The 55,766-nt window shown below is 55.4% G+C and carries 61 protein-coding genes (1 of these 61 only partly in view); 34 read left to right on the forward strand and 27 right to left on the reverse strand.

What is annotated here, in order from left to right; genetic code table 11:
• Positions 1–579 precede the first annotated feature (579 nt).
• The 3 genes from EBC_RS01895 to EBC_RS01905 all read left to right on the forward strand — a co-directional run bounded on the left by EBC_RS01895 (position 580) and on the right by EBC_RS01905 (position 2,715).
• Complete coding sequence (locus EBC_RS01895) at positions 580–891, forward strand: hypothetical protein (protein WP_041691847.1); 312 nt, start codon at positions 580–582, stop codon at positions 889–891.
• Positions 892–1,069: 178 nt separating this feature from the next.
• Positions 1,070–2,068, forward strand: a complete 999-nt coding sequence (locus EBC_RS01900) for an ImmA/IrrE family metallo-endopeptidase (RefSeq protein WP_013200140.1) — start codon at positions 1,070–1,072, stop codon at positions 2,066–2,068.
• Between the two features lie 2 nt (positions 2,069–2,070).
• Positions 2,071–2,715, forward strand: a complete 645-nt coding sequence (locus tag EBC_RS01905; protein WP_041691848.1) for a hypothetical protein — start codon at positions 2,071–2,073, stop codon at positions 2,713–2,715.
• A gap of 392 nt (positions 2,716–3,107) precedes the next feature.
• On the opposite strand, the gene EBC_RS01910 is transcribed toward EBC_RS01905, so the two are convergent.
• Together EBC_RS01910 and EBC_RS01915 are read right to left on the reverse strand one after the other, a co-directional pair.
• Positions 3,108–4,178, reverse strand: coding sequence for a phage portal protein (locus tag EBC_RS01910; protein WP_013200141.1), 1,071 nt, complete (start codon positions 4,176–4,178; stop codon positions 3,108–3,110).
• A gap of 3 nt (positions 4,179–4,181) precedes the next feature.
• The gene (locus tag EBC_RS01915) at positions 4,182–5,894 is read right to left on the reverse strand and encodes a terminase large subunit domain-containing protein (protein ID WP_041691849.1); all 1,713 of its coding nucleotides are present in this window, start codon (positions 5,892–5,894) and stop codon (positions 4,182–4,184) included.
• A gap of 149 nt (positions 5,895–6,043) precedes the next feature.
• On the opposite strand from EBC_RS01915, the gene EBC_RS01920 reads away from it, so the two are divergent.
• From EBC_RS01920 to EBC_RS01995, 17 genes are all read left to right on the forward strand, one after another.
• Positions 6,044–6,880: a GPO family capsid scaffolding protein gene (locus tag EBC_RS01920; RefSeq protein WP_013200143.1), complete on the forward strand. Its 837-nt coding sequence runs from the start codon at positions 6,044–6,046 to the stop codon at positions 6,878–6,880.
• Positions 6,881–6,909: 29 nt separating this feature from the next.
• Entirely contained in the window at positions 6,910–7,959 is a 1,050-nt protein-coding gene (locus EBC_RS01925; protein WP_013200144.1) for a phage major capsid protein, P2 family, read from the forward strand.
• A gap of 47 nt (positions 7,960–8,006) precedes the next feature.
• Complete coding sequence (gene gpM, locus EBC_RS01930) at positions 8,007–8,957, forward strand: phage terminase small subunit (protein ID WP_013200145.1); 951 nt, start codon at positions 8,007–8,009, stop codon at positions 8,955–8,957.
• Between the two features lie 97 nt (positions 8,958–9,054).
• Positions 9,055–9,549 carry a head completion/stabilization protein gene (locus tag EBC_RS01935; protein ID WP_013200146.1) on the forward strand — a complete coding sequence of 165 codons (495 nt, stop codon included), beginning with the start codon at positions 9,055–9,057 and terminating at the stop codon, positions 9,547–9,549.
• The gene (locus EBC_RS01940) at positions 9,549–9,752 is read left to right on the forward strand and encodes a tail protein X (RefSeq protein WP_013200147.1); all 204 of its coding nucleotides are present in this window, start codon (positions 9,549–9,551) and stop codon (positions 9,750–9,752) included. The genes EBC_RS01935 and EBC_RS01940 overlap by 1 nt, the downstream gene beginning before the upstream one ends.
• Positions 9,743–10,036 carry an HP1 family phage holin gene (locus EBC_RS01945; protein WP_013200148.1) on the forward strand — a complete coding sequence of 98 codons (294 nt, stop codon included), beginning with the start codon at positions 9,743–9,745 and terminating at the stop codon, positions 10,034–10,036. The genes EBC_RS01940 and EBC_RS01945 overlap by 10 nt, the downstream gene beginning before the upstream one ends.
• On the forward strand, positions 10,033–10,578 hold the full coding sequence (locus tag EBC_RS01950) for a lysozyme (RefSeq protein WP_013200149.1): 546 nt from the start codon (positions 10,033–10,035) through the stop codon (positions 10,576–10,578). The genes EBC_RS01945 and EBC_RS01950 overlap by 4 nt, the downstream gene beginning before the upstream one ends.
• Positions 10,578–10,997 (forward strand): hypothetical protein, encoded by a 420-nt coding sequence (locus EBC_RS01955; RefSeq protein WP_013200150.1) that lies wholly within the window; start codon positions 10,578–10,580, stop codon positions 10,995–10,997. The genes EBC_RS01950 and EBC_RS01955 overlap by 1 nt, the downstream gene beginning before the upstream one ends.
• Complete coding sequence (locus tag EBC_RS26225) at positions 10,942–11,130, forward strand: hypothetical protein (protein WP_422389087.1); 189 nt, start codon at positions 10,942–10,944, stop codon at positions 11,128–11,130. Before EBC_RS01955 ends, EBC_RS26225 begins: the two co-directional genes overlap by 56 nt.
• On the forward strand, positions 11,117–11,605 hold the full coding sequence (locus EBC_RS01960) for a phage tail protein (protein ID WP_041691850.1): 489 nt from the start codon (positions 11,117–11,119) through the stop codon (positions 11,603–11,605). Before EBC_RS26225 ends, EBC_RS01960 begins: the two co-directional genes overlap by 14 nt.
• Positions 11,605–12,249, forward strand: coding sequence for a phage virion morphogenesis protein (locus EBC_RS01965; RefSeq protein WP_013200153.1), 645 nt, complete (start codon positions 11,605–11,607; stop codon positions 12,247–12,249). The genes EBC_RS01960 and EBC_RS01965 overlap by 1 nt, the downstream gene beginning before the upstream one ends.
• Entirely contained in the window at positions 12,246–12,800 is a 555-nt protein-coding gene (locus EBC_RS01970) for a phage baseplate assembly protein V (protein ID WP_013200154.1), read from the forward strand. The genes EBC_RS01965 and EBC_RS01970 overlap by 4 nt, the downstream gene beginning before the upstream one ends.
• Positions 12,797–13,141, forward strand: coding sequence for a GPW/gp25 family protein (locus EBC_RS01975; RefSeq protein ID WP_231853675.1), 345 nt, complete (start codon positions 12,797–12,799; stop codon positions 13,139–13,141). The genes EBC_RS01970 and EBC_RS01975 overlap by 4 nt, the downstream gene beginning before the upstream one ends.
• Positions 13,138–14,049, forward strand: coding sequence for a baseplate assembly protein (locus EBC_RS01980; protein ID WP_013200156.1), 912 nt, complete (start codon positions 13,138–13,140; stop codon positions 14,047–14,049). The genes EBC_RS01975 and EBC_RS01980 overlap by 4 nt, the downstream gene beginning before the upstream one ends.
• Positions 14,042–14,647: a phage tail protein I gene (locus tag EBC_RS01985; protein ID WP_013200157.1), complete on the forward strand. Its 606-nt coding sequence runs from the start codon at positions 14,042–14,044 to the stop codon at positions 14,645–14,647. Before EBC_RS01980 ends, EBC_RS01985 begins: the two co-directional genes overlap by 8 nt.
• Positions 14,644–15,759, forward strand: a complete 1,116-nt coding sequence (locus EBC_RS01990; protein ID WP_013200158.1) for a phage tail protein — start codon at positions 14,644–14,646, stop codon at positions 15,757–15,759. Before EBC_RS01985 ends, EBC_RS01990 begins: the two co-directional genes overlap by 4 nt.
• Positions 15,759–16,349 (forward strand): tail fiber assembly protein, encoded by a 591-nt coding sequence (locus EBC_RS01995; RefSeq protein ID WP_013200159.1) that lies wholly within the window; start codon positions 15,759–15,761, stop codon positions 16,347–16,349. The genes EBC_RS01990 and EBC_RS01995 overlap by 1 nt, the downstream gene beginning before the upstream one ends.
• Before the next feature lie 33 nt (positions 16,350–16,382).
• Here the strand turns inward: EBC_RS01995 and EBC_RS02000 are convergent, their stop codons facing one another.
• The 6 genes from EBC_RS02000 to EBC_RS02020 form a co-directional block, all read right to left on the reverse strand.
• Positions 16,383–16,814: a phage tail protein gene (locus tag EBC_RS02000; RefSeq protein ID WP_013200160.1), complete on the reverse strand. Its 432-nt coding sequence runs from the start codon at positions 16,812–16,814 to the stop codon at positions 16,383–16,385.
• Positions 16,815–16,820: 6 nt separating this feature from the next.
• A complete protein-coding gene (locus tag EBC_RS02005) occupies positions 16,821–20,012 on the reverse strand; it encodes a phage tail tape measure protein (RefSeq protein WP_013200161.1) in 3,192 nt (1,063 codons plus the stop codon).
• Positions 20,009–20,194 carry a GpE family phage tail protein gene (locus tag EBC_RS26290; RefSeq protein WP_331426862.1) on the reverse strand — a complete coding sequence of 62 codons (186 nt, stop codon included), beginning with the start codon at positions 20,192–20,194 and terminating at the stop codon, positions 20,009–20,011. Before EBC_RS26290 ends, EBC_RS02005 begins: the two co-directional genes overlap by 4 nt.
• The gene (locus EBC_RS02010; RefSeq protein ID WP_013200162.1) at positions 20,158–20,457 is read right to left on the reverse strand and encodes a phage tail protein; all 300 of its coding nucleotides are present in this window, start codon (positions 20,455–20,457) and stop codon (positions 20,158–20,160) included. Before EBC_RS02010 ends, EBC_RS26290 begins: the two co-directional genes overlap by 37 nt.
• Before the next feature lie 61 nt (positions 20,458–20,518).
• Positions 20,519–21,031, reverse strand: coding sequence for a phage major tail tube protein (locus tag EBC_RS02015; protein ID WP_013200163.1), 513 nt, complete (start codon positions 21,029–21,031; stop codon positions 20,519–20,521).
• Between the two features lie 10 nt (positions 21,032–21,041).
• Positions 21,042–22,229: a phage tail sheath subtilisin-like domain-containing protein gene (locus EBC_RS02020; protein ID WP_013200164.1), complete on the reverse strand. Its 1,188-nt coding sequence runs from the start codon at positions 22,227–22,229 to the stop codon at positions 21,042–21,044.
• 146 nt (positions 22,230–22,375) lie between these two features.
• Here EBC_RS02020 and EBC_RS02025 point away from each other — a divergent pair, with 146 nt between their 5' ends.
• The 7 genes from EBC_RS02025 (at position 22,376) to EBC_RS02050 (ending at position 28,598) form a co-directional block, all read left to right on the forward strand.
• Positions 22,376–23,488, forward strand: a complete 1,113-nt coding sequence (locus tag EBC_RS02025; protein ID WP_231853698.1) for a phage late control D family protein — start codon at positions 22,376–22,378, stop codon at positions 23,486–23,488.
• Between the two features lie 60 nt (positions 23,489–23,548).
• Entirely contained in the window at positions 23,549–23,788 is a 240-nt protein-coding gene (locus EBC_RS24945) for an ogr/Delta-like zinc finger family protein (RefSeq protein WP_013200166.1), read from the forward strand.
• A gap of 108 nt (positions 23,789–23,896) precedes the next feature.
• A complete protein-coding gene (locus EBC_RS02030; protein WP_013200167.1) occupies positions 23,897–24,196 on the forward strand; it encodes a TM2 domain-containing protein in 300 nt (99 codons plus the stop codon).
• A gap of 213 nt (positions 24,197–24,409) precedes the next feature.
• On the forward strand, positions 24,410–25,312 hold the full coding sequence (fieF, locus tag EBC_RS02035; RefSeq protein ID WP_013200168.1) for a CDF family cation-efflux transporter FieF: 903 nt from the start codon (positions 24,410–24,412) through the stop codon (positions 25,310–25,312).
• 207 nt (positions 25,313–25,519) lie between these two features.
• Positions 25,520–26,482 carry a 6-phosphofructokinase gene (gene pfkA / locus EBC_RS02040; RefSeq protein ID WP_013200169.1) on the forward strand — a complete coding sequence of 321 codons (963 nt, stop codon included), beginning with the start codon at positions 25,520–25,522 and terminating at the stop codon, positions 26,480–26,482.
• Positions 26,483–26,626: 144 nt separating this feature from the next.
• Positions 26,627–27,619, forward strand: a complete 993-nt coding sequence (locus EBC_RS02045) for a sulfate ABC transporter substrate-binding protein (protein WP_013200170.1) — start codon at positions 26,627–26,629, stop codon at positions 27,617–27,619.
• Between the two features lie 220 nt (positions 27,620–27,839).
• Complete coding sequence (locus EBC_RS02050; protein WP_013200171.1) at positions 27,840–28,598, forward strand: CDP-diacylglycerol diphosphatase; 759 nt, start codon at positions 27,840–27,842, stop codon at positions 28,596–28,598.
• 31 nt (positions 28,599–28,629) lie between these two features.
• Here the strand turns inward: EBC_RS02050 and yhjD are convergent, their stop codons facing one another.
• Positions 28,630–29,631 (reverse strand): inner membrane protein YhjD, encoded by a 1,002-nt coding sequence (gene yhjD / locus EBC_RS02055; RefSeq protein ID WP_013200172.1) that lies wholly within the window; start codon positions 29,629–29,631, stop codon positions 28,630–28,632.
• 57 nt (positions 29,632–29,688) lie between these two features.
• Entirely contained in the window at positions 29,689–30,588 is a 900-nt protein-coding gene (locus EBC_RS02060; protein ID WP_013200173.1) for a LysR family transcriptional regulator, read from the reverse strand.
• A 114-nt stretch (positions 30,589–30,702) separates the two neighbouring features.
• On the opposite strand from EBC_RS02060, the gene EBC_RS02065 reads away from it, so the two are divergent.
• Entirely contained in the window at positions 30,703–31,461 is a 759-nt protein-coding gene (locus EBC_RS02065; RefSeq protein ID WP_013200174.1) for an SDR family NAD(P)-dependent oxidoreductase, read from the forward strand.
• Positions 31,462–31,520: 59 nt separating this feature from the next.
• Here the strand turns inward: EBC_RS02065 and EBC_RS02070 are convergent, their stop codons facing one another.
• Positions 31,521–32,372, reverse strand: coding sequence for a PhzF family phenazine biosynthesis protein (locus tag EBC_RS02070; protein ID WP_013200175.1), 852 nt, complete (start codon positions 32,370–32,372; stop codon positions 31,521–31,523).
• Positions 32,373–32,533: 161 nt separating this feature from the next.
• Between EBC_RS02070 and EBC_RS02075 the strand changes: the two genes are divergently transcribed.
• Positions 32,534–33,157 carry a glutathione S-transferase family protein gene (locus tag EBC_RS02075; protein ID WP_013200176.1) on the forward strand — a complete coding sequence of 208 codons (624 nt, stop codon included), beginning with the start codon at positions 32,534–32,536 and terminating at the stop codon, positions 33,155–33,157.
• Between the two features lie 2 nt (positions 33,158–33,159).
• On the opposite strand, the gene EBC_RS02080 is transcribed toward EBC_RS02075, so the two are convergent.
• On the reverse strand, positions 33,160–34,617 hold the full coding sequence (locus tag EBC_RS02080) for an aminotransferase-like domain-containing protein (protein ID WP_013200177.1): 1,458 nt from the start codon (positions 34,615–34,617) through the stop codon (positions 33,160–33,162).
• A gap of 136 nt (positions 34,618–34,753) precedes the next feature.
• Between EBC_RS02080 and EBC_RS02085 the strand changes: the two genes are divergently transcribed.
• The gene (locus EBC_RS02085) at positions 34,754–35,338 is read left to right on the forward strand and encodes a LysE family translocator (protein WP_013200178.1); all 585 of its coding nucleotides are present in this window, start codon (positions 34,754–34,756) and stop codon (positions 35,336–35,338) included.
• Between the two features lie 53 nt (positions 35,339–35,391).
• Here EBC_RS02085 and mqo read toward each other — a convergent pair whose 3' ends face one another.
• Both mqo and EBC_RS02095 read right to left on the reverse strand, forming a co-directional pair.
• A complete protein-coding gene (mqo, locus tag EBC_RS02090) occupies positions 35,392–37,011 on the reverse strand; it encodes a malate dehydrogenase (quinone) (protein WP_013200179.1) in 1,620 nt (539 codons plus the stop codon).
• A 408-nt stretch (positions 37,012–37,419) separates the two neighbouring features.
• Positions 37,420–37,872 (reverse strand): carboxymuconolactone decarboxylase family protein, encoded by a 453-nt coding sequence (locus EBC_RS02095; RefSeq protein ID WP_013200180.1) that lies wholly within the window; start codon positions 37,870–37,872, stop codon positions 37,420–37,422.
• An 89-nt stretch (positions 37,873–37,961) separates the two neighbouring features.
• Between EBC_RS02095 and pdxR the strand changes: the two genes are divergently transcribed.
• Positions 37,962–39,392, forward strand: a complete 1,431-nt coding sequence (pdxR, locus tag EBC_RS02100) for a MocR-like pyridoxine biosynthesis transcription factor PdxR (protein ID WP_013200181.1) — start codon at positions 37,962–37,964, stop codon at positions 39,390–39,392.
• A gap of 44 nt (positions 39,393–39,436) precedes the next feature.
• On the opposite strand, the gene tpiA is transcribed toward pdxR, so the two are convergent.
• Positions 39,437–40,204 carry a triose-phosphate isomerase gene (gene tpiA / locus EBC_RS02105; protein ID WP_013200182.1) on the reverse strand — a complete coding sequence of 256 codons (768 nt, stop codon included), beginning with the start codon at positions 40,202–40,204 and terminating at the stop codon, positions 39,437–39,439.
• Positions 40,205–40,323: 119 nt separating this feature from the next.
• Positions 40,324–40,917, reverse strand: a complete 594-nt coding sequence (locus EBC_RS02110) for a DUF1454 family protein (protein ID WP_013200183.1) — start codon at positions 40,915–40,917, stop codon at positions 40,324–40,326.
• Positions 40,918–41,007: 90 nt separating this feature from the next.
• Between EBC_RS02110 and EBC_RS02115 the strand changes: the two genes are divergently transcribed.
• Positions 41,008–41,451, forward strand: coding sequence for a DUF805 domain-containing protein (locus EBC_RS02115; RefSeq protein ID WP_013200184.1), 444 nt, complete (start codon positions 41,008–41,010; stop codon positions 41,449–41,451).
• On the opposite strand, the gene fpr is transcribed toward EBC_RS02115, so the two are convergent.
• Positions 41,442–42,188 (reverse strand): ferredoxin--NADP(+) reductase, encoded by a 747-nt coding sequence (gene fpr / locus EBC_RS02120; protein ID WP_013200185.1) that lies wholly within the window; start codon positions 42,186–42,188, stop codon positions 41,442–41,444. The genes EBC_RS02115 and fpr overlap by 10 nt on opposite strands.
• Positions 42,189–42,493: 305 nt before the next feature.
• Between fpr and emrD the strand changes: the two genes are divergently transcribed.
• Positions 42,494–43,672 (forward strand): multidrug efflux MFS transporter EmrD, encoded by a 1,179-nt coding sequence (emrD, locus tag EBC_RS02125; RefSeq protein WP_013200186.1) that lies wholly within the window; start codon positions 42,494–42,496, stop codon positions 43,670–43,672.
• A gap of 87 nt (positions 43,673–43,759) precedes the next feature.
• On the opposite strand, the gene glpX is transcribed toward emrD, so the two are convergent.
• From glpX to EBC_RS02140, 3 genes are all read right to left on the reverse strand, one after another.
• Positions 43,760–44,770, reverse strand: a complete 1,011-nt coding sequence (gene glpX, locus EBC_RS02130) for a class II fructose-bisphosphatase (RefSeq protein ID WP_013200187.1) — start codon at positions 44,768–44,770, stop codon at positions 43,760–43,762.
• 100 nt (positions 44,771–44,870) lie between these two features.
• The gene (gene glpK, locus EBC_RS02135; protein WP_013200188.1) at positions 44,871–46,385 is read right to left on the reverse strand and encodes a glycerol kinase GlpK; all 1,515 of its coding nucleotides are present in this window, start codon (positions 46,383–46,385) and stop codon (positions 44,871–44,873) included.
• 32 nt (positions 46,386–46,417) lie between these two features.
• Positions 46,418–47,266 carry an MIP/aquaporin family protein gene (locus tag EBC_RS02140; protein WP_013200189.1) on the reverse strand — a complete coding sequence of 283 codons (849 nt, stop codon included), beginning with the start codon at positions 47,264–47,266 and terminating at the stop codon, positions 46,418–46,420.
• A 448-nt stretch (positions 47,267–47,714) separates the two neighbouring features.
• Here EBC_RS02140 and zapB point away from each other — a divergent pair, with 448 nt between their 5' ends.
• Positions 47,715–47,954 (forward strand): cell division protein ZapB, encoded by a 240-nt coding sequence (gene zapB, locus EBC_RS02145; protein WP_013200190.1) that lies wholly within the window; start codon positions 47,715–47,717, stop codon positions 47,952–47,954.
• Positions 47,955–47,999: 45 nt separating this feature from the next.
• On the opposite strand, the gene rraA is transcribed toward zapB, so the two are convergent.
• The 7 genes from rraA to priA all read right to left on the reverse strand — a co-directional run.
• The gene (gene rraA / locus EBC_RS02150) at positions 48,000–48,485 is read right to left on the reverse strand and encodes a ribonuclease E activity regulator RraA (protein ID WP_013200191.1); all 486 of its coding nucleotides are present in this window, start codon (positions 48,483–48,485) and stop codon (positions 48,000–48,002) included.
• A gap of 106 nt (positions 48,486–48,591) precedes the next feature.
• Entirely contained in the window at positions 48,592–49,521 is a 930-nt protein-coding gene (locus EBC_RS02155) for a 1,4-dihydroxy-2-naphthoate polyprenyltransferase (RefSeq protein ID WP_013200192.1), read from the reverse strand.
• A gap of 157 nt (positions 49,522–49,678) precedes the next feature.
• Positions 49,679–51,010, reverse strand: coding sequence for an HslU--HslV peptidase ATPase subunit (hslU, locus tag EBC_RS02160; protein ID WP_013200193.1), 1,332 nt, complete (start codon positions 51,008–51,010; stop codon positions 49,679–49,681).
• An 11-nt stretch (positions 51,011–51,021) separates the two neighbouring features.
• A complete protein-coding gene (hslV, locus tag EBC_RS02165) occupies positions 51,022–51,552 on the reverse strand; it encodes an ATP-dependent protease subunit HslV (RefSeq protein WP_013200194.1) in 531 nt (176 codons plus the stop codon).
• A 90-nt stretch (positions 51,553–51,642) separates the two neighbouring features.
• Positions 51,643–52,569 carry a cell division protein FtsN gene (ftsN, locus tag EBC_RS02170; RefSeq protein ID WP_041691851.1) on the reverse strand — a complete coding sequence of 309 codons (927 nt, stop codon included), beginning with the start codon at positions 52,567–52,569 and terminating at the stop codon, positions 51,643–51,645.
• A 168-nt stretch (positions 52,570–52,737) separates the two neighbouring features.
• A complete protein-coding gene (gene cytR, locus EBC_RS02175) occupies positions 52,738–53,775 on the reverse strand; it encodes a DNA-binding transcriptional regulator CytR (RefSeq protein ID WP_013200196.1) in 1,038 nt (345 codons plus the stop codon).
• A gap of 192 nt (positions 53,776–53,967) precedes the next feature.
• A protein-coding gene (gene priA / locus EBC_RS02180; protein ID WP_013200197.1) for a primosomal protein N' crosses the window boundary here: on the reverse strand, positions 53,968–55,766 show its 3' portion. It continues 400 nt past the right edge of the window; only the last 1,799 of its 2,199 coding nucleotides appear in the window; its start codon lies off the right edge, out of view; the stop codon is at positions 53,968–53,970.

Consider the following 55,766-nt stretch of genomic DNA (forward strand, 5'->3'; position numbering starts at 1 on the left):
TATTTCGTAAAGTATAGTAATGGCCACTTTTCAATTGACTAATCATTTTCATTATCACTCATTATTGGTAGCTCTAAGTTTTCGGCACCCTCTAAGAGTAAATATAAATATTAACATGAATAATTTAATTAGATGAATCTTTCATTAACTCAACTTGCTGTTTAGAATCTCCTGAGAAAAATCTATTTGGAATAAAGAAATTAAATCCCCTAATATGTGATAAAACCTAAAGCTTATATTCAGTATTTGCCCAAGTTAAGGGGGTTTTAGTTTGACCCTTTGACTTTTAGGGCGAATGCGGACAAATCATTAAATCCATATTAGGTTAACGTCCGCATCTCGCTCGACGTTGCCCAAGAAATCAGTCACGATTTGTTGATGATGATCAAGTAGTTTGCACCAAGTAGTAAAGTAAATTGCAAAGGTACAGTCAAGTTAATGCTAATACCTCTGAAGCATAATTAACCAGATAACTCTGAAAAAACGCGGCTGATTACCCTCTCGTTTGCACTTTTCTTGACCTGTCCGCTGTTCGCAGATATATAGAAAACGAGTTCAACCCGCCCGGAGCGGTTACCTATGAAAGTCTACGACACTAATTATCCCCCTGATACCTTTGGCCGCATCCGCATGGGGCTAATTAAAGAGTTGTATCTGACTTACACGGGTTTCTCGAAACCTGCTGGCGGCGACCATCTTCGTATAAGCTGCACATATCAAGGCGTGGTCCGTGACGTGATCACCCTAAAGATTACCTCTGCGGTTGTAAGCACTGATACTGCTGACACTGTGCTGATAAAAGTAGAAGGGATGCTCGCTGATATGGCTAAGATCGCCGGTGATAAAAACGGTTGGTCTTACCGCGATCACCTCCCGAGCCTCCAATCCTAGGAACTTTTGACGTTTCTAAGCATCAGATTAGGTAAGCAAACTACCCAAGAGCACACCTAACAAAGCAAAAAAGGTGTGTTTTCTGCTCTTTTAGGCCTATAGTACGCCCGTTTTTTATGCCATAACTATTACATTAAAAAGGCACGCCACAGCAATCAACATAAATGCGGAGGCTCACATGACGGAACACAAGCCGATGGAGCGTATCTACCAAAAAATTAAGCTCGCTGGTTTTAATCCAGCGTTTATGAAAGCCATGCTGCCTGATTGGTGGGATGATGAACTTGCTTGTACCCCATCAGGTCAGCAGTATGCTGCTCTGCATCTCGCACGCATTTTTAGTTTGGCCCCAGAAAGCCTTCGGGATGATGCCGAGCACGTGCTTTTTTCTTTTGGTAGCACGCACAAATTTAAACATCGAGTGAATGTTGATGAAGCATCACTGGATGTTGCTACGGCAATCGCTTATTCCGCCGCAAAAATCGCTGTAAGCAACTTCAAAACAGTTTACGATCCATCCATTAGTCTTGAATGGAGTGACGTCAGGAATTATATTCTGGCAGATAATCCGTATGTTAATCTTGAATCTTTGCTTAGTTTCTGCAACAAGGTTGGAATACCTGTAATTTTTATAAGTAAATTCCCTTCCAAAGCTAATAAAATGGCAGGGCTTGCCCTTAAAGTTTATGACCGACCTGCAATTGTTCTTACTCAAGGTCGTTCTCACGGTTATATGCTTTTTGATTTGGCGCACGAGTTGGGCCACATAGCAAAAGGACATCTTAACGAGGCTAACGGAGAATGCCTTGTTGACCGTAAAATTGAGCAGAACTCAACTGATCATAAAGAGCTTGAGGCCAATCAATTTGCTTTTGGTGTTATCACCGGTCAGGAGGGTATTCAGTTTGTGCATGAAGAGCATGGATTAAATGCACCTCAATTAGCTGCTGGTGCTTTAGAAACAGCTCGCTTACGCCGTATTGATCCGACACATGTTGCACTAAATTATTGCTTCGGATTACGGCGCTGGTCTTTGGCAAGCAGCACATTAAAAATTCTGTGTAATGGCTTGCCGTCTGATCAGGAAGTTGTAAAAAGAATGATGATCGAGGGAATTGATCTTAGTGAGATTGATGAAGATGATTTGAGTATGATTAAAAAATTGTCTGGAGAATAAATGTGATTGTTCTTTCGGATAATGATGTAATCATAAAATTAGCACAGTGTAATCTGATACCTAGCTTAAATACTATATTTGGGTATGAGATGGGTGAGATATACGTTAATCCGGCCGCAAAGTTTCAAATATTGAAGAAGAAAGATAAAGCTCTCCGGATGTGTGGAAGTGAGTTGGTTGTTCAGCGCGTAGGTGAATTCCTTGAGGCTGTTCAACCGATTCCAGAAGTAAAAGATAATTCATTAATTGAGACACTACAGTCTATCCCGAAAATTGACGAGGGTGAGCAGTTACTGCTGGCCACTTGTATGGAAAATCCAGATTCGATTTTCATGACAGGTGACAAAAATTGCCTTTCAGCGGTCATGCAAAACCAAGACAAACTTTCTGGATTTCATGCGAGATTGATTAACTCAGTAGTTACCTTCGAAAGCGCAATTTTGTTGTCGGTAGAATCACTTGGTTTTGAAACAGTGCTGGCACAACTTCGCTCTCATCCTAAAGCTACCGAAGATGGTTTGATGCGTGCAGCCCTTAGCTCTGATCACTACGATGGTGTCTGTGGTTGTTTCTTTTCATTCACTCGTGCTCATTACGATTATCTGGCCTTTAAGACGCGATTACCCGAGCAAGGATGGCTATTGTAATAAGAAAACGGGAGGCCAGTTGCCTCCCGTTTTTATTAGTAAAACTTGCAGAGGTTGAGTCTTTAGTTTTCAGTGCAAGAAAACGTACCACTTTGCACAAATTTTTAAATGTGTCGTTTGCCAGTCCGCCCCAGCGGCGGCGCGGGATTGGCTGGGTTGCAAAAGTGCAAAAAAAGGCACCCTTTTCATGCGCGGGCGAGGCGGGGGAGCAGTCGCGCGCTGAGGGGGTAAGGTGGGGGGATTTATTTAAATGGCAAAATTGGCCGAAAATCGGCGCATGGCTCGCTTATTAGTGGTTGAGGCGTGTCGTTGCATGCGTAAAGAAAAAGCCCCGCAGCGTGGCGCTGAGGGGCTTAGGTTGGAGGTGTGATAATCGGGTAAAAGTGGCTGTGTCAGCTGCGGGCCGCGGTCTCCGCCAGCGCGTATGGTGTGAAGTCGAATACCTCAATGCCTAACCAGTCGTTAAGATCCTTTAGCACTGACTGAATCGGATACAGTTCGTTGATTGCGAAGACCTTCGCAGCCTTCTCAATATCACCTAGGCCGCCAGTGTTGTTAGGCAGCACACCCATCAGCTGAGGCGGTACTCGGTGAATCGCCAGCATGTCATCACGGGTCGCGTCCTTAATACCGGTGAATTCATCCTTTGCCGCGATCTGGCTGAATGGCAGGATTTGCAGGCCGTCCTTCTTCCCGCCCGCCGCGTAAACGAACAGGTTTTTAAACGCGCCGCCGCCTCTGGCATCCTTCAGTGACCTCTTCAGCTTTTCCACGTCCCCGCTGTTTGCAACCGGATCGGTTAGATAAACAATTACCCCCGCGTGGCTGCCGTTGATGTAGTAATTGCGGCGGAACAGCGTGGCCTCTCCATTCAGCAGGATGGACTGCATTGCTGACATATATTCAGGTGTCCCGTAAATCTCCTGGTGAATGCTCGGGCTGCGCAGGTGATAGACCTTGCCTGGCGGGAAGGCGTAATCCTCCCCGTAGTAGGTGACAAACCAATACTGATCGAGATCTTCCCCGCGCCGGGTGTACTTCGCCAGGCTGTGCTTGAGCTTTAACGGCTGGCCGAGCATGTTTTCCCTCAGCTCCAGATAAGCATTTCCAAACACCAGGTAATCCATGATGAAGGCGCTGGCATCCTGCCGGGACAGCAACGGGTGCGGTTTGAAGCAGGACATAATCACATTGCGTTTGAAAATTAGCGGCGACTGGTGGTGAACGGCGCCCTCCACCATGCGGGCCAGTCCATAAGTGCTGATCGGTGGTTCGTACCAGCGCCCGTTTTTTGCGCATTCCATGCAGTCCTGTAAATCGCGCTGATCCATGATTGCCGTCGGTTCCCCGAAGCTGAATGACTGGATTTCCTCAATCGGTTGCTGAAGTGAGTCGCCAGCTGGCAGGGATTCATTAGTCTTCACACAGCTGAGTGTGTTGTTGTTTTTACGGCTGCGGCTCATTTTTTAGAATTCCTCTACGAAGCTGTCACTACCGCTGCCAGCATCATTGCCGAGCGGTTCATTTTGTAATGCGTGCATGGTTGCCCAGGCCAGATCGCCGTGGCTGCTGCCGCGCTTGCGGTCGGATGCGTAAGAGGTGTGCCCGCCCTGAGTAATGAATTTCCTTACCGTCATAAAGCTGCTGACGATATCCATCATTCCGGCGTCATATTCGAAGCGGCCGGCACGTATCACCATCTGCGCTTTCAGCACAAGTTGGCGCTTCACTGACGGGGTGTAGACGTGCATCTGTGCCGCCGGGAAGAACTTCACTACCAGTTGATGAACTGCCGCGCCGATGCCGGTGCCGTCAATGTCGATGTGCTGCACGTCATATATTTTTATCAGGCGTTTGATAAATTCGGCCTGCTCTTCAAATTCCATACCGCGCAGCTGGTGACGCTCAACCACGCGGAACTTACCGCCCGGCACCAGTGGCGGAGCAAGTACGACCAGCCCGGCGCTGTCGCCTTTATCGCTATTGCCGTTGGGGTCGTAGCCAATCCAGACTTTTCGATTACCCAGCGGGCGCGGGGCGTAGGGGTTCCAGTCTGGCCAGATGCCGCTATAACCGTCCACGCCGCAGTTAATCAGGGCGTTATAGTTAAACGCCCGCTCACCCTGCTTAACGAAGATGCAGCGATACAGGTTGTCGAATTCATCCGGGCTGTTCTCACTCTGGATCTCTTCCAGGTCGATGAACGGGAAGCCCTGATCGATAACGTCCTGCACCGTCACAATCTGCCGCCAAATATTGTCGGCGCACAGCTGGCCGTCTTTTAACGCCTTATGGCTCAAGTCCAGATCTGCCCGCTCTTTCTTGTCCCGACCATTGTTGAACAGCTTCCCGCTCCAGAATTCGAAGGCTTCATGCTCTTCACTGGATGGCGTTGAAAAATAGGTACGGCGCAGGCCAACGTGCGTCGCCATCCCGGCGGCCACTTTACGCAGGTTGAGGAAGTTGGCGACCCAAAAGGCTTCATCAAAATAGAGATCGCCGGTATAGGACTGCGCGGTTGCCGCTGACGTGCCGAGGAAGTAAAGCGTTGCCCCGTTCGACAGGATAATTTCATCACCGCCCTTCAGCTCCACGCCGATGCTGCGGGCCAGAAAGATAATGAATTTCTTAAACTGGAAGGCCTGAGCGCGGGAGGCAGAAAGAAATATCTGGTTCGTCCCGGTTTCAAGCGCCCTCAGCAGCGCTTCGCGGGCAAAGTACCAGCTGGCACCAATCTGGCGCGATTTCAGAATGAAGCGGTTACGGCGTTCGCGCTGTTTGTACCAGCGCTTCTGATGTTCAAACAGCGATTCCAGCACCAAGGTGCGCAGCTCTGCGATCTGCTCGTCGCTGAAGTGGTTTTTCGGCGTCTTCTCTTTCTTCTCCTGATCCTTCTCTTTGCGCTCGTCTCGCGCCAGTCGCGCCAGCTGGCGGCCAAGCACGTCCAGCGTTTTGAAGTCATGAGCGCTCAGGTCTTCTTTTGCCATCAGTCGCAAATAACGCACGTCGGTACGCTCCAGCGCCCTCTGGATAGGCGTGGTTGCGTCCCATGCGTCGCGACGGCGCCAGGAATAAATGGTGTTAGCACTCAGCCTAAGGCGCTGAGCGATTTGGGGGATGCTATAGGCCTGCCAGTAAAGGCTTTTGGCCTCGTCTCGGGGATCGGTGACTGTTTTCATGCGTACAGGCTATCGCGCCCGCGAGGCCCGGAATATCAGCCGAGATTGTCGCTGGCCGCTCACAATTCCCATGTGTGGCGCGGTTTGGCTGCGGGAAAGAAGATAGGGGTACAGGGTGATACCACTACTAATTAACCGGAGTTTGAACAATGCCAAAGTCGAAGTATTTCCGCGTCGTGGTCGAGGGGGCAACCTGCGACGGCCGCGATGTAACGCGCCAGCAGATTCAGGAGATGGCGGAAAGCTATAGCCCTCAGCTGTATGGGGCGCGCTGCAATCTGGAGCATCTGAAGAGCCTTTCGCCTGACAGCACATTCCGCATGTATGGCGACGTCGAAGCAGCGAAAGCCGAAGAGATCGCTGATGGCCCGTTAAAGGGCAAATTGGCGCTGTATGCGCTGATCGATGCGACTGACGAAATGGTTGAGCTGAACAAGAAGCGCCAGAAGGTCTACAGCAGCGTTGAGATTAACCCCAGCTTTGCGGATACCGGCAAAGCCTACCTGATGGGGTTGGCTTTCACCGACTCACCTGCCAGCCTGGGCACTGAAATGCTTCAGTTCTGCGCGAACAGCCCAGTGAATCCTCTGGCGACCCGCAAAAGCAATCCTGCCTGCCTGTTCAGCGAAGCGATGGAAACGGTTATTGAATTCGAAGCTGACGCGCCCGCAGCGGAAGCTGGCAATAAGTTTTTCAGCACCATCAAAACCCTGCTGACAAAAGGTCAGCGCCAGTTTTCTGCTGAAGCTTCTGAGATCCGTGACGCGGTTGAGCTGGTCGCGAAGTCGCAGGCGGATACCCTGGACAAAATTGAGAGCTTCAGCCAGCAGCAGCGCAAGTTTGCTGACAGCACCGAGCTGAGCAAGGTCCGTGATGATTTGGCGGCGCTTACGGCGAAGCTGGAGAAGCAGGACGGCAACTTTAACCAGCGCCCGACCGCACCAGGCGGAAACGGCATCGATCATGCAAACCTGGCTGACTGCTGATAACAAATACCCGATTAAAGGAAAAGTAAATGAAACACGAAACACGTTTGCTATGGGATGCCTACAACCTGCGACAGGCCCAGCTCAACGGCGCGAAGCCGGAGCATGTTGCTAACTCAAAGCATTTCAGCATCACACCATCAGTGGCGCAGAAGCTGGAGGACAAGATTCAGGACTCCAGTGAGTTGCTGAAAAAAATCAACGTGGTGCCGGTCTCTGAGCAGGAAGGTGAAAAGCTGGGCCTTGGCATCAGTGGCCCGATTGCCAGCTCCAATACCTCAAGCACCGAACGCCGTACGCCTCGATCGGTCCATACCCTTGATGACGATAAATATCGCTGTGAGCAGACTAACTACGATACGTTTATCAGCTATCCGCAGCTGGACATGTGGGCGAAATTCCCGGACTTCCAGCAGCGCATTACCAACCAGATCATTAAGCGCCGTGCGCTTGACCGCATCATGATTGGCTTCAACGGCACCAGCCGTGCTGGTAAATCGGACCTTGCTGCTAATCCGCTGCTTCAGGATGTAAATATCGGCTGGATGCAGAAATATCGCGCCAACGCCCCTCAGCGAGTGATGACAGGAGCCAAGTTAACCAGCCGTGATGACTCGAACAAAGTTATCGCGAAGGGTGATTACGGTAGCCTGGACTCACTCGTATTCGATGCGACCAGCTCACTATTGGATGAATGGTTTAAGTCGTCAGACGAGCTGGTTGTTTTGTGTGGCCGCAACATCGTTACCGCCCGTGAGTTCCCGCTAATCAACGGCATCAGCGAGAGCAATCCTAACAGCGAAGCGCTGGCGGGCCAGCTTATCGCCTCCCGTAAAACTATCGGGAATATCCCGTCGCTTATCGCCCCGTCATTCCCTGACGGCACGCTGTTCATAACGTCTCTCTCCAACCTGTCTATTTACTGGATGGAGGAGAAGCAGCGTCGCCTGCTGAAAGACGAGCCAGAATACAACCGCGTGGCTACCTATGAATCCTCAAATGACGCTTACGTCATTGAAGATTATGGCTTTGGATGCCTGATTGAAGGCATCACCTTCGCAGAAGCAGCGGGCGAGTAATTTACACACCATGCCGGGACACACGTCCCGGCTGACAGGGGGAAATCATGCTGACACCGGCAAGACGACATTTTGAGAACATCATGGCGCAAAACCGTGGCAACGGGGTGGCAACGTTTGCCGATATGACGGCGTATGAACAGATTTTGCATCGCCTGCGCATCGATATGAATCGCCTCAAGGGTATTCAGTCGAATAAGACCAAGGCGGAAGAAAAGCAGAAGCTGCTGCCCGACTATCAGGGCTGGATTGATGGCACGCTTGCGGCTGACAGCGGCCAGGCGGATGAAGTGCTGACGCGTGTGATGCTCTGGCATATCGATGCCGGGAATATTGCGGAAGCGCTGCGCATCGGCGAGTACGTGATCCGTCATCAGCTTTCAATGCCTGACAGGTTCAGCCGCACCGCAGCGGTGACGCTGATTGATGAAATTTGCGATCCGGTACTGGCGGCATTCAAAGCATCGCCGAACGTGGCCCCGCTGGGCGCTGATTTGCTGAAGGCGCTGGACGGTTTAACCACCGGGCAGGACGTGCCTGAAGCGGTCCGCGCCAAGCTCTGGAAAGCCATCGGCTACACACTGCGCACCGTGCAGGAAACGCAGCCAGAAGCGCTGGAGTACCTGCAAAAAGCCATTACCGAATTTAGCGAAATCGGCGTGAAGCGCGAGATTGAGCAGCTTGATCGCCTGCTGAAGAAATCCGCCCTGCTTGATGCCGCCGCGGCTGACAGCGAAACCCCGGGCAGTGATCAGCAGGCTATTCCGCCGTCCGCCGTTACAGCGGTGACGGTGATTGATGCTGAGCCAGCTCAGCCAGCTGAACCATCTGAAGCCGCTGGCCTCCAGGTCGCATCAACGGATGGCGAACAGGTGGCCGCTGCGGCACCGCCCGCGCAACCGGCGGTAAAACGTGGTCGCCCGGCTGGGGTTAAAAAGCCAGCTGGGGCTAAGGCTAAGAAGGTAGTAGCGAAGAAGAAGCCCGCTGCTGCTGAGTAAAGAATGTGCCCCCGCGCACCAGGCGACACGGCGGAAGTTATCAGCGTGGCTGTTTCACTTCCTGCCGTCCACCGCCTGACCTTTTGAGAGTAAGAGCATGAGTCTGGTAGCCAGCAAAGAGATAAACCCCGTTGAGGGGGAAGCAACGGATATCAACGACGGCGGGGCCAGCGTAACCAGCGGGACTTTCTGGCCTGAAATCCGCCTGTCGGATGTGCGCCGCGATATGCGTCTGAATGGGCTGGTTACCACTGACCGGCTGAAGCATGCGGCCACTGAGTCGGTGCTGAATGTAAACCGGCAGCTTGCTGAGTGGCGTGTCGGTCAGCAGGCGGAGGGCTATCAGTCGCTTGAGGCTGTGCCGTCTGAAGAAATTAACGACACGACCGAATACGTTTTCCTGTACCAGCGTGCCGTGTATTGCGCAGCGAAAGCGCTGCTGACTGAGGGCTATCGCGATGTGGACACCACCGGGCAGGGGGAGAAACACGCGGCGGCACTGACGTCGCAAATTGACACGCTGTGGCGCGATTCCAACTTTGCGATTCGGGACATTATCGGAATCAGCCGCGGGCTGGCGGAGCTGGTCTGATGATCGTCAAAGCACTACAGGGCGACACGCTGGATCAGCTCTGCCAGCGCCATTACGGTAGCACGCGCGGTATCACCGAAACGGTACTGAAAGCTAACCCCGGATTGTGTGAAAGCAGCCCGTTTATGGCCGCAGGGCAGGAAGTCACATTGCCGGACATTGCACCGGCAGCACAGGCGGAGATGGTGCAGCTATGGGACTGAATTTTGACAGGGTGGTTTCGTTTCTCTCGTACCTGCCTTCAGCTTTCCTGACCACGCTGGGGCTGTTCTCCCTGACGCAGTGGGCGACGCTGATCGGCATCGTGCTGGGGATCCTGACCTATCGGCTCAACAAACGGCATAAGCGTCGGGTTGAACTGGAGGAGGAGAAGCGCACCGCGATTATGTTCAGCCTGGCTGAGAAAGCGGGCAGCCATAACCTGAATGAAGTCGTTGGCGCGTTTCAGGAGATGGCCCGGACGGAGAAAAGAGGCCGTGCGCTATGAGTATTCGAAAAAAGGCGGTGGTGTGTTTCGTTACGGTGATTATCGGCATTGTCGGGGTTGAGTATTCCGGGCAGGTAAGAACCAGCCCGCAGGGGCTGGAGTTGATTGGTGATGCTGAGGGATGCCGTCGTGATCCTTACATCTGCCCCGCTGACAAACTCACGGCGGGGATTGGTTCAACCACGGATATCCGGGCGGGCCACCTCTACACCGATGAAGAGATTACCGCGATGTGGGTTGAGGATATTCGCCGGGCTGAGCGTTGCATTGACCGCAATTTTAACGGCAGCCTGCTCAATCAGGGCCAGTTTGATGCGATGACCTCAGCCGCGTTCAATATGGGTTGCCTCAATCTGATGTGGTTCACCGACCGTCAGGGCGTTAAGCAGCGCACCACTATCTGGCGTCACGCGCAGGCCAGGCGCTGGGCGGATATGTGCAACAGGCTGCCGGACTTTGTGAACGCCGCAGGCCGCAAGCTACCAGGACTGGTTAAACGCCGTGAAGCTGAGCGGCTGATCTGCCTGGCACCGGAGGAGTGATGAACGTTTCCCGGCTGTTTTATGCGGTGGCGTCAGTTCTGACCGTGCTGGCAATTCTCAGCGGTACGTACTTTAAGCGGGCGGCCTCAGTAGCAAGGGATGACCTTGAACGGGTGACCGGCCAGCTCAACGGCGCCAATACGGTGATCGGTAACGTTCAGCTCACCATGAAAATATTCAGTGTGATAACGGCGGAAAGGGCCTATGAAAAAGAGCGAGACAGGCAGGCAGGAGAAAAGCGCCGTGCAGCACTCCGCGCTGATCTGCAAGGCGATCGCTGTGCCTTTGAGCCTGTGCCTTCTGCTGCTGAACGCCGGTTGCTCAACCGTGCGGCCAGTATACGTCCCGGCGCAGTGCCTGCGGATGCCGCCGGAGCTGCTCCAGCCAACGCCAGTGCCTTACCCACACCTCAGCGGTAAGCGCATGCTGTACGGCGAGGCGCTGGAGTGGACCGATTTACTGATTGATGCGCTGGACAGCGCCAACAAAGACAAAGCTGCATTGCTGAAGATTGAGCAGCAGCGCGAGGAGGCCGGTGATGTTGAAAAGTGAACTGATGCGGGCGGCTATCGTGGCGCATAACCCGTTTTTTACGCGGGAGCCAGATCGCCTGGAAGTGTACGTGACAAAAGGCAACATCGTTGCGTCCGGCACCCCGTCACCGTCTTTTGCCTATAAGTACGAGCTGAACGTCCTCGCGATGGATTACCCAGGCGAACTGGATGACCTGGCGATTCCGATCCTCGCATGGGCTGCTGAAAACCAGGCTGAGCTGCTTTTTAACCCGGCTCGTCGGGAAAGCGGGATCGGCTTCGATGCGCAGATTCTTAACGATGGCACGGCGGATATTCTCTTCGTGATCAACGCCACTGAAAACGTCGTTATCACGACTGGCCCGGACGGGCGACCGGTTGTCACGCACCGTATCGAACCTAAGATGCAGGATGATGTGATCGGTAAGTGGCTGACCCTGCTGGCCGTCAATGACAACACCGGCGCATCGCAGACGCTGCGGGGCGGTGAGTGATGGCGGAGAATCTTCTTTTTCACCAGCTGGATGCCATTCTCGCGGATGTGCTGGGCGTCACTAAGCCCACGACCCGCCGCAGTATGGCCCGACGTGTGGCAGCGGACTTGTGCCGCAGCCAGCAGAAGCGCATCGGCCAGCAGAAAAACCCCGATGGCAGCGCATACCCGGCACGCAAGCAGAAGAAGCTGCGCACTCAGGGCGGTGTGAGCTTCTTGCATGGCGGCCAGGTGCGCCGGTTGCGTAACTGGCGCAACAGCAAGGGACGTTACGGCGACCGCATGATCACCGGGTTTGATGAAGACAAGGGCGGCATTCGCTCGTTCATCCGTGCCGATATTGAGCGCTATCTGAGTATTGACCTGTCCCGCAAATCCGAAACGAAAGCGGCTAAAAACCCGATGTTCCGGCGGCTGCGTGCCGCCCGCTTCCTGAAGGCGACGGCGTACCCGGACGCGGCGGTTGTTGGTTTCCAGGGCAACGCCGCGAGGATAGCGCGGGTTCACCAGTACGGCCTTACCGATAAGGTCGCCCACCGTGCCAGTGCGAAGTATCCGGCGCGCCAGCTGCTTGGGCTGACACCGACAGAAATCGACGGCATCGCCGATGCGATCATCGGCGCAATGGAAGGAGCAGGGCAATGAGAGAAGCGGAAGCGGCACGCCTGCTGCAAAACCTGATCCGCGTTGGCACCGTGCAGCAGGTGGATTATGTGGAGTACGTCGCCAGGGTAAAAACGGGCGGTAACACCACCGACTGGGTGCGCTGGGGTGCGCAGCGTGCCGGGGATGCACAAACGTGGTGGGCGCCATCGGTAGGGGAGCAGGTTGTGATCCTTTCTCCAGGCGGCGATCTGGAAAATGCCTTCATCGCCTTCAGCCTGTACGGCAGTGATGCGCTGCCGCCGGATACCAGTCAGGCCTCAAATATCACGCGCTACCCGGACGGGGCAAAGGAAGGCTATGACCCTGCCAGCGGCCAGAAGCGCCTGACCGGGATTAAAAACTCGCTGGTTGATGCCAGCGGCACAATGACGCTGAATCTGGCCCGGCTGGTGATTAATGCCCCCGAGGTGGTGATTAACGGTGAGGTGACGCAGGGCGGCGGCAGTATGTCTTCTAACGGTGTGGTGGTACATGCCCACGTACACGGCGGCGTGCAGTCTGGCGGCAGCAAAACGGGAGGCCCGCAGTGAGTAGCGAATGGAAAGGTATGAGCAGCGCCAGCGGCGCAGCGGTGGAAGGTGAGTCGCATCTGAAACAGTCGATAGAAGATATTCTTCTTACGCCGGTCGGCAGCCGACTGATGCGCCGGGAATACGGTTCCGCGCTCTTTTCACTGCTGGACCAGCCGGATAACGAAGTAACGCGGTTGCGTCTTATCTCTGCTGCGGTTATCGCGCTGTGGAAGTGGGAGCCGCGTATCACCCCGACGCAGATCACCTTTGAGAGCGTGGCGCAGGGTGCCAGGACAATGACAATCAGCGCACAGCGCAGCGATTCGCTGAGCGCTATCACAACGGATATCACGATATGAGTGGCGTAATTGACCTGTCACAGCTGCCCGCGCCGGAGATCGTTGAGTCGCTGGATTATGAAGTGATTCTGGCCGCCCGCAAGGCGGCGCTGATTGCGCTGTACCCGGCTGATGAACAGGCAGCTATTGCACAAACGCTTGAGCTGGAATCTGAGCCAATGGTTAAGCACCTTCAGGAAAGCGCTTACCGCGAAATGCTGTTGCGTCAGCGCATCAATGAGGCGGGGCTGGCGGTGATGGTTGCTTACTCGGGCGGCGCTGACCTTGACCAGCTGGCAGTTAATAACGGCGTGACGCGCCTGACGGTGACCGCGGCGGATGCCGCTGCTATCCCGCCGGTTGCCGCCGTGATGGAGAGCGATGAGGATTTGCGCAGCCGCATCCCGGCTGCCTTCGAAGGGTTATCCGTGGCCGGACCGACGGCGGCCTATGAGTATCACGCCAAAAGCGCCGACGGTCGCGTTGCCGATGCCCGCGCTATCAGTCCGTCACCGGCGGAAGTGGTGGTCACCGTGCTGAGCCGGGAAGGTAACGGCACCGCCGCCGCTGACCTGATCGCCGTTGTGGCTACCGCGCTCAATGATGAAAGCGTGCGGCCAGTGGCGGACCGCGTGACCGTCAGCCCTGCCGAGATCGTTAATTATGCGATAGAGGCAAAAATCTACCTACTGCCAGGCCCGGAAGCTGAGCCGGTACTGGCCGCCGCCAGCGCAAATCTCACCGCTTATGCGCAGCGACAGTCCCGAATCGGGCGCGATATCAACCTGTCAGCGATTTATGCGGCGCTACACGTTGAGGGCGTACAGCGCGTTGAGCTGATAACGCCGGTCGCGAACGTGGTGCTGGATAATACGCAGGCGGCTTACTGCACGGACGCAGTGGTAACTATTGGGGGAACGGATGAATAGCCTGCTGCCGCCGTCAGCCTCAGACCTTGAGCGCCGCCTGGCCGCCGCCTGTAGCGATATGGCGAATCTTAGCGTGCCGCTGCGGGATCTGCTTAACCCTGACGTCTGCCCCGTGCGCCTGCTGCCGTATCTGGCATGGGCCTGGTCGGTTGACCGTTGGGATGAAGGCTGGACGGAGAGCGTAAAGCGCAAGGTGGTGAAAGACGCGTTTTATATCCATCAGCATAAGGGGACGACCACGGCTATCCGCCGGGTGGTGGAGCCTTTCGGCTTCCTGCTGCGCATCTCAGAGTGGTGGAAAAACGGCGACGCGCCCGGCACGTTTCGCCTGGATATTGGCGTGCAGGATCAGGGCATCAGTGAGGAAACCTATCAGGAGCTTGAGCGGCTTATCAGCGATGCAAAGCCCGTCAGCCGCCATCTGATCGGTATGTCGATTAATTTGCAGTCCAGCGGCAGCCTGCCGGTTGCGGCGGCCTGTTATTCCGGGGACGAACTAACGGTTTACCCCTACACAGCAGAAATAATTTCCGTCAGCGGTCTGGGAATTACCGGGGGCGCGGTACATTTAATAGACAGCATGAGAGTGAGCGCATGAGCACAAAATACTATGCAATTTTAACCAATCTTGGCGCGGCGAAGCTTGCTAACGCTGCTGCGCTGGGTACTAAAATCCAGATAACTCAGATGGCAGTTGGAGACGGCAACGGCGTACTACCTTCACCAAATGCTGCTCAAACGGCGCTCATTGCTGAGAAACGTCGGGCTTCGTTGAATGCTCTGAGCATTGATGAAAACAACTCCAGTCAGATAATCGCGGAGCAGATTATCCCCGAGACTGAAGGTGGATTTTGGATCCGAGAGATCGGCCTTTTTGATGCTGATAATATTCTGATTGCAGTGGCGAACTGTCCTGAAACCTATAAGCCACAATTACAAGAAGGCAGTGGAAGAACCCAGACGGTGCGTATGATCCTTATCGTAAATAGCACAGACGCGGTGACCGTGAAAATCGACCCATCTGTTGTGCTTGCGACCCGTAAATATGTGGATGAAGCAACCCTGACGGTCAGTCAGCACGCTGAAAAGCTGATGACCGATCATGCCGTAGCCGCCAATCCGCATAAACAATATCTTCAGATGGCGAATGCGCTGAGTGAGATTAAGGACGCCGGTAAAATTGCTGACGTTCTGACAAATCTTGGTCTGGGTGCTGGCTCTGCGCTGCCCGTAGGCGTGCCATTGCCCTGGTCGCTTGCTGCTGCCCCTGAAGGATGGCTGAAATGTAATGGCGCCTCGTTCAGCGCCACAACGTATCCGGTGCTGGCAAAAGCGTACCCCTCACTGAAATTGCCTGATTTGAGAGGTGAGTTTATTCGTGGATGGGATGACGGGCGGGGTGCAGACAATGCCCGTGCCCTGCTTTCGGCGCAGGCGGCCACATCAATCAGAACGGCAGCGCTGGATTATTTTGGCGCTGATGCAACAACGGCCAACGGCACCATTGGTACCTCTTTCAGTCAGGCAGACAGCGTAACAAGTTCACAGCCTGGCGATGCTAAGTCTCCGGCAAACGGCGCGCTTGGCGCAATTCTTAACGACAACAGTATGGTTGCCGAGCAAAAGCAGGGTGGGATTATCTCCAGCAGTCAGTGGATTTCTGTGCGTCCACGTAACGTGGCATTTAACTACATTGTGAGGGCTGCATAATGGCTAAGGTGACATTAGATAATGACGGGCTGGCAAAGTCTGCAGGCACGCTGAAGGTCTATAACTTCGACGCCGTCAGCGGGGAATATACCGGAACTACGGATGAATATCTGTTGCCCGGCGTGGGCATCCCGGCCAATGCCTGCACGTCAGTGCCGCCATCAGTGGCCACCGGTCAGGTGGTGATTTTCCGTAATGGTAGCTGGGTAACTGAACCGGATCACCGTGGCGAAAGGGTTTATTCAGTGGCTGATGGCTCTGAAGTCATGGTTACCGAAACGGGGGACTATCCGTCCGGCACCACAACACTTAAGCCGTCATCGGGCTTTGATGCATGGGACGGCAAAAAGTGGGTGACTGATACGGACGCCAAGCAGGCTGCAAATGTTTCTGAGGCCGAACGTCATAAGGCTGAATTGGTCAGCCAAGCGAATAGCTTTACTCAGTCCTGGCAAACCCAGCTGATGTTGGGGATTATTTCAGACAAAGATAAATCATCTCTTACTGAATGGATGCGATATATCCAGGCTGTTCAGGAAATTGAGACTTCACTCGCTCCCAATATTCCATGGCCCGTTAAACCACAATGATATTGAAAAAAAGGGGGGTAACCCCCTTAAGTTTTATATTAAAGAGAGAATGTCATCTGCCGTTATTCCTGCGAGTTTTTCCCTGATATCCTCACTGACCTTTTTCAGCGTGAGGGTAAATTCAATTTTCTGCGCCTTGCCATCCTTCATAAATTCCGTGCGGTTCTCCGTGATCCCTGCAATGACAAACATCCCGTAAATTGAGCCGGTGCCTTCAACCAGCGGCCACGGTCGGCCACCATAGGCAATTGTGCGCAGTGTCGCCAGCGACACATCGCCGCCGGTAACTTCGGGGTAGAGGGTGCCGGTCAGAATAATGTTATCCTCACCGGTACCGATGTATTGCCACGTTGCCGATTTTCCGATCCTGTCGTTCTTAACGTGCCGCCAGGAGGTTTCCTGCTGGAGCGCCTGATAGGCGGCGGTATCGAGCATAAAAACAAACATGCCGTAAGCCATCATCATCGTGTGTTACTCCCTGTCTCTGAGTTGTGAACGTCGGCGGGCTTCAGCTTCGCGCATCAAGCTTTTCACTTCGTCCCGCACCATCCGCGCTATCTCTTTGGCGTCGTGTCTTTCCGCGCCGTTAAAATTAATGGTCAGGTTGATATCGCCGATGCCTGCATCGAGCAAGGTCGGCTTTGACCGTCCTGCAGGTGTAACGGGAACCGGAATACCGGGCAGGTTTGACCGTGCCGGCCAGTTCATCACGCTGCTGGTAAAGCTGGAAAGTGTGCTGCCAATCCTGCCCGTCAGAGATTGCGCTAGGCTGTTGGCGGCTCTGATCCGGGGTTCCATGTAGGTACCCGCTACGGGCATAACGGCAGGATGTTTTTTGAAAACGATTTCCCCGAGCTTGTCAGCCGCTGGCGAGGTTGCTGCATCGGCTACCGCGCTGCCGGAACCTGATTTCCGGCCTTTGCTGACCGTGTTTTTCCCGCCCAGCTCCGAAACCGGAACCGGTGCAACTGCCGGGGCTGCCGGTGGCGTAGTTGCGGGTTTAGTTACACTGGCGGCGGCAGCTTTGACGGCGGGCGCGGCGGCCTTCCACTCCTGAGCAATCATCTTTTTCTGTTTGCTGTCCCAGACGTACATCACTGGCGTTTTTGCCTGCGGGGCAACGGCATCCATTGTGCCAGCCACTTCTTTCGCGGCGTTGGCCGCTTCAGGAATGGCGCCCAGCTTTTTCAGCAGCCAGCCAATACCCTCTGCCACCTTCAGAATGACGCTGACCACGCCGGAGATCGCCTTGCCGACAATCTCGCCGAAGGCGCGGCCTGCTTCGGTACATTCTCGCAGGGTTTCCGCTGAGGCGTTCACCGGCTCAAACAGCTGCTTAAACCAGTTCCACACCCGGCTGATGGCATTGCCGATACTGTCGAAGATAGGTGCCAGCGGCGCGAATGCCTGTTTAACCGGCGCGATAGCGCTGATCAGACCGGACCAGAAGCCGCTAAAGAAGGATTTAATCGGTTCCCAATAGCGCCAGATCATTAGCGCGGCACCGACCAATGCGGCAACCAGTAGACCCACCGGGCTGAGCAGTACGGACAGGCCGCCGCCAAGCACAGTTAACACGGTGCGTCCGACGTTCAGCAGTGTGCCGAAACCGCCGGTAGCCACCGAGCGAAGTCCGTTGCCGAGCGCCGTCAGGGCCGTTCGCGGTGAGGTAAAGAGGGTGGTTAGCGCTGAGCCAGTTGCGCTACCCATGCGTGATACCAGGCTGATGCCGTTTCTGCCGGTGGTTAAGATGTTTTTGCCGAGGTTGCCAACCGCTGAGCCAGCGGAGCGGAAGATAGGAATCCAGTCTTTTACGCTGCGACCGGTGCTGCTGAGCAGCGGGCCGAGTTTCTTCAGTCTTGAGGCCATGCCGCCTACTGACGGTAACAGGCCAGCGAAACCACGCCCGCCGGTCAGCAGTGACAGGCTAAGCCGCACGGCAGCCATCGGCAGCAGGATGCTGGCAACGGCCAGCGCCAGCGCACCCAGTGCGGCAATTGCCACGCCAACGGCAACCGCGACTTTCAGCAGTGCGCTGACCAGCGCGGGGTTAGCCTCTGCCCATGCCCGGAAGCGTTGGATCATACGGGTGGCGTAGCCCATGATTTCCAGTACCGGCCCGCGCAGCGTTTCACCCAGGCTGCTGAAGGAGTTTTGCAGGCTGGCCTTTGTGGTCATCCAGCGGGCGTCTACCGAGTCGAGGTTGATGTCTGACTCGCGCTTCATTGAGCCTTTCGAGGCTTCGCCATTGACCAGCGTCAGCTGGCGGTAAAGTTCCGGCAGGTTGTTCGCGAGTTTCTGCGCCGAGCCGCCAAACTCCTTACCGAAAATCTGCGTCAGCACGGAAGACTGCTGATAGTCAGGCAGCTTTTGAACCTGCTCAAGCACGGTCAGAATGGTGCCCATCGCATCGGTAGGCATTCGCTTCTGAATCTTCTCGGCACTGAGGCCAATGGCGTCCAGTCCGTCCATAAACTTATCGCTCTGCTGTGTGGCGATCGACAGCTCGCGCACCATTGCATGCGTTGAGCTGGCCGCGATTTCCGGCGCGGCGCCGAGCGTCAGGAAGGTGGAAGCCATTGCGGCCGCTTTGCGGAAATCGAGCTTGTCAGCGTCACCTCCGATGCGCTGAAGGACGTCGATAATATCTGAGCCTTTCGATTTGGCGTTGTCGTCCAGGTAGTTCAGGACGTCGCCCAGCCCTTCAATCTGTTGCGTCGGGATTTTATAGAGTCCGGCAATTTTACCGAGGCTTTCAGACAGCTCATTAGCCGGAAGTTCGAACGCTGTTGAGGCCATCGCGGCAGTGTTGGCAAACGACAGGAGATCAGCTTTCTGCTTTGCCCACGGATCGTCGCCGTTGGCCACGCCCATGCGTGCGCCGCCTTCCACCAGGGCGGCATAGTCCACCGCACCGTTTTCCATCGGCAGATTCTCGCTGGCCGCCTTAATGGCCTTCTGCATTTCGTAGAACTGCGCGGTACGGGTGCCATCGTTCTCGCGCAGCCCGTTGACCTGCTTTGCAACGCCTTTCATGGAGTTTTCAAAGGTGGCGTAGCTGCTAACGAGGCCAATCACCGGCGTAGCAATGGCCGCACCGGTGGCAACGGCACGCATCCCGCCACCTTCCAGCTTCTCGCGGCTTTCTTTGGCATGCTGGTACTGCTGCTGCGCCCGCGTGACCGCCGTCAGCCTGCGCTGCTGCTCGGCCAACTGGCGGTTATAGGCTGCGGTGCGGCGAGTGACCTGCTCGGTGGCCGAGCTGCCGCCCTTCAGCAATACTCCGTGCTGCATCAGTGATGAACGCAGGCTGCTGAGTTTGGCCCGTTCTTCATTGTGGGCGCGGGAGAGCTGGCGCACGGCATCGGACTGGCTTTTGAGCGCCGCCGTTTGTTCGTTGGTGCGCTGCTTCGCCGGGCCGAATGAGGCGCGGAGTTCGTCGGCTTTTTTGCGGGCTTCTGCCAGCTGGCGGGCAGTGTTTTCTGATGCTTTCGACAGGCGGTCAAAGCTGCCTGCCTGACGTTCAAGCCCCTTCAGGCTGGTTTGCGTGGATTTAATTTGTGACGCCAGTGAGGCGGCGCTTTTCTGCGCCGCGCTCACCGGGCGGGTGAGGTTGTTGATAGCGCTGAAGGCTACCCGAATACTCAGATTGCGATCTGTCATTCTTCCTGTCCATTACGGGCCAACGCACGCTTATGCCAGGTAAGAAATTCATCCACTGGCATCGTGTCGTAGGTTGACGGCTGCCAGTGGAAAATAACGGCGATATCGGCGATCAGTTCGTCAGTATCAACCGCCGGACAGCGGATTAAGCTTCTGCCGCTGCTGTCTCGTTCAACGCCGATGGCGGCGCTAAAAAATCAGCAATGCCGGTTGCCAGCTGAGCCAGGTCGGATGGGTGCAGGGCGGTTACTTCCAGTTCGGTCAGCGCCGGGCTGGTGACGCGGGGCAGCAGCTTAATCAGTGAGTCAACGTCGCTTACCATTACGTCATACAGTTTCAGGCCACGCAGCGATCCGGTTTGCGCCATTGCGTCGGTGATAGTGACTTCTTTGATAACGGTCTTGCCGCGAGTGATTGCGCCAAAAAGTGGGATAATTTTAGCCATGATAATTCTCTCTGCTGGCCGGGCGCGGTATTGCACCCGGCGGGTTAAGGGTGGTGGCCGGTTACAGGCCGATGTTTTTACGGTGCTGATCCATCATATCTACGCCGTTCACCTTCCAGACCATGTTGAGCGCGTCCAGCTCAAAGGCTTCTGTACCGTTGAGGGTGATTTTCACGTAGGTATTTTTCAGCGTGTATTTATGCGAGGTGTTATCACCCTGCTTCGCGCTGCCCCAGTCCATTTCCTGCACGCGTCCGCGAGTCTGGATTTCGCAGGGAATGGCGTTGCCGGTTGAGTCGTCCAGGTACGAACCGGCAAAGCGCAGCTGCACGCCGTCGATGGTGCTGCCGTAGGTATTCAGCAGGCGGGCATCCAGACCGCCCAGTGTGATCTCCATATCCGCCGCGCCGGTTTCAAAGCCGAGGTGAACAGAAACCCCCATCGGCATGCCTGCGCCCTGATAGTCTTCGGTTTTGCGGCCCAGCTTTGGCGTGGTCAGTTCTTCAGTGATGCCGAGGAAGCTGTCGCCGTTAACATAGGTGTTGAAAGAAAAAAGTTTGCTTGGTAATCCCATGATCTTCTCCTTACACCGTCGCGAACGTAGCGAAGTATTCAGCCGTGAATTCCTGAATCAGCGTCAGGTCTTCAAGCGGCGGAACGGGGGTGTACTTGTAGCGAATGGTGGCCTTGCCATCGCGCAGCGCTTCGGTGGTGTTGTCCCCGGCAAAATCAAACCAGCAGCTGAACCCCAGCAGGCGATTAGCGGTCACCAGAGCAGCGCCCTTACGGTTGATGCCGTCCACAATGTCCTTAATCAGCGACGGCGTGAGAGGTTTATCGACGTAGGGGAAATGCGCTTCGGCGATGGTGTCAGCGAGGGTCTGCGCGGTGCGGGTATAGCTTTCGAATAAGTAGGTTTCTTCATCGCAGGTGCGGGAACCCCAGAAGCGGAAGCCATCGCGCTTAATCAGCGTGGTGATGCCTTTGCTGTTAAGGTCATCGGCATCGGTATCTTCGCCTTGAAGCGTCCAGTAAACGTCTGCCGAAATGCCCAGCACGTTTGATACCGGCACGTTCGACAGCACTTTGTGCCAGCCCTGTTCTGCGTCGATTTTCGCCCGCAAGCCGATAGCGTAAGCCGCTGCCGGGACGGTTTCGTTAGCGGCGGTCAGGCTGTTGTAAGCGATGAAGTCAGGGTAAATCACCATGATTTCGCGCTCGCTGAAGTCTTCGCGCCAGGCTTTGGCTTCGGCAATGGTTTTACAGTCGTGGGCGCCGACGTAGGCGAAAGCGCGTAGCTTCTCGGCGATCACCGCCAGCTGAAGCGCCACCACTTTCGTATCAAGACCCGGTACGGCCAGCACGCGGGGATGTTCACCGACGCGTGGCTCGGCGGTCAGCAGTGCAAACATGCCGGTGTAACGGCCATCGGCACCAACGCCGCCGATAACCAGCTGATCCTGCGTAGGAGCGGTTTCACCTTCAGCCGGGATAACCTGCGAGGCATCCGCAACGCGGACAACGACCGTTTTCGGGCTGGCCTGGTCAGAAATGGCTTTCAGGGTGGTGTAGAGCGTGCCGCTTTTCCCGGCTTTGCCGAGATAATCCCGGACACGCGTCAGTAATACTGGCGTGTTGAGCGGGAAGGTAACTCCGTCGGCGTCGTCAGCGGTACAGACCACGCCAATTACGGCTGTGTCGATATCGCGGATCATGGTGCTGAGGTCGGTTGTTTCTTTGACCCGGACGCCGTGATGATAATTTTCACTCATGCTTTGTTGCCTCTGGTTGATGCGTGCAATACATCATCGTGAAGCGCGGCCCCCTTATCACGCTGTGGCGATTGTCGCTGGCGGCTGACAACCTGCGCCAGCTGACGTCGACCCTCACGCGGGCGAGGATGCAGGCAGGGGGATTTATGCTGACTATTTTTGACGATGATCTATCACCGCAGCCTGCTTACCGGCTGACGATACAAGGCGTGGTGCTGACGAGTCTGGATGACCGGCTGATGTCGTTGACGTTGACCGATAACCGGGGCTTTGAAGCTGACCGGCTGGAGCTGACGATTGATGATACTGACGGGCTGGTTGTTATGCCGTCGCGAGGCGCTGAGATCTCGGTTGCTATCGGCTGGGCTAATCGTCCACTGGTTGATAAAGGCGTGTATACCGTGGATGAAATTACCCATCAGGGGCCGCCTGACCGGCTGGTGATCACCGCCCGCAGCGCAGATTTTCGTGAGGACTTCAACGTTAAGCGCGAATACAGCTGGCACGACGTGACCGTCGGCGCGGTGGTTTCCGCCATTGCCGGTCGCTATAACCTGATCCCCGCCGTCAGTGCGTCGTTAAAGGATGTGGAAATTGACCACGCTGACCAGACGAGTGAATCGGATATAAGCTTCCTGACACGGATGGCGGAAATAATTGGCGCGGTTGCCACTATAAAAAATGGACGCCTGTTGTTTATCGTGCCAGGCATGGGTATTTCACAAAGCGGCTGCGTGCTGCCCTCCGTCATGATTACTCGCGCCAGTGGTGACGGGCATTCATTCCGGATTGCTGACCGTGACGCTTATACCGGAGTCCAGGCATACTGGCTTGATCTCAACTTCGGCAAGAAAAAGCCCACGGCGATTAAACGCCGGAAAAAAAAGAAGCCGATAAACGTCACGCCTGCATCCTCTAAAAAAGAAGGGGGCTATGTGGAGGGCGCTGAGGGCAATGTTTTCGTCATGCGCAAGACGTTCAAAACCGAGCGTGCTGCCCGACGTGCGGCGGCGGCGAAGTGGGCGGAGTTACAGCGCGGTGCTGCTGAGTTCAGCATTACCCTGGCGCGGGGCCGCGAAGACCTCTACCCGGAATTACACGCCAACGTAACCGGATTTAAACCTTTGATTGACGCTGCGGATTGGGTAATTAACCGTGTGACGCATACGATTGACGACAATGGATTTATCACCGGGTTGGAGCTGGAGGTGCGGATTAACGGCTGGGATGTTGCTGAAGAAACGTACGAAACGGAATAGCATATTTTTCGGAGTTATCTTAAAATGCCCGCGAGTTTAATCAGATTGTGGTGAGGTTCTATGTTCACCTGCCCGAAATGCAATGCCAGTGCTAAAACCCGTACCAGTGTCAGGCTAAGTGAACTGACGCGCCGCAGTTATCACCAGTGTAATAATCTGGCTTGTGGTGTGACTTTCACAACCCTAGATTCGGTGGAGCATTTTCTGAATCACGTCACTCCCGTAGCAGCGCATAACGTGCCGAAAGGAATTTTTCCAAGCTCAAACTACGGGGATGATCAGTTAGCCTTATCACTCTGAAGAAAACCAAACCCCGTAAAGCGGGGTTTTTAATTTCGATTAAAAAAATTTAAGTCAGTGCCGATAACTCAAATGTTACTTTTTTAATTTATGAAGATGGAGTTTTATATGTCTGGAATGGTTTTTTGTCGTGGCTGCGGTAAGGAAATTCATAGTTCCGCTAAAGCTTGTCCGCAGTGCGGGGCGACACAAGGTTCAGAGGTGGGAAAGAAAAGCAGGATTGCTGCTGCGCTTCTGGCTTTCTTCTTTGGTGGGATTGGTGTGCATAAGTTCTATCTGGGCCGTGTGGGACAGGGATTTTTATACTTAATTTTTTGCTGGACGTTCATTCCAGCACTAATAGCCTTTATCGAATTTATTCTCTACCTGTGTTCATCTGATGAAGATTTCGCCAGAAAATACGGCTAAGGCCACTGCAAAGACTTAAAAATAAGCCCGCTTATCAAGTGGGCTTTTTTTTTGATGTGGTCAATGTGTGGACATTGATAGAAATAAATCCTTTTATTTCATATTTTTAATCGGTGTTAATAATCACCATCCCTGTCTTCCCCGCCATGATGGCGGGGCTTTTTTTTGCCTGAAATCCAGTATACTTACGCACTCAACTTAAGGGAGTGTGGCATGGATCAACACTACGCACGTCTGGTGAATCGCGCCGCACTGGCCGCCACGATGCTGGCTTCGGTGCTGCTGCTGGTGAAGATTTTTGCCTGGTGGTACACCGACTCCGTCAGCCTGCTGGCCGCCCTGGTCGACTCCCTCGTCGATATCGCCGCCTCACTGACCAATCTGTTTGTGGTCCGCTACTCCCTTCAGCCTGCTGACCGCGAGCATACCTTTGGTCACGGCAAGGCAGAATCGCTGGCCGCGCTGGCCCAAAGCATGTTTATCTCCGGTTCTGCACTGTTCCTGTTCCTCACCGGTCTCCAACACCTGGCGACGCCCAATGAAATGCGCGGACCGTTAATCGGTATCGTCGTCACCTTGATCGCCCTGTTTTCCACTCTGGTGTTGGTCACTTTCCAGCGTTGGGTGGTCAAGCGCACCCGCAGCGTGGCTATCCGCGCCGATATGCTGCATTACCAGTCTGATGTGATCATGAACGGGGCCATTCTGTTGGCGTTGGGGCTAAGCTGGTACGGCTTTAAGCGTGCGGATGCGCTGTTTGCGCTGGGGATTGGCGTGTGGATTTTAACCAGCGCATTGCGCATGGGCTACGATGCCGTTCAGGCGCTGCTGGATCGGGCGTTGCCGGATGAGGACCGGCAGACGATCATTGATATCGCCACAAACTGGCCGGGCGTTCAGGGCGCACATGATATCCGTACCCGTCAGTCGGGCCCAACCCGTTTTATTCAGCTGCATCTGGAAATGGACGATAATTTGCCCCTTTATCAGGCGCACAAAATGGCAGAAGACGTTGAAAAGGCATTGTTAAGCCGCTTTCCGGGGTCGGATGTGATCATTCATCAGGATCCCTGCTCGGTGGTACCGGCTGAACGGGCGCGGGGACTTGATCTATAATTCCTCGGGAAATAAATGGGTTAGCGCAATGATTGTGAAAAACGTGACGCGGCGCAAAAAAAATAGCTGAATCATGACTGACCTGAATCAATTCAGCTGCCTGGCTTTGATATACTATTGCCATCATTAGTGGGTAAGCTCGCCTATGCGCCGACCTTCCAGGGCGCTCAGAATTCTAATTTTGCATCAACAAGTTCAGAGGTTGTCATGATTAAAAAAATCGGTGTACTGACAAGTGGTGGCGATGCGCCAGGAATGAACGCAGCCATCCGGGGCGTGGTACGTGCCGCCCTGAGCGAAGGCCTGGAAGTGTGTGGCGTTTACGATGGCTATCTGGGCCTGTATGAAGATCGCATGGCCAATCTGGACCGTTACAGCGTATCTGACATGATTAACCGTGGTGGCACCTTCCTGGGCTCCGCGCGTTTCCCGGAGTTCCGTGAAGAGTCAGTGCGTACCGTTTGCATCGAGAACATGAAAAAGCGCGGGATTGATGCGCTGGTAGTTATCGGTGGTGATGGTTCTTACATGGGCGCCAAGCGTCTTACTGAGATGGGTTTCCCGTGCATCGGCTTGCCGGGCACCATTGATAATGACGTGGCCGGAACGGATTACACCATCGGTTACTTCACCGCGCTGGAAACCGTCGTCGAAGCGATTGACCGTCTGCGTGACACGTCTTCTTCTCACCAGCGTATTTCCATCGTTGAAGTGATGGGCCGTTACTGTGGCGATCTGACGCTGGCTGCGGCCATCGCCGGTGGCTGTGAATTTATCGTATTGCCTGAAATCCCTTACACCCGCGAAGAGCTGGTAGAAGAGATCAAAGCGGGCATCGCCAAAGGTAAAAAGCACGCTATCGTGGCCATTACCGAGCACATCTGCGATATCGATGAGCTGGCCAAATACATTGAAGCTGAAACCAAGCGTGAGACCCGTTCAACGGTGCTGGGCCATATCCAGCGCGGCGGTGCGCCGGTCGCTTACGACCGTATCCTGGCATCCCGCATGGGCGCCTACTCGATTGAGCTGCTGTTGCAGGGCTACGGCGGCCGTTGTGTCGGTATTCAGAATGAGAAGATGGTGCACCACGACATCATCGATGCGATTGAAAACATGAAGCGTCCCTTCAAAGGTGACTGGCTGGATACCGCCAAGAAGCTTTATTAAGCAAAATCAAGGCGCTGAAACCCAGCGCCTTTTTACTGCCTTGCTATATTCCATTAGGTTATTAAAGCTTGTTTTTAATTCTTTAAATCGTGGATAGGTTTGTGTCAGGCTCTCCTACAGCGAAAACCTTTGGGAGAGAGAGTAATGAATAAGTGGTGTATGGGATTTACCCTGTTACTGGCTTCAACCAGCGTGCTGGCGAAAGATATTCAGCTGCTGAATGTTTCTTACGATCCAACGCGTGAGCTGTACGAACAGTACAACAAGGCCTTCAGCGCGCATTACAAGCAGGAAACAGGTGACAATGTTGTCGTCCGTCAATCCCATGGTGGCTCCGGTAAGCAAGCGACGTCCGTCATCAATGGCATTCGTGCCGATGTGGTTACGCTGGCGTTAGAATCTGATGTGGATGCCATTGCTGAACGCGGTCGTATCGACAAAAACTGGATTAAACGTCTGCCAGACAACTCTGCTCCTTACACCTCGACCATCGTCTTCCTGGTCCGCAAAGGCAATCCAAAGCAAATCCACGACTGGGATGATTTGATCAAACCTGGCGTGTCGGTGATCAGTCCGAATCCAAAAACCTCCGGCGGCGCACGCTGGAACTATCTGGCGGCATGGGGTTGGGCACTGGATCAGAACCATGGCGATCAGGCGAAAGCGCAGGCTTACGTCAAAGCCCTGTATAAGAACGTTGAGGTTCAGGATTCCGGCGCGCGTGCCGCGACCAATACCTTCGTAGAACGTGGCTTAGGCGATGTGCTAATCGCGTGGGAAAACGAAGCCTACCTGGCGGTGAATAAGCTGGGTAAAGACAAGTTTGAGATCGTGACGCCAAGTGAATCAATCCTGGCGGAACCGACCGTATCCGTGGTGGATAAAGTGGTCGACGAGCGTGACAGCCGTAAAGTGGCCGATGACTACCTGAAGTATCTCTACTCGCCAGTGGGTCAAACCATCGCGGCAGAGAACTACTATCGCCCGCGCGATCCTGAGGTCGCCAAGAAGTTTGCCAGCACCTTTGCGCCGGTGAAACTGTTTACCATTGATAATAAGTTTGGCGGCTGGACTCAGGCTCAGAAAACACACTTTGCCGATGGTGGCACTTACGACCAGATTATGAAACCCGATTAATTGTTACCCAGGCGGTGAATACCTTCACCGCCTGATTTGCCTTATCCACGGTCTTTACTGCTTATTTACGCCTTCCTTACCCTTTCCGAACCCTTCCGAATACTGCCTTAAGTCGATTTATCCCAGCCCAGAAAAATGGTCACCGCGATTGATTATTTGACATGATCTTTATCCGTAATTCGTTTACATTACGAGCAGATTATGAGCAGAGGTTTCAATGATGCAGGGGCGAAAGCGGGTCCTGATTGTAGTGGGTATTGCAGGGGTAATTTTGACGGCGGGCTGTGCCTCGATAGCGTTGAATTATAAAAACAATTCGGATGCGTTATGGAAAATTGTCAGTCAAAAATGTGTGCCTAACCAAAATCAAAATAACGATCCCACACCCTGTCGTCAGGTCGACTTGCGCAATGGTTATGTGGTCCTGAAAGATCGCGTGGGTCCTCTGCAGTTTTTATTAATGCCGGTGGAAAAGATTACCGGTATTGAAAGTCCGGCCTTACTCAATCCTGCTACGCCCAATTTCTTTGCAGAAGCCTGGCGCTCGCGTCATTTTATGGAAGAAAAGCGCGGTGCGCCCATCGATGACAGTGCCTATGCGTTAAGCATTAATTCAGAGCGGGGAAGAACGCAGAATCAGCTGCATATTCATATCTCCTGCCTGCGCCCGGATATTCGCCAACAGCTGGACAGCCTCAGCCCTAAACTGACCAGCCTATGGCAATCCGAGCAGTTGGCTGGGCATACCTATCAGGTGCGGGCGGTTACCCGCGACGAGATCAAAAAGATGAGTCCGTTTCTGCGTCTCGCCAGAGAGATCCCCGGCGCGCGGGAAGAGATGTACAAATACGGCATTGCCGTTGCGGCGCTGCCAGATGGCCGTCGCGTGATGATGGTGATCAAACGTAATCTGTTACTGATGAACCGGGGTTCTGCTGAAGAGTTGCAGGACCACAGTTGCAGCATCCTCAAGTCTTAAGGGCAACCCCGGCTGCCCTTAAGTCCCTGCCTCAGGCTTTTTTAGCCTCTGGCTCGATGGGTTGATCGTCCTTGTACTTCGCCGTGGCAATCCACGCGGCGCAGAACAGGGTCAGACGGGCAAAGAAGTAGAAAAAGGCCATCAGTCCCAGCACCGACCCAAAAGCTGCGCCGGAAGGCGAAGACGCCAGCTTAGGCAGGGTCAGCGTCATAATGAATTTAATCACTTCAAAGCCAATCGCCGCCAGCAAGGTCCCACGGAATAACGCTTTTTTACGCGGCTTATGCCGTGGCAGGATCCAGAAAATCCACAGGAACAGCAGATAGTTCGCCAGAATGGAAATCGACAACGCAATCAGCGTCATCGCCGGTTTCAGCCAGTCGATTCCCTCCAGTCCTAATGCCCGCACAATCATATCCTGCGCCGCGCCGGCAATAGATGTCAGTGACAGCGTGATAATCAGCGCCAGCACCAGTCCGGTCAGCGAAATAAAGTCGCGGGAATAGCGCCGCCAGATTTTCTCTTTGTCCTGCTCGTTTCTTTCCCAGACATCGCGCGACTGGGCGCGGATCGCCTCGCGCAGATTGCCCATCCAGCTAATCCCGGAATAGAGCGCAATGAACAAGCCGGTCAGTCCGACGGTAGTACGCTGCTGAATCGCCGTATTAACGGTGTTTTTCAGCGTCGAGGCCAGCGTGGGATCGCTGATATTGTCGACGATCTTATTGATCAACTGCGTCAGCAGGTCCTGGTTAGACGCCAGCACAAAACCGACGGCGGCAAAGGAGACCATCAGGATCGGGATCAGCGAGAGAAATGAGAAATAGGTAATCGCCGCGCCAAACTGGCTGCCCAGTCGATCGTTAAAGCGTTCACCCGCGCGCAGAAAATGCGCCACGGCGGGAATGGCCTGGAACCAACTCGCCAGCTTTGAAACCCGGGTAATGGATTTATCAACGGTGTGATTGCCTGTCTTGATATTGATCAGCGGTTTGTCTTCTTGCTGGTTTTCAGCGGATTGGTTTTCCTTCATGTCACCTTCTTCATGTCCTTCAAATGAATGTACCTGCCTGAAATTATAGCCCCGCACTCAGGTAACGTATTTTTTCATCGTCTGAGTGATCCATTCCATAAAAACGTGCACCCGACGGGCGAGGTTACGGCGGTGGGGATAAATCAGCGAGATGGGCATCGGTTCAGCCCGAAAATGCGGCAGAACTTCCACCAGGGTTTTGTTGGCCAGTGACGCTTTCATTCCGGCGAGAGGCGCCTGAATGATGCCAAGTCCGGACAGACAGGCCGACTGGTAGGTTACCGTATTGTTGACGGTGACCGCGCCGCCGGTCTGGATAAAGCGGGTTGTTTTGCCGTCCCAGTACTCAAATCCTTGCGGATGGACGCCCAGCTGCTGGCTGTAATGCACCATCGCATGTTGTCCCAGATCGTCGAGGGTCTGTGGGGTGCCAAACCGTTCCAGGTAGTCAGGGCTGGCGCAATTTATCTGCGTCATTTTCCCTAACGGACGCGCGATCAGCCCGGAGTCGCCCAGGGTGCCGCCACGGATCACGCAGTCAAAGCCTTCCCGAATCACATCGACACGGCGGTCACTGCTGCTCAGCTCCAGCTCGATCCCCGGGTATTGCTGCAAGAATTGCGGCAGCAGCGGCAGGATGAAATTACTGGCAAGGCTGACCGACATATCCACCCGCAGCCGGCCGCTGAGCGTGGTGGGATCGTGCTGAAACAGGGAATCCATCTCTTCCAGCGTGGCCAGCACATCACGGCAGCGCTCGTAATACACCAGTCCATCCTGGGTCAGCTGCACGCGGCGGGTGGTACGGTGCAGCAGTCGCGTTCCCATGCTGTTTTCCAGCGCCTGTAACTGACGCGACAGGCTGCCTTTCGGTAAACCCAGGCTGTCTGCCGCGCGGGTAAAGCTCTGCAACTCCGCGACTCTGACAAACACCTGCATTGCGTGAATTTTATCCATTTTTGCGCCTGTTGTTGTCCGGAATGAAACAGTGAAGCGTCATTCAGGACATTTATAGATCAGAACGGAGGTAATATCCTGTTTTTTGTCCACAGAAACAGACTGGAGAAGAAAATGAGCCATAAAATCGCAGTGATCACCGGCGGAAGCCGGGGTTTAGGTGAGAATGCCGCCCTGAAACTGGCCGCTAAAGGCGTTGACGTCATTTTGACGTACCGTAGCAAGCAGCCGGAAGCCGATCGGGTTGTGCAGCGTATTGAGGCGCTCGGAGCCCGTGCCGTGGCGCTTCAGCTGGATGTTGGCGACAGCAAGAGCTTCGTGGCCTTTGCGGCTGAAGTGAAAAAACAGCTCAACGCTGTCTGGCAAAGAGAGCATTTTGATTATTTATTGAACAATGCCGGGACCGCACTTCACGCCAGTTTCGAGGAGACCACCGAAGCGCAGTTTGATGAGATGGTGAATGTCCATTTCAAAGGGCCGTTTTTCCTGACCCAGACGCTGCTGCCGCTGCTGGTGGACGGCGGACGTATCCTGAATATCTCCAGCGGACTGGCGCGCTTTAGCCTGCCAGGCTCCAGTGCGTATGCGTCGGTAAAAGGGGCGATGGAAGTGCTGACCCGTTATCAGGCGAAAGAACTGGGTAAGCGTGGGATTGCGGTGAATATCCTGGCGCCAGGCGCGATTGCCACCGACTTTAGCGGTGGGATGGTGCGTGATAACCCGGAAGTGAATGCCTTTGTCGCCTCGCAAACGGCGCTGGGACGGGTCGGTTTGCCGGATGACATCGGCAATGCCGTCGCGCAGATCCTCAGCGATGAGAGCGGCTGGATCAACGGTCAACGTATTGAAGCGTCCGGCGGCATGTTTATGTAATCCTCTGGCGCCGCTCTCTGGATCCAACGCCAGCAGAGCGGCGGCCGTGACTGGCGTGCTTAAACGGCGAGCGTCCCGTCGATAACCGTGACGGTTTGTCCACCAATCCACAGGCCATCGCTGGCGTAGGTGACGCTCAGCCTGCCTGCGCGCTTCATCGCCGTCCCCTGGCGAACCCGATAATCCAGCTCAACGCCCTGTGCCTGAAGATAGCGGGCCAGACAGGCGTTGGCGCTGCCGGTGACCGGATCTTCAGTGAAGGAGCCGTTCTCGACCAGCAGGCCACGCACTTCATACTGCTCGGGCAAACCGTCCAGCGGGCCAAACGGCATCACGCCGTTCACCTGCGCTTTCCGCAACAGCCGTTCAAACTCCACGATATTCGGTTTGATCGCCAGCACCGCCTCAGCGGATTGCATCGGCACCAGCAACCAGCGAATGCCCATATCGGCCACCATTACCGGCAGCTGAGTTTCCAGCGCATCACTGTTCAGGGCACTGCTTAACGGCGCATCGCTGAACCCGGTCAGCGTGGCTTCCGGTGCGGCAAAGGCCAGCGCACCCTCGGCGGAAATTTTGATGGTGACCAAACCAATCCCGCACTCCTGCACAATCTTGCCGGGATTTTTCACGGTGACGCCCGCTTCGAGCAGCGCATGGGCGGTACCCAGCGTCGGATGCCCGGCGAACGGCAGTTCCAGATCCGGGGTGAAGATGCGCACCCGATAGTCCGCGGCGGGATCTTCAGCCGGCAGCACGAAGGTGGTTTCTGACAGATTGGTCCAACGGGCAACGGACATCATCTGCTCATCGCTCAGGCCGCTGGCATCCATAATCACCGCCAGCGGATTGCCGTTGAGCGGTGAAGAGGTAAAGACATCAACCTGTTTAAATGCACGTAACTGTGTCATCACTAAAGTCCTTCTGATTGGCATGTTGCAAGAGTAGACCGAAAATTGCCTGCTTAAGCCGGCGGAAATCACATTGTTGAGGCAGCAGGGGGTTAGCCATTGTCAGCCTGACCGAATATGGGTATTAATAGCTCCACGCTGCACAAAAAAGTGACGGAACTATGCTGAAAATACTGGGACGCGCCTCATCAATCAACGTTCGCAAAGTGCTGTGGGTTTGTGAAGAGCTGGACATTGCCTTCCGCCGGGAAGACTGGGGCGACGGATTTAAATCCCCCCAGGACGCCGCCTTCAAAAACATGAATCCCAATGCCCTGATCCCGGTTATACAGGAAGGGGATTTCATCCTTTGGGAATCCAACGCCATTATCCGTTATCTGGCCAATGCGTACGGCGGCGGCTGGCTGTATCCCGAGGATCCCCGCGCCCGTGCGCCCGTCGATCAGTGGATTGACTGGCAGGCCACCGAGCTGAATACCTCCTGGCGCTACGCCTTTATGTCGCTGGTTCGCCACTCTCCGGCGCATCAGGATCCGCGTTTACTGGCCGCGGCGAGTAAAGGCTGGTCGCATACCATGGGCATTCTCAATGCGCAGCTGGAACGTACCGGCGCGTATGTTGCGGGCAAAGCCTTCTCGCTGGCGGATATCCCGGTCGGACTGTCGGTTAACCGCTGGTATGAAACGCCGCTGGACCATCCTGACTTTCCGGCGGTGCGGGCCTATTACGAGCGACTGACCCTGCGCAAAGGCTATGCGACCTATGGCCGCAACGGCACGCCGTAATCTCAGGCGATACCCGCTTCCAGCCCGCTAAGTTCACAGGCCACCGCACCGGTTCGCTTCAGTGCCCAGGTGTAGCGCTCATCAAAGGGATAGCAGCAAGACAGGCGAAGCGCGCTGTTCCCGCGATCGCTCAGGGTATAAAGTGCGCCGGGCGTCAGACATATCTTCTCCTGCAACAGGCGATGGAACAGCTCGACGGTATCCACTTTCGCCGGCAGCTCCACCCAGAAGACAAAGCCGCCGCTGGGCAGCGTTGCCTGGGTTCCCTGCGGGAAATGGCGGGCAATAATGCCGCGCGCCTCATCCAGCTGCGCGGCATAGCGGCGGCGCATGGTGCGTAGATGATGATCGTAGCCGCCTGATTCCAGAAAATGGCCCAGCGTTTCTGACAACAACCGCGATTCTGCCAGCGAAGAGACGGCTTTCAGCCTGGCCAGTTCACCGCTAAATCGTCCCGCCGCAATCCAGCCGATATGGAAATCAGGTGCCACCGTTTTGGTAAAACTGGCGCAGTACAGAACCCAACCCTGGGTATCGAAGGCTTTCACCGAAGGCGCGAGGGGCCAGCAGAACTGTAGCTCGCCGTACAAACCGTCTTCCAGTAGCGGCACCTGGTAGCGGTTGACCAGCTTCGCCAGCCGCTTTTTATCGTCCAGCTTCATACTGAATCCCAGCGGATTCTGCACGTTGGGCATGGCGACAATCGCCTGCAGCCGCTTTTCCTGTAGCAGCAGCTCCAGCGCATCCAGCGACATCCCGTGTTGGGGATCGGTGGGGATTTCCAGCACCTTCAGCCCCAGGCTTGCCAGCAGCGGGAACAGGTAAAAATAGGTTGGCGTTTCGACGCCCACACAGTCACCGGGCCGGGTGACCGCCCGCAGCGCCAGTTGGAGCGCTTCCATACAGCCGTGGGTCAGGGTGATATCTTCGGTCGCCAGCGCCATGCCTAAATCCATCGAGCGTTTGGCGATGGCCCGGCGTAAGCGTTCGCTGCCGGGTGGCAACGCATAGCGGCCAATTAACTCCGGCTCGCGGCGTAACAGCGAGGCCATAATGCGGCTGATTTTTGCCGTGGGAAAAAAATCACTGTTCTGCGGGCAGGCCAGCGAGATATTGGTGTAGTCCGGATGATTCTGCGCGGCAAAAACCGCATCAATCAAATCCAGCTTCTCGCTGCTGGGAGAGCGCACTTTCGCCCGCCGATCGCCGCTGCTTTTCACCGAAGGCAGCATGCCACGCACGTAATAACCGGATTGAGGTCGTGCTTCGATCAGGCCGCGATCTTCAAGGATACGGTAGGCCGTCAGCACCGTATTGATACTGACCTGATGATTACTGGCGCAGCGTCGTATCGCGGGCAGACGCGTGCCGGGCAGGAAAGTGCCGTTATGGATGGCTTCTGCCAGCGATTCCGCCAGCTGATGATAGAGGGTACTTTCCTGCGGTTCGACAATGGACACAATCGCCTGCCTTAGTGATGGGTACAGTGAAAGTCATTTCGACATTGTACTCATTACAATAGTGTATTTCTGAATCTGTTACCATCCTGCTGCCCGCACTACCATGGTGTTCTCAACCATCTGCAGGATACAGACCATGCTTGATCCCTCCTTTTTCAGTTATGTCACCGTTATGTCGATTACGCCTGGGCCGAACAACCTGATGCTGGCGACCTCTGGCGTCAATTTTGGCATGCGTAGAACGCTGCCGATGCTGCTGGGAATCATGATCGGCTGCGCGATCCAGACGGCGATAGCGGGATTACTGCTGGAGGTCTTGCTGGTGTGGATGAGCGCCATTCGCCTGCCGTTAACGCTGTTGGGCGCGGCTTATCTGCTCTGGCTGTCTTGGAAAATTTTCCGCAGCGGCGCGCCAGAATTGCGTGAGAAAGCGCAGCCGATGACGCTGCTGGGCGGGGCGATGTTCCAGGCAATCAACCCAAAAGCCTGGCTGATGGCCACCAACGTCGCGCTGATGTACACCGCCAGCAGCGGAATTTTGACGGTGATGATTGGGTTTATGGCGCTGAATCTGCCGTGCATTCTGATCTGGGCAGCGATGGGAGACCGGTTGGGGAAACATCTGCAGGTGGCGTGGAAACTGCGGGTCTTTAACACCGTGATGGCACTGTCGCTGATGGCGACGACGTTATGGATGCTAGTTGAAGTGATTCACCCCTGATCGGAAAGGGCGGCCTTTCGGCCGCCCTTTATTGCCTGATGCCCGGCCAGTAATTACTTACCGATCACCGCCGCATTGGCTTCTTCTGCTTCATCGTTCGCGGCTGAGGTTGGGGTGTATTCCAACTGCAGAACACGACTGGTTTCCGCCAGCTCTTTCTCGGTCGCCGCCACGTTGCCGTTCAGCTTCCTGCCATACGATGGGATCATCGTTTTCAGCTTCGCCTGCCACTCAATCGATGAGAAGCGATCCTCAAACACTTTGGCCATCAGATCGATCATGATTGGCGCAGCGGTTGACGCGCCCGGAGACGCACCCAGCAGAGCGGAGATGGTGCCATCCTGAGACGTCACCACTTCGGTGCCGAGTTTCAGCACGCCACCTTTATCCGCATCTTTCTTGATGATCTGCACGCGCTGACCGGCCTTCACCAGACGCCAGTCTTCCTTTCTGGCTTCCGGGAAGTACTCCTGAAGTGCCTTCAGACGATCGTCATCGGTCAGCATCACCTGACCCACCAGGTATTTCACCAGATCGAAGTTGCTCAGGCCAACGTGCAGCATCGGCTTAATGTTGGAAGAGGTCAGCGAGCCAAACATATCCAACAGCGAACCCTGCTTCAGGAACTTGGTGGAGAAGGTGGCGAACGGACCAAACAGCAGCGTCTGTTTACCATCCAGCATCCGCGTATCCAGATGCGGAACCGACATCGGCGGTGCGCCTACGGACGCTTTGCCATAGACTTTCGCCAAATGGCGCTTTACCACGTCCGGATTCTCGGAGACCAGGAACTCGCCGCCCACCGGGAAGCCGGCATAGTCTTTCACTTCCGGGATGCCCGATTTCTGCAACAGCGTCAGGCCCGCGCCGCCCGCGCCGATAAAGACATATTTGGCGCGCAGCGTTTTTTCCTGACCGTTGTTTTTCAGGTCGGCGAGGGTCACGCTCCAGCTACCGTCTTCGTTACGCTTGATATCGCGCACTTCGTGACTGGTTTTGAGCGAGAATTGCGGGCTCTTCTGCAGCGAAGTCACCAGTTGATGGGTGATTTCACCGAAGTTGACGTCGGTACCGGTCAGAATACGGGTCGCGGCAACGCGGTCAGTCGCTTCGCGACCTTCCATCATCAACGGCACCCACTCCCTGACCTTTTCCGCATCTTCTGAATATTCCATGCCACGGAACAGCGTGCTTTTCTGCAAGGCTTCAAAGCGTTTTTTCAGGAATTCGACGTTGTCGTCACCCCAGACAAAGCTCATGTGCGGCACGCTGTTGATAAAGCTGCGCGGGTTTTGCAGGTTGCCTTTTTGCACCTGATACGCCCAAAACTGGCGGGAAATCTGGAAGGATTCGTTGATTTCCACGGCCTTTTTGATCTCAATCGAGCCGTCGCTTTTTTCCGGGGTGTAGTTCATCTCTGCCAGCGCGGAATGGCCCGTGCCTGCATTGTTCCAGCCGTTTGAACTCTCTTCAGCGATGCTGTCCAGACGTTCAACCATGCCAAGACGCCATGTGGGCTCAAGCTCCTGTAAATAGGTGCCGAGCGTGGCGCTCATGATTCCGCCGCCGATCAACAACACATCGACGTCATTTTTCTCTTCTTCAGCCGTTACCGATTTTGCCAAACTTATTGCGTTGAACCAGCCAGCCAGGCGTACTGCTAAATTTCGCATGAGGGCGACTTCTCCGTATGTTGAATGATCAACATGGTAAGCAGGTGAAACAGTTTCGGCTTCTGAGGAGCGCGTTTTGCTGTCTCGTTTTTCCAGGGTAATTTTTAAGCAAATTCACACATTAAAACGAATGTATTGAAAATGGTTAAAGCGATAGAAATATACCATTGTTACCAGTCAATTAAAAAATTGTTTAAAGATTAAAAATGAGAATGAAAAATCAAACGAAATTAGTAACATTGATACCGCGCCGTGAGGGTGGCGCGGTCGGAGGAAGTGAGAGCAGAAGAGCTATTTTATAATCAGCGACTTAGGTTAAATGAGGGCATCGAGCCCTCAGCGGCTCGCGCTTTTTAGCCGTACAGGTGCGGGATCATTTTTTTTGGCAGCGCGTTTAGCTTTTTAACATTAGCGCGGGGCACTGTCAGGCAGTTTACGGTGGCTGATCGCCAGGCGGTTATAGGCATTCATCAGGCCAATGGCGATGGTCATATCGCTGATCTCTTTTTCACTGAACGCCGCCTCAACCTCCGCGAAGACCGCATCCGGTGCGTGGGATTGGGCAATCAAGGTTAGTGACTCTGCCCATGCCAGCGCTGCTTTCTCACGCGAGGTGAACCAGTCGCCCGCTTCACGCCAGACCTGGGTCAGCACAATTTTGTCCCACGGCAGGCCCCCTTTGTGCAATGCTTTGGTATGCATATCAATGCAGTATGCGCAGCCATTGATTTCCGATACGCGCAGGAAAACCAACTCGATCAGATCCTGTGGCAGGCCGCATTGCGCAACATAGTTGTAGACGCCGCCGAGCGCTTTCATGCCAGCCGGGGCAACCTGGGTGTAATCGATACGTTCGCTCATTTTTCTTTCCTTTAATGGTCTGGTGCAGGTGAGGGGCTGAATAGCCCCGCGCTGGCGCTGATTCTCTCTTCTTCGATGGGACAGTAAAAGTGCCAGGAATTGACAAAAACAGTGGTCCATCTGCCGTGCAGATTGCGCTCTCACGACGTGGGGAACTGACGCTCAGCGAGCAGATCCGCGATGAGATGACCGCCGCTATCCGCGAAGGTCGGCTGGTGGCTGGCGCGCGCGTGGCATCCTGCCGGGATCTTGCGGCTCAGCTTGGGGTGGCTAGAGGAACCGTTCGCCATGCCTACGATATGCTGGTAGACAGCCAGTTGCTGGTGGCGAAGGGCGCGGCGGGCACCTTTGTCACGGCACAGCTGCCGGTTACCTCGAAGGCTGACGCCCGGCAAAAAGTGATGTCCCCGCTGTTCGACATTATTCACGACTTCGATTTAGCGCCGCTCACCTTCCAGATGGGCGTACCGGCGGATGATGCGTTTCCCGCTAAAGTCTGGTCGCGCATTCTCACCCGCCATGCCCGTGAGATGGCGACGCGGCCGGTTAGCTATCCCGATCCCCGAGGCAGCGTAATGCTGCGGGAACAGTTGGTCAGCTATCTGGCGATGACGCGTGGCATTCGTTGCCAGGCATCGCAAATCATGATCACCAACGGCTATGCGGGCGCGCTCGGACTGATTTGCCTGACCCTGGGTCTGCGGGACCAGCAGGCGTGGATTGAAGATCCCGGCTACCTGCTGGCACGCAAGGCGCTGGAAATGGCCGGCGTGACGCCGGTGGGCATTTCGGTGGACAGCGAAGGGATACGGGTGGATGAAGGCAAACGGCTGGCGCCTGAAGCGCGGATCGCGCTGGTGACGCCAGGCCAGCAGGCGCCGCTGGGCATGACGCTTTCTCTGGCACGCAGGAGCGAGCTGATCCAGTGGGCGCAGCAAACCAATGGCCTGATTGTCGAAGATGACTATCTGGGGGAACTCCAGCTTGATGGCCGGGCGGCACCGGCAATGGCTTCACTGGATACCGAGCGCGTGCTGCATATTGGCACCTTCAGTAAGAACCTCAGCCCTTCACTGCGTTTAGGCTATCTGGTGGTGCCTGAAAGGCTGGCGAGCCGTTTTGGCGACGTCACGGCTTTACTGTCTCCAGCCTCCTCCTTTGTGCTGCACAATGCGGTGGCTGAATTTTTACGGGAAGGGCATTTTATGCGGCATTTACGGCGCATGAAACGGCTGTACGCGGAGCGGCTGGAGAATATGTTGCAGGCTTTGCGACCGCATTTCCCGTCGGTGACCCGTGCGGCACTCGGCGTGGTCATTGAATTGCCTGCTGGCACGCGGGACAGCGTGATCGCGCGCGAAGCGCTTGCCTGGGGCATGGCGCCAACGGCGCTTTCCGTCTGGTATCAGTGTGCAGAACGGCGTCGTTATGGCTTAGTGCTTAGCGTGACCAATATGCCGAAAGGGGGATTTGAAAGCAGTGCGCTGAGGTTAAAAATGTTGGTCGAGCAGTGTGGCTGAAGGGGAAAATATCCTGCGCTGTGACCAGCGCAGGAGGCAGAGCATCAGGCGTTTTTCGCTGCTGCAGCTGCTTTAACGATCACCGCGAAAGCATCTGCTTTCAGTGATGCGCCGCCAACCAGCGCACCGTCGATGTCCGGCTGAGCAAACAGTTCAGCGGCGTTCTTGTCGTTAACAGAACCGCCGTACTGAATGATAACCTGAGCGGCAACGGCTTCATCTTTTTTGGCAATATGGCCACGAATGAATTTGTGAACCGCCTGGGCCTGAGCTGGAGTCGCCGATTTACCGGTACCGATCGCCCATACTGGCTCGTAAGCAATAACCACACCGTTGAACGCGTCCGCGCCCTGGGTGTTCAGCACCGCGTCGATCTGACGTGCGCAGACTTCTTCGGTTTTACCCGCTTCGTTTTCTGCTTCGGTTTCACCGATGCACAGCACAGGGATCAGACCGGCTGCTTTCAGCACGGCAAACTGCTCAGCCACGAACTCGTCGCTCTCTTTGTGGTAAGTACGACGCTCAGAGTGGCCGATAATGATGTATTTCGCGCCAACGTCTTTCAGCATGTCGGCAGAAATTTCACCGGTAAACGCACCAGACAGGTTCACACCCACATTCTGCGCGCCAAGGGCGATATGGCTGCCAGAAATAGCGTGTTTCGCCAGATCCAGATACATCACCGGAGGGGCAATGGCTACGCCGCAGCCGTCAACATTGCTCAGCTCTGTACGCAGGCCGGCAATCAGTTCGTTGACCATATGCTTGCTGCCGTTCAGTTTCCAGTTACCCATTACTAACGGATGTCGCATTATATCCTCCACGCTTAGCGCGATGCTGTTAAATTACCCTGCCTTGGCAGCGTTGTCTGCCAGACAGTATAGAGATCAAAAACACGAAAGGCTTTGCTTTTCGTCATCTTTGCGGACGGTCAGTTGGTGGCCAGCGCGAGTTTAATCGGCTCGATGGCGAAGGTCAGACCCTTGTCGCCATTGTCCGCCACGATGTAGCGCACCGCGCCCTCATCCTGAGTGTAATAGCGCGATCCTTTCCCTTTGCTCAGCACATCATCTAGCCGTTTCAGGCTTTGCGCTTCGTTAAGCGTCGGCTCGAAAAAACGCTCCATGGCGGCCATGTACGCACGGGCTTTATCCTGCGCTTCCTTCTGATCCGGACCGGGAACCGGTAGCCAGGTTATCTGTAACGTTTTGATCTTACCGGTCCCTTGCTCAAGGGCGGTCGACGCGTACAGATTTTCATTGATCTTGCTGGCGGCGCGGGTCAAATTACTTTTGTCCCCACGGTTGTCGATGGCGCGATATTCAGCAATCTGTAACGTTGGGTAGATAGCATTATACTTTTCGCGAAACTGGCCGATAGTCATATCAAAGGTGGGCGATCCCGCCTGAAGATAAGGCGCGGCAGGCAGGTGTTCAGTACGATCCTGCGCAACAGGGGCGTCGTCTGCTCTGGCCGCCGTAAGCGTTAGCAGTAACGTGATGCCCAGAAAAATCGCTTTATTCATACCGTCAGCCCTAACCAATAAATTCAGCTCAAGATTAGAACGGACAATGACCGGCAAAGTCAAAGCCTGACGCTGTTCTGGGGGATAAAAATGACCTTACAAGCGTGGTGTTTTTCCTGGCGGGGCCGAATAGGACGCCGGGATCTGTGGGTCTGGCTGACGCTGTGGCTGGCACTGATGGTGGTGCTGTTCTGGCTGGCCGACCGGGGATTTATGTCGACACAATCTGCGGCTTTTTGCGTGGTTTGTCTGCTATGGCCGACCGGTGCGGTGGTGGTGAAACGCCTGCACGATCGCAATAAAACCGGCTACTGGGCGCTGCTGTTGGTGGTTGCCTGGGTATTACTGGCGCGTGACTGGGATATGTTACCGGCCAACTGGCAGTGGGCGTTGGGATGCTTTATTCCAACCCTGATCCTGGTGACCATGACGCTGGAACTCGGCACCTTTCGCGGCACGCCGGGCGAGAACCGCTTTGGTAAAGCGGCCAGCCCGGTGAACTATTTACGTCGCAGGGCGCCTGATTACCAGTAATGCTCGGCGGTCATATGGCCGGGCTTACGTTTCAGGTGCTTGCGCATCTCGCGGGTCTCTTTCAACAGCTGTTGGGTGTCTCTGACCATTTGCGGATTGCCGCACAGCATGACGTGGCTGTCTTCAGCATTCATTGGCAGGCCAACGGCGGATTCCAGCTCACCGCTCTCAATCAGCGCCGGGACGCGGCCGGTCAGTGAACCGGTAATCTCTTCGCGGCTGACCACGGTCTGGATGCGTAACTGGCCGTTGTAACGCTGCTGTAGCTGCTGCATCAGCGGCAGGTAGCTCAGATCCTGGGCATAGCGGGCGGCATGAACCAGCACGATATTCTCAAAGCGCGCCAGGCCTTTGCCTTCCTGCAAAATCGACAGGTAGGGACCGATGGCGGTGCCGGTTGCCAGCATCCACAGCGTTTTGCATTCCGGGACTTCATCCACGACAAAAAAACCGGCCGATTCTTTGGTGATCATCACTTCGTCGCCGGGCTTCAGGGCATGCAGGCGCGGGCTGAGTTTGCCTTCCGGCACGGTGACCAGATAGAACTCCAGATTGTTATCGCTCGGGGCATTAACAAAGGAGTAAGCCCGCTGTACGCGCTCTCCGTCAATTTCCAGCGCCAGCTTGGCAAACTGACCGGCAGTAAACGGGTCGATGGGGGCGGTAACGATCAGACTGAATAAACTGTCGGTAAAATCGTTCACCTGTTTGATGCTGGCGTTAACCCATTCGGCCATAAATAACTCCTTTATTCGGGGGTAAGGGCAAGGTGGCGTAGCGGTATCTTCTCCACTCAGCGGCTGATTTTCCAGTGTCAGTCGGTGACAAAGCTCGTATCGACAAATTGTCCGCACCTGTAAACACTATAACGTACAGATAGATTTACGCTGCTGCCTGCTTTCTCTGACAGTGGATGCCTGACCATTTTCAGCCTGCCTCTCGCTTTGTCATCGAATCCTGATATTTTCCCCGGCATAACACTCCCTCCTGCTGGCGTTATTGCTGAATTAAGTGAGTAACGCCGATAAATGTGCTGACTGAAATGAGAAAAATTGAAAACGGGCATCTGTTGCTGATGCTGATCGCGCTGGTGGCTGTGGGGCAGATGGCGCAGACCATCTATGTCCCGGCGATGGCGACCATTGCCGAGGCGTTTAACGTCCGGGATGGCGCGGTACAACGGGTGATGGCGGCGTACCTGATGACCTATGGCGGCTCCCAGCTGTTGTATGGGCCGTTGTCCGACAATATCGGCCGCCGCCCGGTGATCCTCGCCGGTCTGGCGATTTTCTGCGTGGGTACCCTGGTGGCGCTCAATGCGGCCACCTTCGATCTGCTGGTGCTCGGCAGCGCGATTCAGGGACTGGGCACCGGCGTAGCGGGCGTGATGGCCCGAACCATGCCGCGCGATTTGTATGCCGGCAGCACATTAAGGCTGGCAAACAGCCTGCTGAATATGGGTATCCTGGTCAGCCCGCTGGTGGCACCGGTGATTGGCGCGCTGCTGACGCATCTGTTTGGCTGGCAGGCCTGTTTTGCTTTCCTGCTGCTGCTGTGTTTCTGCGTAGGTACCGCGATGCTGCGCTGGTTACCGGAGACGCGTCCCGCACCGGTTGAGAAACGCCGGTTATTTTCGCGCTATCGCCCGCTGCTGGCGGATGGCACCTTTATTCGCTACCTGATTATGCTGATGGGGGCGTTGGGCGGCATCGCGGTGTTTGAGGCCAGCTGTGGCGTGTTGATGGGCGGCGTGTTGGGCCTGAACAGCTTGACCGTCAGCCTGCTGTTTATTCTGCCAATCCCGGCGGCCTTCTTTGGTGCCTGGTTTGCCGGGCGCGATAACCGACCTTTCCCGCAGTTGATGTGGTGGTCAGTGAACAGCTGCCTGCTGGCCGGGGCGTTGATGTGGATCCCCGGCTGGTTTGGGGTGATGACCATCTGGACGCTGATCGTGCCGGCGGCGGTGTTCTTCTTTGGGGCCGGGATGCTGTTTCCGCTGGCAACAACCGGTGCCATGGAACCCTGGCCTTATATGGCCGGGACCGCGGGGGCGTTGTTAGGAGGATTGCAGAATCTGGGATCGGGTCTGGCTGCATGGCTTTCCGCCCTGTTGCCGCAGACCGGGCAGTTCAGCCTGGGTATGCTGATGTCGGCGATGGCGCTGCTGATCCTGCTGTGCTGGCTGCCGCTTTCCCGCCGTCCGGAGCCGATGGCGGTTTAATCGCGACCGCCCATAAAAAACGGCCCCGCCAGCAACACTGCTGCCGGGGCCGTTTTTAGTTGTCCACAGAATCGGACAACTCAGGCGTTACAGAATAAACGGGTGCAGATTTTCATCTTTGCGATCGAGGTAGTGAATCGACTGAATACGGCGAATGGTGCGGGATTTGCCGCGAACCAGCAGCGTTTCAGTGGTCGCGATATTGCCGTTGCGGGTGATGCCCTTCAGCAGGTCGCCGCTGGTGATGCCGGTTGCCGAGAAAATCACGTTATCGTTACGCGCCATCTCGTCCAGACGTAAAACCTTGCCGGCTTCGATGCCCATTTCCTGACAGCGTTTCAGCTCCTGCTCGCCGAGCGCGCGGTTCTCCGGCGTGTCGCCTTTGACATCATGACGCGCCAGCAGGCGGCCTTGCATATCGCCATCCATCGCCCGGATCACCGCCGCCGAGATCACGCCTTCAGGTGCGCCGCCGATGCCGTACATCACATCCACTTCACTGTCTGGCATACAGGTCAGGATCGATGCCGCAACATCGCCATCGGGAATGGCAAAAATCCGCACGCCAAGCTGCTGTAGCTGGGCAATCACGGCATCGTGACGGGGCTTCGCCAGAATGGTGACGGTCAGTTCAGACAGCGGCTTGCGCAGCGCCTCAGCGACGCGCTTCAGATTCTCTTCGAGTGGCAAAGCCAGATCGATTGCGCCTTTCGCGCCGGGCCCGACAATCAGTTTTTCCATATACATATCGGGCGCATTCAGGAAGGTGCCCTTATCGCCAACCGCCAGCACCGCCAGCGCATTAGGCTGGCCCATCGCGGTCATGCGGGTGCCTTCAATCGGATCGACGGCGATATCTACCGCATCACCCTCGCCGCTGCCGACCTTCTCGCCGATATATAACATCGGGGCTTCATCAATCTCGCCCTCGCCAATGACGATCTGGCCGTCAATGTTCACTTTGTTCAGCATGATGCGCATGGCGTGGACGGCAGCACCGTCTGCGGCGTTTTTGTCACCGCGTCCCAGCCACTTGTAGCCTGCCAGAGCAGCGGCTTCCGTTACGCGTGAAAATTCAATGGCGAGTTCTCGTTTCATGATTGGCCTCGGGAAATGTTGAGGCGGAAAGTTTATCACAGCGGGGAAGCGGGGGAGGGGGAAAAGCCCGTAGCCGGGAGGCCACGGGCAATTTTCAGACTTACGAGTCGTCCTGATCTTCCCACGCCTGGGCGCGAGAAACGGCTTTTTTCCAGCCGGCATAGAGGTAGTTACGCTGAGTGGTTTCGATGCTTGGGCGGAACTCACGCTCAATCACCGCTTTTTCACGCACTTCATCCAGATCTGACCAGAAACCGACGGCCAGGCCAGCCAGGTACGCTGAACCTAACGCGGTCACTTCCAGCACTTCAGGGCGCTCAACACGCGTACCCAGAATGTCGGACTGGAACTGCATCAGGAAGTTGTTGGCAACCGCACCACCATCCACACGCAGAGACTGCAGGCGGGTATTGGCATCGATCTGCATTGCTTCCAACACGTCACGCGTCTGATAAGCAATCGACTCCAGCGTGGCACGGATGATGTGGTTAGCATTCGCACCGCGCGTCAGGCCGAAGATCGCGCCACGGGCATACGGGTCCCAGTAAGGAGCACCCAGACCGGTAAAGGCAGGCACCATATAAACGCCGTTGCTGTCCTTCACCTTAGTCGCAAAGTACTCGGAGTCGGTTGCATCGCCGATCAGTTTCATCTCATCGCGCAGCCACTGGATAGAGGCACCGCCGATAAATACCGCGCCTTCCAGTGCGTAGTTCACTTCACCGCGTGGGCCACAGGCGATGGTGGTCAACAGGCCGTTGGTTGAGGTCACCGCTTCGGTACCGGTGTTCATTAACATAAAGCAGCCGGTGCCGTAGGTATTTTTTGCCATACCCGGCTGAACACACATCTGGCCGTACAGCGCCGCCTGCTGGTCACCGGCGATACCGGCGATTGGAATACGCGTACCGCCTTTACCACCAATGTTGGTCTGGCCGTACACTTCAGAAGACGATTTCACTTCTGGCAGCATTTCACGCGGGATATCGAGGATATCCAACATGCGCTGATCCCACTCCAGCTTGTGGATGTTAAACATCATGGTACGCGAGGCGTTGGTGTAATCGGTGATGTGCACCCGTCCCTGCGTCATTTTCCACACTAGCCAGGAGTCAACCGTACCGAACAGCAGCTCGCCACGTTTCGCACGATCGCGTGAGCCTTCCACGTGGTCGAGGATCCACTTCACCTTGGTACCGGAGAAGTAAGGATTAATCACCAGGCCGGTGGTGTGCTGGATATACTCTTCCAGCCCTTCTTTTTTCAGTTTTGCACAGTAGTCAGCGGTGCGCGGATCCTGCCAGACGATAGCGTTGTAGATCGGCTTGCCGGTCTCTTTGTCCCAGATAATGGTGGTTTCACGCTGGTTGGTGATACCGATCGCGGCAATCTCGTCTGAACGAATATCGGCATGCGCCAGCACTTCTACCAGCGTGGAGCTCTGGGAAGCCCAGATATCCATCGGGTCATGCTCAACCCAGCCGGGCTTAGGATAAATTTGCTGAAATTCGCGCTGGGAGACGGCAACGATGTTGGAGTCATGATCCAGGATCACGGCACGAGAGCTGGTCGTCCCCTGATCGAGCGCGACAATGTATTTTTTTTCTATGGTCATAATTCATTCCTGATGGTGTAAAGGGTTAGCACTTACGCTTTACGCTGCTCAGCACGCGCTATCGTCTTCTCGTCTTTCTTTACTACAGCTGCGCCAGGCAGGTTACGGGCAATCAGATAGCGATAGCCAACTGCGCCCAGGCTGGCACCCACAATCGGTCCAAAGATCGGCACGAGGAAATACGGGATATCACGGCCACCGGTAAAGGCGACGTTACCCCAACCCGCAAGCCAGGCAAAGAGTTTCGGTCCGAAATCACGCGCCGGGTTCAGTGCGAAGCCGGTCAGTGGACCCATTGAGCCACCGATTACCGCAATCAGCAGGCCAATCAGCAGCGGAGCCATCGGACCGCGAGGCAGGCCGTTACCGTCATCGGTCAGCGCCATAATCAGGCCCATCATCACCGCGGTGATCACCGCTTCAACCAGGAAGGCCTGGCCAACGCCGATGTGCGGATTTGGATAGGTGGAGAAGATCCCAGCCAAATCGAGGCTCTCGATACTGCCGCGCACCATCTGATGCGATTGCTCGTAATCAAAGAACAGATTGTAGTAGAGACCGTAAACCAGTGCGGCGGAGCAGAAGGCACCGGCGATTTGTGCCAGAATGTACGGCACAACTTTACGGCGTTCGAAATTGGCGAACAGGCAGAGTGCAATGGTCACTGCAGGATTCAGATGCGCGCCGGAGATAGCGGCGCTGAGGTAGATGGCCATCGCAACGGCAATCCCCCAGATAATACTGATTTCCCACTGACCAAAACTTGCACCAGCCAGTTTCATGGCGGCGACACAGCCGGCACCAAAGAAGATAATGGTGGCGACACCAAGGAATTCGGCGATGCACTGCCCTTTGAGCGTGCTTGTTGCTGTCTGACTCATGATGACATTTCCTGAAGGCGAGGTTTAATGTTGTACTTCGTTTTTTTCTCACTCCCTGAGCCGCCCAAATCTTATGTAGGGCTGATGTAAATTTATCGTTAACGAGCATAAACGAGAAATAGCGAAATCAAAAGTTGTGTGCTGTGTCATAAAAATGAGCGTTTTCGCGTCTTTTTGCTTTCCTGAAACAACATTTCAATTTTCCATTTGGTGATTTTTATCCCAAATCGTTAACATTAGCCCCGCAAATACTGCGGGTAATGTTGCAGATTCCAGGTCTATGCTGAAAATTGTTACAGTCTGCACCCTGTGCGGGTTCGCTACTGGACTTGGGGCGCGGGTCTACTTACAATCGGGGAAGCGTTGTTATCCGTGGAATCCCGGCTTATCCCCTCATGATCTGCGGCTGGCAACATCAACGCCTGGCGATTTGGAGAGGTCTTTTACAATGTCATTTGAAGTGTTCGAGAAACTGGAAGCGAAAGTACAACAGGCGATTGATACCATCACCCTGTTACAGATGGAAATTGAAGAGCTGAAAGAGCAGAACAACAACCTGAATCAGCAGGTTCAGCAGGCTGCAGGGAATAGCGAATCAGTGGTGCGTGAGAACCAGCACCTGAAAGAAGAGCAGCTTGTCTGGCAGGAGCGTTTGCGCGCCCTGTTGGGAAAAATGGAAGAAGTCTGATTTAACGGTCAGCAGAGAAACGGGTGCCAGTGGCACCCGTTTTTTTTATTCGATATCGAGCGGATCTTCGGAAAGGATAATGCCAGTGTTGTCGGCGTAGAGATGATCGCCGGAGAAGAAAGTGACGCCACCGAAGTTGACGCGAATATCGCTCTCGCCAATGCCTTCACCCGCAGCACCGACCGGAATGGCAGCAATCGCCTGAATGCCAATATCCAGCTCTTCCAGATCGTCAACCTGACGTACGGAACCGTACACCACAATGCCTTCCCATTCGTTCTGCAGTGCCAGCCTGGCCAGCGCCGCATCAATCAGCGCACGACGCACTGAACCGCCGCCATCAACCAGCAGCACACGACCTCGCCCGTTTTCCTCCAGCAGATCGTACAACAGCCCGTTGTCCTCGAAACATTTTACCGTGATGATTTGCCCGCCAAACGACGTACGGCCACCGAAGTTTGAAAAGAGCGGTTCAACGACGTTCACATCTTCGTGATAGATGTCGCAGAGTTCAGAAGTATCATATTTCATAAGGGTTTCGTCTGTTTGCCACAGGAACTCTAAGTATATCGCTTTCTCGCCGCTGTTGGCAAAATCATCAATTGTTAAAAGTTGCGATGAGTCAAACACATCGCAGTTAATTGAGGACCAGCCCGAGCGAGAAAAGCAGGTTGAGTAACAGGGCGGATTTCACGGTTTTCGCCAGCATAGGACGCATGGCAACGGCGGAAGGCTGCTGCGTAATGTAGCGGGCCTGTCTGAACAGCAACGGTGCGGAGAGCAGGAATAACCAGCCGGCGAGATTCAGCGAAGTGAGCAGGGCAAAAACCGCGCAGCACAGCACGGCCGCGGTGAGGATTAGCTGATGATAGCGCCTGGCGCCACTCGCCCCTAAGCGCACCGCCAGGGTAAACTTGCCATGCTGCTGGTCGCTTTCAATATCGCGCATGTTATTGACGTTAAGCACCGCGACCGCCATCAGCCCACAGGCTGTGGCAGGTAACAGCAGTAGCAGGGAGAGTTGATGGGCCTGAAGATAGTAGCTGCCCATTACCCCAAGCCAGCCGAAGAAAATTAATACCGACGCATCGCCCAATCCTAAATAGCCATAGGGTTTCTTGCCGACGGTGTAAGCGATGGCGGCGACGATCGCCACCGCGCCCAGCGCAATAAAGCCCAAAAAATCGTTTACCGACTGGCAGGCGCGGATCACCAGCGCGACGCCGGATATCATCGTCAAGGCCACGGTGAGGATCAGGGCACTGCGCATCTGCTTCTGACTAATCGCCCCTTTTTGCATGCCCCGCAGTGGCCCGATGCGGGCCGGCGTGTCGCTGCCTTTCAGGGCATCACCATAGTCATTTGCCAGGTTGGACAGAATTTGCAGCAGGGCGGTGGTGAGCAGTGCCAGCGCGGCGGTGCCCGCATTAAAATGTCCCTGCCACCAGGCCAGCGCGGAACCGGTCATCACCGAGGCACAGGCCAGCGGCAGCGTGCGCAAACGCAGGCTTTCCAGCCAGGCGCGGGAAGAAGATATTGCGGTCATCGGGTGCAGATTATCCGTCATAGCGGCAGGTCCTGGCTGAGGGAAGACGTCGCGCTATGGTAGCGTCTGCGACGGGCCAGAGAGTTATTCCACGTCAAGGATGCAACTGCCGGGAAGGGATTTCAGGCAATAAAAAAGGAGGCCGAAGCCTCCTGATGTGTCGATTTTCGCCGCGCGGTTACAGAATAAAGCGGCTCAAATCTTCGTCTGCGACCAGCTCGTCCAGATGCTTTCCAACATACTCGGCATCAATGGTAAACGACTGACCGTTGAGGTCGCTGGCGTCATAGGAGATATCTTCCATCAGACGCTCCAGCACCGTATGCAGACGGCGCGCACCGATGTTCTCGGCGGTTTCATTCACCTGCCACGCGGCGGCGGCAATCTTGCTGATGCCGTCTTCGGTGAAGTGAATATCCACGCCTTCGGTTTTCATCAGCGCTTTGTACTGCACGGTCACGGAGGCACTCGGCTCGGTCAGAATGCGCTCGAAATCATGGGTGGTCAGTGCCTGCAGCTCAACGCGGATTGGCAGACGACCCTGCAGTTCCGGGATCAGGTCTGACGGGCTGGCAACCTGGAACGCACCCGACGCGATAAACAGAATGTGGTCTGTTTTCACCATGCCGTGCTTGGTGGATACGGTGCAGCCTTCCACCAGTGGCAGCAGGTCGCGCTGTACGCCTTCGCGGGAAACGTCCGGGCCGGAGCTTTCGCCACGCTTACAGACTTTGTCGATTTCATCGATAAAGACGATACCGTGCTGCTCAACCGCGTCGATCGCTTCCTGCTTCAGCTCTTCCGGATTGACCAGTTTGGCGGCTTCTTCTTCAATCAGCAGCTTCATCGCTTCCTGAATTTTCAGCTTACGCGGCTTCTGCTTCTGGTTACCCAGGTTCTGGAACATCGACTGCAGCTGATTGGTCATCTCTTCCATGCCCGGAGGCGACATGATTTCAACGCCCATCGATGAAGAGGCCAGATCGATCTCAATCTCTTTGTCGTTCAACTGGCCTTCACGCAGTTTTTTGCGGAAAGACTGACGGGCGGCAGACGGTGCGGCTTCCGCTTCAGACTGGCCCCAGTTGTTCTTGGCCGGTGGGATCAGCACGTCCAGAATGCGTTCTTCCGCCATCTCTTCAGCGCGGTAACGATTTTTTTCAATCGCCTGAGAACGCACCATCTTCAGTGCAGAATCGGTCAGGTCGCGGATGATGGAATCCACTTCTTTACCGACATAACCCACTTCGGTGAATTTGGTCGCTTCGACTTTGATAAACGGCGCGTTGGCGAGTTTTGCCAGACGGCGGGCAATTTCTGTTTTACCCACACCGGTCGGGCCGATCATCAGAATGTTTTTTGGCGTCACTTCGTGGCGCAGCTCTTCGTCGAGCTGCATACGACGCCAGCGGTTACGCAAGGCGATCGCCACGGCGCGCTTGGCATTATCCTGGCCAATGATAAATCTGTTCAGTTCGCTGACGATCTCGCGCGGAGTCATTTCGGACATAGTTGGGATCCTTACGCTTTAGACGGTAATGCTTCGATGGTGAGGTTGTGGTTGGTATAGATGCAGATGTCGCCTGCAATACCCAGCGCTTTTTCAACGATGTCACGTGCGCCGATTTCGGTGTTTTCCAACAGCGCACGGGCAGCAGCCTGCGCGTAAGGACCACCAGAACCAATGGCAATTAAATCGTTTTCCGGCTGAATGACGTCGCCATTACCGGTAATAATCAGGGAGGCATTTTCATCGGCTACCGCCAGCAGCGCTTCAAGCTTGCGCAGCATACGGTCGGTACGCCAGTCTTTCGCTAACTCAACGGCCGCTTTCACCAGGTGGCCCTGATGCATTTCCAGCTTACGTTCGAAGAGTTCAAATAGCGTAAAGGCATCTGCGGTCCCACCAGCAAAACCGGCAATGACTTTGTCGTTATAGAGACGACGCACTTTTTTGACGTTGCCTTTCATTACGGTGTTGCCGAGGGTAGCCTGGCCATCACCGCCAATTACTACCTGGCCGTTGCGTCGTACACTTACAATTGTTGTCACGGGCAGACCCCTTGTTGCAGTCAGAAGATGTCCCCGCAGTTCACCTGCGGGGCATTGATGCAACCAGATATGGGGCGGCTTTAAGGGGTTTCAACCCCCGGAGGCGAGAGGAATACAATTTGAATGGCCCGATCCGCGCAGACGTTTCAGCGTGCTGTCAGCCGAAGAACGGCTGTTGTACGGGCCGATCACTACGCGATTCCAGCCACCGCCGGTCGTGATTCGGCTTTCAAATCCTTCGAAGGCCAGCTGTGCACGAATCGACTCTGCCTGGTCGGTCCCTTTGAACGAACCACACTGCACCATCCAGTGCTGAGACTTCTCGGCCTCTTTCGGTTTGCTCTCCGTTTTCGGCTGCTGAGCGGTTTGTGCCGGTGCCTGCGCTGGCGCAGCCTGCTGCTGCTTAACCGGCTCACGTACTGCCGGCTCACGCACTGCCGGCGTTGCCCGGGTCACCGGCGCGACAGGTGCCTGACGAGGCGCCTGTTGCTGCTGTTGCTGCTGTGGCATCCGTGACTGCTGCTGTAACTGGCTCTGCTGCTGTTGACGCTGCAACGTTTGCTGACGCTGTGCCGGGGTCTGTTCGTTCCACGGCACCTCATTCAGCTGCGTTGGCTGCTGGCGCATATCAGACTGCATCTGCTCCAGCAGCTGGCGCTGTTCGTCGGTGAGCTGGGTTTTGGATTGCACTTCGCCACCTGATGACGGTTCAACAGGTGAGGGAACGGTAATCTGACGGTTTTCCAGCTCTTTGATATAACGCCAGCGCTCTTCCGGTTTAGGCGGAAGGCCGTTACCCACGGCTTTGTGCGCGGGGATTTCCGGCGTCTCTTCTTTTTTATGATGGGCAATAAACCACAGTCCGCCGACGAACGTCACCAGCACGGCAACGGCAAGCACAACCATAATTTTTGAAACTCCTGAACCACCACCACTGCGCTTTTTAGTGCGACTGTTGGTCTTCTTGCGACGCGTCCCTGTCGAACGCCCGCGGCCTACGTAATCTTTTTGTGCCACTAATCGTTCCGCTAATATTCAATGAAAGGTGAGGCCGGACCAAAGCTGACGCGCCCGGCTATCAGCCCGTCATGTTACTTAAGGGCCGGAAGTTTGACCAGCGGGGATCCCTGTAAGAATCCACTGAATCTTGTTTTTGCGTCTGTGGTGACGGAAATAGTGAGCTTTTCAGACTTTTTCCCGCAGGGAAGGCGCGGTACTGCCGCGAATTTTCAGTTCAAAATCTAACAGGCGGGAACCGCTGTTAACGGTTTTGCCCTGCAGCTGTTCGAGTAACAGCAACATCGCTTCCCGACCGATATTAAACCTCGGCTGGGCAACGGTGGTCAGTTGCGGGTCGCTGTAACGGGACAGTTCGATATCATCGAAGCCAATCAGCGATAAATCCTGAGGCACGCGTAACCCCATGATTTTGGCCTGCGACATCGCGCCTAGCGCCATGATGTCACTGTGACAGAACAGCGCGTCCGGCGGCTTAGGCAGCGTCATCAGATGTTTCATCGCCCGCGAACCGGCATCGAAGGTAAAGTCGCCGCGCACAATGTAGTGTGGATCGACCGCCAGGCCATTGCGGCGTAACGCCTGGATGTAGCCCTGCAGACGATACTGGCACAGCGGCATATCCTGCGGACCGGCAATACAGGCAATGCGACTGTGGCCGAGTTTTAGCAGATGATTAACCGCTTCGAAGGCCGCGGTCAGGTTATCGATATGCACGGTTGGCAGCTCAAGCTCAGGCGCAAATTCATTGGCCATCACCATTGGCGGAAGATTGCGCTGCTCTTCAATCCCGGTGTCGAAAGGCACCTGTGAACCCAACAGCACCATGCCATCGATTTGACGGGTCATCACCAGGTTGAGAAAGGATTTTTCCTGCTTGTTCTGATGAGCGCAGTCGCCGATCAGTACCAGATAGCCCTGATCGGCCGCGACCACTTCAATGCCGCGGATCATCTCACTAAAGAAGGGATCACAGATGTCAGGGACGATCACCAGGATCGTACGGGATTCGCTGCGTTTGGCACTACGGGCCATCGCGTGAGGGGAGTAACCAACGGCAAGCACCGCTTTTTCGACTTTTTTGCGCGTGGCGGCAGAGACCTTTTCCGGGTTCATCAGGGCGCGCGAAACGGTCGCCGTTGATACGCCTGCTTCTTCAGCCACGTCCTTCATGGTCGCGCCTGTTGTCTCTTGATTGTGCTCCAACGCTTTTCTCCTCACGCCAGCCTGAGCTGACCTGACACTTGGGGACGATTCTAATTATAAGTAGCCGCGAGAGGTCATTTTGCAGGCCAGACACTCATGTTTATCAGATGCGGCGACAGGCTGTTACTTAATTTGCATAAAAATTGTGACTTGTGCGACTTTTTTCGATGTTACTCGCACCCGTAAGACGATTTAGCCTTCTGTAGGATCCACATCCAGCGTCCATTTCACTTTTCGCGCCTGCGGCAAGGTGCCAATCAGCGGCAGTGAATTTTTAATTAACCGCTGTAATACGGCGCGTGACGGATGCTGTAACAGTAACTGCCAACGGAAGCGGCCACCGCGCTTAGGTTGCAGTGCCGGAACCGGCCCCATCACCCAAAACGCCTCATCTTTTAACGGGCTGGCTTCCAGCAAATTACGCAGCTGCTGTAAGAACAGCGCAGACTGCTGATTATCATGGTCTTCGGAGCGGAACAGCGCATGGCTGGTAAACGGCGGCAGGAACACGGTTTTGCGCTCGACCAGCGCCTGCTGGGCAAAGGCATCGTAGCCCTGATGCAGCAAGGTTTGCAGCAGCGGGTGCTCAGGATGGTGCGTCTGCAGCATCACTTCTCCTTGCTTACCCGCACGGCCTGCGCGTCCGGCCACCTGAGTGTAAAGCTGGGCGAAGCGCTCGGCTGAACGGAAGTCGGCGGAAAACAGCGCGCCATCCACATCCAGCAACGACACCAGCGTCACATCCGGGAAGTGGTGACCTTTGGCCAGCATCTGCGTGCCGACCAGAATGCGCGCGCCGCCCCGATGCACATCCGCCAGATGCTGTTCCAGCGCCCCTTTGCGGCTGGTGGTATCACGATCGATGCGCGACAGCGGAACGTCAGGGAACTGCTCGCTGAGATTGTGTTCGAGCTGCTCGGTTCCCAGCCCGACCGGCACCAGGTTGGTCGATCCGCACTGCGGGCATTGATGGGGCACCGGACGCTGGCTGTCGCAATGGTGGCAGCGCAGCTGGCGATGGTGCTGGTGCAGCGTGTAGTAGCGATCGCAACGCTGACACTCGGCAATCCAGCCGCATTCATGGCACAGCATGGCGGGAGAGAAACCGCGACGGTTCAGGAACAACAGCACCTGATTGTCCGCTTTGAGGTGCTGACTGATTTTTTTGATCAGCATCGGCGACAGTCCGCCCTGCAATTTCACCCCTTTCAGGTCGATCAGCTGTTGCGTCGCCTGTCGGGCGTTACCGGCACGTTTGTTGAGGTTGAGCTGGCGGTATTTGCCCATCTGCACGTTGTGCAGCGTTTCCAGCGCGGGCGTCGCGGTGCCCATCACAATCGGAATATCTTCCTGTCGTGCGCGGAACACGGCCAGATCGCGAGCCTGATAACGCCAGCCTTCCTGCTGCTTATAGGAGCTGTCGTGCTCTTCATCAATGATGATCACCCCAAGCCGTGCGAAGGGCGTGAACAGCGCAGAGCGCGTGCCGATAACAATCGCCGTTTCACCCTGACGGGCGCGCAGCCAGACGGCCAGGCGTTCGCCGTCGTTCAGGGCGGAGTGCAGCACGTCGACCGGTGCGTTAAATCTTTCCCGAAAGCGGGCGATGGTTTGCGGCGTCAGCCCGATTTCAGGCACCAGTACCAGCGCCTGACCGCCGTTCGCCAGCACATTCTCCAGCACGCTGAGATAGACTTCTGTTTTACCGGAACCGGTGATCCCGGCCAGCAGCCAGGCGGCAAAATGATCGTCTTCGCTGCGGATCGCGCCCACGGCGGTGGCCTGTTCGGTATTCAACCTTAACCGCTCGCCTTTCACCGCATAGTCGGTGCGCCAGTCCTGCTGAGCCCGTGGCTGCGCGCGCAGATCGCACAGGCCTTTCGCCCGCAGCGCCTGCAGCGTGGCGTCGGTAATATCGTGCTGGCTGACTTCGTGGCGATAGAGCGGGCGCTGACGCAGCGCGGCGAGCGCCTGCTGCTGCTTCGGCGCAC

The sequence above is a fragment of the Erwinia billingiae Eb661 genome, assembly GCF_000196615.1.
Taxonomy (GTDB): domain Bacteria; phylum Pseudomonadota; class Gammaproteobacteria; order Enterobacterales; family Enterobacteriaceae; genus Erwinia; species Erwinia billingiae.

Bases quoted from the DNA above. Each gene is read 5' to 3' on its own strand.
- EBC_RS01895 (WP_041691847.1), top strand. From the start codon at position 580: ATGAAAGTCTACGACACTAATTATCCCCCTGATACCTTTGGCCGCATC.
- EBC_RS01900 (WP_013200140.1), top strand. From the start codon at position 1,070: ATGACGGAACACAAGCCGATGGAGCGTATCTACCAAAAAATTAAGCTC.
- EBC_RS01910 (WP_013200141.1), bottom strand. From the start codon at position 4,178: ATGAGCCGCAGCCGTAAAAACAACAACACACTCAGCTGTGTGAAGACT.
- EBC_RS01915 (WP_041691849.1), bottom strand. From the start codon at position 5,894: ATGAAAACAGTCACCGATCCCCGAGACGAGGCCAAAAGCCTTTACTGG.
- EBC_RS01920 (WP_013200143.1), top strand. From the start codon at position 6,044: ATGCCAAAGTCGAAGTATTTCCGCGTCGTGGTCGAGGGGGCAACCTGC.
- EBC_RS01925 (WP_013200144.1), top strand. From the start codon at position 6,910: ATGAAACACGAAACACGTTTGCTATGGGATGCCTACAACCTGCGACAG.
- gpM (WP_013200145.1), top strand. From the start codon at position 8,007: ATGCTGACACCGGCAAGACGACATTTTGAGAACATCATGGCGCAAAAC.
- EBC_RS01935 (WP_013200146.1), top strand. From the start codon at position 9,055: ATGAGTCTGGTAGCCAGCAAAGAGATAAACCCCGTTGAGGGGGAAGCA.
- EBC_RS01940 (WP_013200147.1), top strand. From the start codon at position 9,549: ATGATCGTCAAAGCACTACAGGGCGACACGCTGGATCAGCTCTGCCAG.
- EBC_RS01945 (WP_013200148.1), top strand. From the start codon at position 9,743: ATGGGACTGAATTTTGACAGGGTGGTTTCGTTTCTCTCGTACCTGCCT.
- EBC_RS01950 (WP_013200149.1), top strand. From the start codon at position 10,033: ATGAGTATTCGAAAAAAGGCGGTGGTGTGTTTCGTTACGGTGATTATC.
- EBC_RS01955 (WP_013200150.1), top strand. From the start codon at position 10,578: ATGAACGTTTCCCGGCTGTTTTATGCGGTGGCGTCAGTTCTGACCGTG.
- EBC_RS26225 (WP_422389087.1), top strand. From the start codon at position 10,942: ATGCCGCCGGAGCTGCTCCAGCCAACGCCAGTGCCTTACCCACACCTC.
- EBC_RS01960 (WP_041691850.1), top strand. From the start codon at position 11,117: ATGTTGAAAAGTGAACTGATGCGGGCGGCTATCGTGGCGCATAACCCG.
- EBC_RS01965 (WP_013200153.1), top strand. From the start codon at position 11,605: ATGGCGGAGAATCTTCTTTTTCACCAGCTGGATGCCATTCTCGCGGAT.
- EBC_RS01970 (WP_013200154.1), top strand. From the start codon at position 12,246: ATGAGAGAAGCGGAAGCGGCACGCCTGCTGCAAAACCTGATCCGCGTT.
- EBC_RS01980 (WP_013200156.1), top strand. From the start codon at position 13,138: ATGAGTGGCGTAATTGACCTGTCACAGCTGCCCGCGCCGGAGATCGTT.
- EBC_RS01985 (WP_013200157.1), top strand. From the start codon at position 14,042: ATGAATAGCCTGCTGCCGCCGTCAGCCTCAGACCTTGAGCGCCGCCTG.
- EBC_RS01990 (WP_013200158.1), top strand. From the start codon at position 14,644: ATGAGCACAAAATACTATGCAATTTTAACCAATCTTGGCGCGGCGAAG.
- EBC_RS01995 (WP_013200159.1), top strand. From the start codon at position 15,759: ATGGCTAAGGTGACATTAGATAATGACGGGCTGGCAAAGTCTGCAGGC.
- EBC_RS02000 (WP_013200160.1), bottom strand. From the start codon at position 16,814: ATGATGATGGCTTACGGCATGTTTGTTTTTATGCTCGATACCGCCGCC.
- EBC_RS02005 (WP_013200161.1), bottom strand. From the start codon at position 20,012: ATGACAGATCGCAATCTGAGTATTCGGGTAGCCTTCAGCGCTATCAAC.
- EBC_RS02010 (WP_013200162.1), bottom strand. From the start codon at position 20,457: ATGGCTAAAATTATCCCACTTTTTGGCGCAATCACTCGCGGCAAGACC.
- EBC_RS02015 (WP_013200163.1), bottom strand. From the start codon at position 21,031: ATGGGATTACCAAGCAAACTTTTTTCTTTCAACACCTATGTTAACGGC.
- EBC_RS02020 (WP_013200164.1), bottom strand. From the start codon at position 22,229: ATGAGTGAAAATTATCATCACGGCGTCCGGGTCAAAGAAACAACCGAC.
- EBC_RS02025 (WP_231853698.1), top strand. From the start codon at position 22,376: ATGCTGACTATTTTTGACGATGATCTATCACCGCAGCCTGCTTACCGG.
- EBC_RS24945 (WP_013200166.1), top strand. From the start codon at position 23,549: ATGTTCACCTGCCCGAAATGCAATGCCAGTGCTAAAACCCGTACCAGT.
- EBC_RS02030 (WP_013200167.1), top strand. From the start codon at position 23,897: ATGTCTGGAATGGTTTTTTGTCGTGGCTGCGGTAAGGAAATTCATAGT.
- fieF (WP_013200168.1), top strand. From the start codon at position 24,410: ATGGATCAACACTACGCACGTCTGGTGAATCGCGCCGCACTGGCCGCC.
- pfkA (WP_013200169.1), top strand. From the start codon at position 25,520: ATGATTAAAAAAATCGGTGTACTGACAAGTGGTGGCGATGCGCCAGGA.
- EBC_RS02045 (WP_013200170.1), top strand. From the start codon at position 26,627: ATGAATAAGTGGTGTATGGGATTTACCCTGTTACTGGCTTCAACCAGC.
- EBC_RS02050 (WP_013200171.1), top strand. From the start codon at position 27,840: ATGCAGGGGCGAAAGCGGGTCCTGATTGTAGTGGGTATTGCAGGGGTA.
- yhjD (WP_013200172.1), bottom strand. From the start codon at position 29,631: ATGAAGGAAAACCAATCCGCTGAAAACCAGCAAGAAGACAAACCGCTG.
- EBC_RS02060 (WP_013200173.1), bottom strand. From the start codon at position 30,588: ATGGATAAAATTCACGCAATGCAGGTGTTTGTCAGAGTCGCGGAGTTG.
- EBC_RS02065 (WP_013200174.1), top strand. From the start codon at position 30,703: ATGAGCCATAAAATCGCAGTGATCACCGGCGGAAGCCGGGGTTTAGGT.
- EBC_RS02070 (WP_013200175.1), bottom strand. From the start codon at position 32,372: ATGACACAGTTACGTGCATTTAAACAGGTTGATGTCTTTACCTCTTCA.
- EBC_RS02075 (WP_013200176.1), top strand. From the start codon at position 32,534: ATGCTGAAAATACTGGGACGCGCCTCATCAATCAACGTTCGCAAAGTG.
- EBC_RS02085 (WP_013200178.1), top strand. From the start codon at position 34,754: ATGCTTGATCCCTCCTTTTTCAGTTATGTCACCGTTATGTCGATTACG.
- mqo (WP_013200179.1), bottom strand. From the start codon at position 37,011: ATGCGAAATTTAGCAGTACGCCTGGCTGGCTGGTTCAACGCAATAAGT.
- EBC_RS02095 (WP_013200180.1), bottom strand. From the start codon at position 37,872: ATGAGCGAACGTATCGATTACACCCAGGTTGCCCCGGCTGGCATGAAA.
- tpiA (WP_013200182.1), bottom strand. From the start codon at position 40,204: ATGCGACATCCGTTAGTAATGGGTAACTGGAAACTGAACGGCAGCAAG.
- EBC_RS02110 (WP_013200183.1), bottom strand. From the start codon at position 40,917: ATGAATAAAGCGATTTTTCTGGGCATCACGTTACTGCTAACGCTTACG.
- EBC_RS02115 (WP_013200184.1), top strand. From the start codon at position 41,008: ATGACCTTACAAGCGTGGTGTTTTTCCTGGCGGGGCCGAATAGGACGC.
- fpr (WP_013200185.1), bottom strand. From the start codon at position 42,188: ATGGCCGAATGGGTTAACGCCAGCATCAAACAGGTGAACGATTTTACC.
- emrD (WP_013200186.1), top strand. From the start codon at position 42,494: ATGAGAAAAATTGAAAACGGGCATCTGTTGCTGATGCTGATCGCGCTG.
- glpX (WP_013200187.1), bottom strand. From the start codon at position 44,770: ATGAAACGAGAACTCGCCATTGAATTTTCACGCGTAACGGAAGCCGCT.
- glpK (WP_013200188.1), bottom strand. From the start codon at position 46,385: ATGACCATAGAAAAAAAATACATTGTCGCGCTCGATCAGGGGACGACC.
- EBC_RS02140 (WP_013200189.1), bottom strand. From the start codon at position 47,266: ATGAGTCAGACAGCAACAAGCACGCTCAAAGGGCAGTGCATCGCCGAA.
- zapB (WP_013200190.1), top strand. From the start codon at position 47,715: ATGTCATTTGAAGTGTTCGAGAAACTGGAAGCGAAAGTACAACAGGCG.
- rraA (WP_013200191.1), bottom strand. From the start codon at position 48,485: ATGAAATATGATACTTCTGAACTCTGCGACATCTATCACGAAGATGTG.
- EBC_RS02155 (WP_013200192.1), bottom strand. From the start codon at position 49,521: ATGACGGATAATCTGCACCCGATGACCGCAATATCTTCTTCCCGCGCC.
- hslU (WP_013200193.1), bottom strand. From the start codon at position 51,010: ATGTCCGAAATGACTCCGCGCGAGATCGTCAGCGAACTGAACAGATTT.